47 protein-coding genes and 1 rRNA gene (2 of these 48 only partly in view) are annotated in these 57671 nt (G+C 56.2%); 40 read left to right on the top strand and 8 right to left on the bottom strand.

Annotated elements, in window-relative coordinates; genetic code table 11:
- Both MKY74_RS31280 and MKY74_RS31275 read left to right on the top strand, forming a co-directional pair.
- Positions 1-106, top strand: partial view of a carbohydrate ABC transporter permease gene (locus MKY74_RS31280; protein WP_076175638.1) — the 3' end only. Its footprint begins 767 nt before the window's first position; only the last 106 of its 873 coding nucleotides appear in the window; the start codon falls outside the window, past its left edge; its stop codon occupies positions 104-106.
- Between the two features lie 105 nt (positions 107-211).
- Complete coding sequence (locus MKY74_RS31275; RefSeq protein ID WP_084204199.1) at positions 212-1072, top strand: carbohydrate ABC transporter permease; 861 nt, start codon at positions 212-214, stop codon at positions 1070-1072.
- Positions 1073-1274: 202 nt separating this feature from the next.
- On the opposite strand, the gene MKY74_RS31270 is transcribed toward MKY74_RS31275, so the two are convergent.
- Positions 1275-1901, bottom strand: a complete 627-nt coding sequence (locus MKY74_RS31270; protein ID WP_076175640.1) for a DUF3298 and DUF4163 domain-containing protein — start codon at positions 1899-1901, stop codon at positions 1275-1277.
- A 272-nt stretch (positions 1902-2173) separates the two neighbouring features.
- On the opposite strand from MKY74_RS31270, the gene MKY74_RS31265 reads away from it, so the two are divergent.
- Positions 2174-3736 (top strand): sigma-70 family RNA polymerase sigma factor, encoded by a 1563-nt coding sequence (locus MKY74_RS31265; protein ID WP_076175642.1) that lies wholly within the window; start codon positions 2174-2176, stop codon positions 3734-3736.
- Positions 3737-3873: 137 nt separating this feature from the next.
- On the opposite strand, the gene MKY74_RS31260 is transcribed toward MKY74_RS31265, so the two are convergent.
- On the bottom strand, positions 3874-4485 hold the full coding sequence (locus MKY74_RS31260) for a hypothetical protein (RefSeq protein WP_076175644.1): 612 nt from the start codon (positions 4483-4485) through the stop codon (positions 3874-3876).
- A 207-nt stretch (positions 4486-4692) separates the two neighbouring features.
- Here MKY74_RS31260 and MKY74_RS31255 point away from each other — a divergent pair, with 207 nt between their 5' ends.
- From MKY74_RS31255 to MKY74_RS31120, 28 genes are all read left to right on the top strand, one after another.
- A complete protein-coding gene (locus tag MKY74_RS31255; RefSeq protein ID WP_244169439.1) occupies positions 4693-5475 on the top strand; it encodes an AraC family transcriptional regulator in 783 nt (260 codons plus the stop codon).
- Positions 5476-5608: 133 nt separating this feature from the next.
- Positions 5609-6505, top strand: coding sequence for a phytanoyl-CoA dioxygenase family protein (locus tag MKY74_RS31250; RefSeq protein WP_076175647.1), 897 nt, complete (start codon positions 5609-5611; stop codon positions 6503-6505).
- 183 nt (positions 6506-6688) lie between these two features.
- Entirely contained in the window at positions 6689-8398 is a 1710-nt protein-coding gene (locus MKY74_RS31245; RefSeq protein ID WP_076175649.1) for an amylo-alpha-1,6-glucosidase, read from the top strand.
- Between the two features lie 215 nt (positions 8399-8613).
- Positions 8614-10377 (top strand): cache domain-containing sensor histidine kinase, encoded by a 1764-nt coding sequence (locus MKY74_RS31240; RefSeq protein ID WP_076175651.1) that lies wholly within the window; start codon positions 8614-8616, stop codon positions 10375-10377.
- Positions 10337-11512: a response regulator transcription factor gene (locus tag MKY74_RS31235; RefSeq protein ID WP_076175653.1), complete on the top strand. Its 1176-nt coding sequence runs from the start codon at positions 10337-10339 to the stop codon at positions 11510-11512. Before MKY74_RS31240 ends, MKY74_RS31235 begins: the two co-directional genes overlap by 41 nt.
- A gap of 131 nt (positions 11513-11643) precedes the next feature.
- Positions 11644-12909 carry an ABC transporter substrate-binding protein gene (locus tag MKY74_RS31230; protein ID WP_076175655.1) on the top strand — a complete coding sequence of 422 codons (1266 nt, stop codon included), beginning with the start codon at positions 11644-11646 and terminating at the stop codon, positions 12907-12909.
- 25 nt (positions 12910-12934) lie between these two features.
- Positions 12935-13924, top strand: a complete 990-nt coding sequence (locus MKY74_RS31225; RefSeq protein ID WP_076175657.1) for a carbohydrate ABC transporter permease — start codon at positions 12935-12937, stop codon at positions 13922-13924.
- Positions 13921-14733 (top strand): carbohydrate ABC transporter permease, encoded by an 813-nt coding sequence (locus tag MKY74_RS31220; RefSeq protein WP_076175659.1) that lies wholly within the window; start codon positions 13921-13923, stop codon positions 14731-14733. The genes MKY74_RS31225 and MKY74_RS31220 overlap by 4 nt, the downstream gene beginning before the upstream one ends.
- 55 nt (positions 14734-14788) lie before the next feature.
- The gene (locus MKY74_RS31215) at positions 14789-17941 is read left to right on the top strand and encodes a glycoside hydrolase family 2 TIM barrel-domain containing protein (protein WP_076175661.1); all 3153 of its coding nucleotides are present in this window, start codon (positions 14789-14791) and stop codon (positions 17939-17941) included.
- The gene (locus MKY74_RS31210; RefSeq protein WP_076175663.1) at positions 17934-18716 is read left to right on the top strand and encodes an SDR family NAD(P)-dependent oxidoreductase; all 783 of its coding nucleotides are present in this window, start codon (positions 17934-17936) and stop codon (positions 18714-18716) included. The genes MKY74_RS31215 and MKY74_RS31210 overlap by 8 nt, the downstream gene beginning before the upstream one ends.
- Positions 18717-18743: 27 nt before the next feature.
- Positions 18744-20183 carry an aminomethyl-transferring glycine dehydrogenase subunit GcvPA gene (gcvPA, locus tag MKY74_RS31205; RefSeq protein ID WP_076175665.1) on the top strand — a complete coding sequence of 480 codons (1440 nt, stop codon included), beginning with the start codon at positions 18744-18746 and terminating at the stop codon, positions 20181-20183.
- Positions 20180-21751: an aminomethyl-transferring glycine dehydrogenase subunit GcvPB gene (gcvPB, locus tag MKY74_RS31200; protein ID WP_076175667.1), complete on the top strand. Its 1572-nt coding sequence runs from the start codon at positions 20180-20182 to the stop codon at positions 21749-21751. The genes gcvPA and gcvPB overlap by 4 nt, the downstream gene beginning before the upstream one ends.
- A gap of 295 nt (positions 21752-22046) precedes the next feature.
- Entirely contained in the window at positions 22047-23243 is a 1197-nt protein-coding gene (locus MKY74_RS31195; protein WP_144025526.1) for a Gfo/Idh/MocA family protein, read from the top strand.
- Positions 23244-23559: 316 nt separating this feature from the next.
- Positions 23560-24312: a response regulator transcription factor gene (locus MKY74_RS31190; RefSeq protein WP_076175669.1), complete on the top strand. Its 753-nt coding sequence runs from the start codon at positions 23560-23562 to the stop codon at positions 24310-24312.
- Positions 24281-25963, top strand: a complete 1683-nt coding sequence (locus MKY74_RS31185) for a sensor histidine kinase (RefSeq protein WP_076175727.1) — start codon at positions 24281-24283, stop codon at positions 25961-25963. Before MKY74_RS31190 ends, MKY74_RS31185 begins: the two co-directional genes overlap by 32 nt.
- A gap of 155 nt (positions 25964-26118) precedes the next feature.
- Positions 26119-26424, top strand: coding sequence for a Dabb family protein (locus MKY74_RS31180; protein ID WP_076175729.1), 306 nt, complete (start codon positions 26119-26121; stop codon positions 26422-26424).
- 71 nt (positions 26425-26495) lie between these two features.
- Positions 26496-26621, top strand: coding sequence for a hypothetical protein (locus MKY74_RS31175; protein WP_279628517.1), 126 nt, complete (start codon positions 26496-26498; stop codon positions 26619-26621).
- Positions 26622-26693: 72 nt separating this feature from the next.
- Positions 26694-28331, top strand: coding sequence for an extracellular solute-binding protein (locus MKY74_RS31170; RefSeq protein WP_076175671.1), 1638 nt, complete (start codon positions 26694-26696; stop codon positions 28329-28331).
- A 40-nt stretch (positions 28332-28371) separates the two neighbouring features.
- Positions 28372-29322 carry an ABC transporter permease gene (locus MKY74_RS31165; RefSeq protein WP_084204196.1) on the top strand — a complete coding sequence of 317 codons (951 nt, stop codon included), beginning with the start codon at positions 28372-28374 and terminating at the stop codon, positions 29320-29322.
- Between the two features lie 18 nt (positions 29323-29340).
- Positions 29341-30228 (top strand): carbohydrate ABC transporter permease, encoded by an 888-nt coding sequence (locus tag MKY74_RS31160; protein ID WP_076175674.1) that lies wholly within the window; start codon positions 29341-29343, stop codon positions 30226-30228.
- Positions 30229-30474: 246 nt separating this feature from the next.
- Positions 30475-32352, top strand: a complete 1878-nt coding sequence (htpG, locus tag MKY74_RS31155; protein WP_076175676.1) for a molecular chaperone HtpG — start codon at positions 30475-30477, stop codon at positions 32350-32352.
- Between the two features lie 200 nt (positions 32353-32552).
- Positions 32553-33719, top strand: a complete 1167-nt coding sequence (locus MKY74_RS31150; protein WP_167372930.1) for a YecA family protein — start codon at positions 32553-32555, stop codon at positions 33717-33719.
- A gap of 273 nt (positions 33720-33992) precedes the next feature.
- Complete coding sequence (locus tag MKY74_RS31145; RefSeq protein WP_076175680.1) at positions 33993-36254, top strand: helix-turn-helix domain-containing protein; 2262 nt, start codon at positions 33993-33995, stop codon at positions 36252-36254.
- A gap of 308 nt (positions 36255-36562) precedes the next feature.
- Positions 36563-38191 carry an extracellular solute-binding protein gene (locus MKY74_RS31140; protein WP_076175733.1) on the top strand — a complete coding sequence of 543 codons (1629 nt, stop codon included), beginning with the start codon at positions 36563-36565 and terminating at the stop codon, positions 38189-38191.
- Between the two features lie 45 nt (positions 38192-38236).
- Positions 38237-39133 carry an ABC transporter permease gene (locus tag MKY74_RS31135; RefSeq protein WP_076175735.1) on the top strand — a complete coding sequence of 299 codons (897 nt, stop codon included), beginning with the start codon at positions 38237-38239 and terminating at the stop codon, positions 39131-39133.
- Positions 39134-39172: 39 nt separating this feature from the next.
- Positions 39173-40045 carry a carbohydrate ABC transporter permease gene (locus tag MKY74_RS31130; protein ID WP_076175682.1) on the top strand — a complete coding sequence of 291 codons (873 nt, stop codon included), beginning with the start codon at positions 39173-39175 and terminating at the stop codon, positions 40043-40045.
- A gap of 166 nt (positions 40046-40211) precedes the next feature.
- On the top strand, positions 40212-41216 hold the full coding sequence (locus MKY74_RS31125; protein WP_076175685.1) for a sugar phosphate isomerase/epimerase family protein: 1005 nt from the start codon (positions 40212-40214) through the stop codon (positions 41214-41216).
- A gap of 42 nt (positions 41217-41258) precedes the next feature.
- The gene (locus MKY74_RS31120) at positions 41259-43028 is read left to right on the top strand and encodes a hypothetical protein (protein WP_076175687.1); all 1770 of its coding nucleotides are present in this window, start codon (positions 41259-41261) and stop codon (positions 43026-43028) included.
- A 162-nt stretch (positions 43029-43190) separates the two neighbouring features.
- Here the strand turns inward: MKY74_RS31120 and MKY74_RS31115 are convergent, their stop codons facing one another.
- Positions 43191-43943 (bottom strand): SGNH/GDSL hydrolase family protein, encoded by a 753-nt coding sequence (locus MKY74_RS31115; protein ID WP_076175689.1) that lies wholly within the window; start codon positions 43941-43943, stop codon positions 43191-43193.
- Positions 43944-44096: 153 nt separating this feature from the next.
- On the opposite strand from MKY74_RS31115, the gene MKY74_RS31110 reads away from it, so the two are divergent.
- The gene (locus tag MKY74_RS31110; protein WP_076175691.1) at positions 44097-44369 is read left to right on the top strand and encodes a NifU N-terminal domain-containing protein; all 273 of its coding nucleotides are present in this window, start codon (positions 44097-44099) and stop codon (positions 44367-44369) included.
- 243 nt (positions 44370-44612) lie between these two features.
- On the opposite strand, the gene MKY74_RS31105 is transcribed toward MKY74_RS31110, so the two are convergent.
- The 3 genes from MKY74_RS31105 to MKY74_RS31095 are packed head-to-tail and all read right to left on the bottom strand — an operon-like array spanning position 44613 to position 47767.
- Positions 44613-45713 carry a Gfo/Idh/MocA family protein gene (locus MKY74_RS31105; RefSeq protein WP_076175693.1) on the bottom strand — a complete coding sequence of 367 codons (1101 nt, stop codon included), beginning with the start codon at positions 45711-45713 and terminating at the stop codon, positions 44613-44615.
- Positions 45714-45718: 5 nt separating this feature from the next.
- Positions 45719-46567, bottom strand: coding sequence for a sugar phosphate isomerase/epimerase family protein (locus MKY74_RS31100; protein ID WP_076175695.1), 849 nt, complete (start codon positions 46565-46567; stop codon positions 45719-45721).
- Positions 46568-46603: 36 nt separating this feature from the next.
- A complete protein-coding gene (locus MKY74_RS31095) occupies positions 46604-47767 on the bottom strand; it encodes a Gfo/Idh/MocA family protein (RefSeq protein WP_076175697.1) in 1164 nt (387 codons plus the stop codon).
- A gap of 207 nt (positions 47768-47974) precedes the next feature.
- Between MKY74_RS31095 and MKY74_RS31090 the strand changes: the two genes are divergently transcribed.
- Complete coding sequence (locus MKY74_RS31090) at positions 47975-48802, top strand: AraC family transcriptional regulator (protein ID WP_076175699.1); 828 nt, start codon at positions 47975-47977, stop codon at positions 48800-48802.
- Between the two features lie 45 nt (positions 48803-48847).
- Here the strand turns inward: MKY74_RS31090 and MKY74_RS31085 are convergent, their stop codons facing one another.
- Together MKY74_RS31085 and MKY74_RS31080 are read right to left on the bottom strand one after the other, a co-directional pair.
- Complete coding sequence (locus tag MKY74_RS31085; RefSeq protein ID WP_373309611.1) at positions 48848-49573, bottom strand: response regulator; 726 nt, start codon at positions 49571-49573, stop codon at positions 48848-48850.
- A complete protein-coding gene (locus tag MKY74_RS31080; RefSeq protein WP_076175701.1) occupies positions 49542-51188 on the bottom strand; it encodes an ATP-binding protein in 1647 nt (548 codons plus the stop codon). Before MKY74_RS31080 ends, MKY74_RS31085 begins: the two co-directional genes overlap by 32 nt.
- Positions 51189-51430: 242 nt before the next feature.
- On the opposite strand from MKY74_RS31080, the gene MKY74_RS31075 reads away from it, so the two are divergent.
- From MKY74_RS31075 to MKY74_RS31045, 7 genes are all read left to right on the top strand, one after another.
- A complete protein-coding gene (locus tag MKY74_RS31075) occupies positions 51431-52465 on the top strand; it encodes a tripartite tricarboxylate transporter substrate binding protein (protein WP_076175703.1) in 1035 nt (344 codons plus the stop codon).
- 82 nt (positions 52466-52547) lie between these two features.
- Entirely contained in the window at positions 52548-53009 is a 462-nt protein-coding gene (locus tag MKY74_RS31070; protein ID WP_076175706.1) for a tripartite tricarboxylate transporter TctB family protein, read from the top strand.
- Between the two features lie 11 nt (positions 53010-53020).
- Complete coding sequence (locus MKY74_RS31065) at positions 53021-54547, top strand: tripartite tricarboxylate transporter permease (protein ID WP_076175708.1); 1527 nt, start codon at positions 53021-53023, stop codon at positions 54545-54547.
- Between the two features lie 23 nt (positions 54548-54570).
- On the top strand, positions 54571-55272 hold the full coding sequence (locus MKY74_RS31060) for a TerC family protein (protein WP_076175739.1): 702 nt from the start codon (positions 54571-54573) through the stop codon (positions 55270-55272).
- A 17-nt stretch (positions 55273-55289) separates the two neighbouring features.
- Positions 55290-55529 carry an HPr family phosphocarrier protein gene (locus tag MKY74_RS31055; protein ID WP_076175710.1) on the top strand — a complete coding sequence of 80 codons (240 nt, stop codon included), beginning with the start codon at positions 55290-55292 and terminating at the stop codon, positions 55527-55529.
- 19 nt (positions 55530-55548) lie between these two features.
- Positions 55549-56967: an NAD-dependent malic enzyme gene (locus tag MKY74_RS31050; protein WP_076175712.1), complete on the top strand. Its 1419-nt coding sequence runs from the start codon at positions 55549-55551 to the stop codon at positions 56965-56967.
- 524 nt (positions 56968-57491) lie between these two features.
- A 16S ribosomal RNA gene (locus MKY74_RS31045) occupies positions 57492-57671 on the top strand; it runs 1373 nt beyond the window's last position.

Raw genomic sequence — 57671 nt, 5'->3', positions numbered from 1 at the left:
CAAAATCGGGTATGCCTCGGCGGCCGGCGTGATCCTGCTGTTCATCGTCGGCATCCTGACCATCGTCTATTTCCGGCTGCTGTCCAGCCGCGTTCATTACCGTTAACCGGTAACGACTTCTGCTTCTATGATCTTAAAAAAGGGGGAAAACCGCGTGGAACCCGCAAACCGTGCCTTTGACGGGCATACCGTCGCCGTTCCCGGAGGACGCATGCTGGAAACACCGGGCAGACCTGCCCTTCTGCGCTCCGCGGCCGTCCTGCTGCTGAAGGCGCTGAATGTGGCGGCGCTGCTGCTGCTGGTCCTCATCTTTGCCATGCCGTTTGTCTGGATGCTCTCGACATCCCTCAAAACACTGCCGGAGACGATGATCTTCCCGCCGGAATGGATTCCCCGGAATCCGGTATGGAGCAATTACGCCTCCGCGTGGCAAACCGGGCCGTTCCTGCATTACATCACGAACAGCGCCGTCATTTCGGTGAGCATTTTGCTGCTGCAGATGCTGACGATCATTCCGGCTGCGTACGCATTTGCCAGATACCGGTTTGTCGGCTCCGGCTTTTTGTTCAGCCTGGTCATGGTGACGCTCATGATCCCGACCCAGCTCATCTTTCTGCCGGTATATTTGGAGCTGAGCGCCTTCAAGCTGCTGAACACCCATCTCGGGCTGATACTCCCGTTCGCGTCCAGCGCGTTCGGCATCTTCCTGCTCCGGCAGGCGTTCCGGCAGATCCCGGAGGAGCTGGTGGAAGCTTCCCGCCTGGATCAGGCCAAGGAATGGAAAATCATCGTCCGCATCATGGTGCCTATGGTGAAGCCGGTGCTTGTGACGTTTGCCCTGTTCAGCTTCATCGCGCACTGGAACGATTATTTCTGGCCGCTCGTCATGACGACGAACGAAACGGCGCGGACGCTGCCGATCGGCATCGCCAAAATCCGCGAGGTCGAAGGCGGCGGCACCTGGAACATCCTGATGGCCGGCAACGTCATTTTGGTCGCGCCGATTCTGGCCGCCTTTTTCCTGGCGCAAAAGCATATCATCAAAGCGTTTGTGTACAACGGCGTCAAGTAAGAGGGATGCTGTATGCCACGTGTACCACAGTGACCATGAACGCAGGCTTACGTGTAAAAGAGCTGCTCCTTCGTCTCCCGGACGATATGGAAGCAGCTTTTTGCTTTTTTGGAGTTATCACAGCCTGTAGATAGGGGGTGACTTTAGGCTGCGAAAATGGATCACGGCCGGCCGCTCAGCTCCTGTCACCTGGGGCGCCGCTTTACACGACGTCTGCGGCAAGTGTTGTAAGCGGGCCGTCTTCGGCGGCGATGTCCTGCAGATCATAGACCGAAATCGGGAACATCGGAATACCGACATAATAGGGTGTGATCGCGTACAATGGGTAAAAGAGCACCAACGCCTTGTCGGCGAGGTAGAAATCCTGGTTAGGCGCGACCGTGATGCTCCCCGCATCCAGTACCGGAAGATTCCGCTCCTGCACCTGCTTCTTGACGGCGGCGGTCAGGACCGCTTGGTAAGGGGAGCCCGGTTTGAACAGGCTGGACAAGGTATAGGTGTTCCCCGTTTGCTTGGAAAAGGTCAATCCCTTGGCGATCGTGTATCCATGCGCCATCGGTGTGGAATAGGTGTAGTTGCTCAGCACGAGGCTGAGAATGCCGCGCTCGTTCGTTTTGATCTCGAAATTTCCGGTCGTTTCCGGCTGGCTTCCCGTCTGAACCGCCTGCTGGGCGCGCTGCATGTCCTGGATCGTACGGATGATCGTGTGGTTGATTTTGTTTTCGGCCGTTTTGTCGGCGAGCCCGGTTACCTGCGGATAGTGGATCACCGTGCCGGGGGCCGTAAAGGTGACGGTATGGATGGTGACCGGCGGTACGTATTGAGGCATGCGGTTCGCTCCAATCGTTGAATGGTATACACCAGCCTATTCCGGGCCTGGGCGTTCGGTGACGCGAATGGAGCACGGGAGCTCACTTCCACCTGAGGTCAGGCGATCTAATCGATATAATGTAAATACGAGAGCAGCAGTCACGCCGCGTTAAGGCGATTTGTCCGAACAGGTTCAGCATATTTAAAAAAATATTCCGAGGCTCACGTAACCTTACGGATCTGATATTGCACTATAGGGTTGAAACCAAGATCAAAGGGAGGAGAGTGGGGGTGCGGCAGATCATTGAACAAGCCCGGCAGGGAGACGGGGATGCGCTAAACCGTCTCTTCCGGCAGTATTATGCGATGGCGCATACGGCCGCATACGGGAAGCTGCAGGATCACGATTTGGCGGAGGAAGCGGTGCAGGAGGCGTTTGCGGAAGCATTCGTCCACCTTAGCCGGCTGCAGCAAGCGGACGCCTTTCCGGGGTGGCTGCGGACGATTGTGCATCGCCAGTGTTATCGCTTGATTCGCAGAAAGCCGCAGACTTCCGCGCTGGAGGAAGGGGAAGTGACTGCACCCGACCAGCCGGATATCGGAGAGGTCGTGGCGCGGCAGGAGCTGTACCGGATGCTTCACGATTCAGTCCAGGCCTTATCGCCCGGCATGCGGGAGGCGGTCCAGCTGTTTTATTTTCACGGCTATAGTCTGCAGGAAATTTCGGAGTATGCGGGAACGCCGGTGACGACGCTGAAAAAGCGGCTGTTCGATGCACGACGCAAGCTGAGGGGCACGCTGCCGGTCGCTGACTTCGCGCATGTATTCAAGCATTTACACGAAGGAGGAAAACGCATGCTGCATATTGTTAACGGCGATACGGTCGCCGAGACGCTTAGGCAGGGAGTCGTTCAGGGGGATATCCTCGTTTGGCGCGAGGTATATTCGGAAGGCCCGGTGTTTCTGGAGCCGGCGGAATCGGAGAGCCGCACGGTCCGCGCGCGACACCTCGAGAAAGACATGGGCATTCCGGCCGGGGAGTTTATCCGGAACTGCGAGGAGCAGGAGGAAAAACTGGCCGGATTCCGGCAGTATGACGAAATCGTGCTGTGGTTTGAGCATGACCTGTTTGACCAAACGATGCTGTCTTATCTGCTGCACTGGTTTGGACGGCAGTCCCTTGGCGGGACGAAGCTGAATCTGCTCTGTATCGGAGATTATCCGGGAGTCGGCCTGTTCCGCGGACTCGGTCAGTTAACGGCCAGTCAGCTGAAGACGTTGTCCGGAACGTGGCATCATATCGGAGCGGAAGAGCTGAATCTGGGGAGCAGGGTCTGGGAGGCATACACCTCACCTGATCCGATGAAGCTCCAGCAGCTATTGGAGGAGGATACCTCGGCGCTTCCGTTCGTGCGGGAGGCATTTGAGCTGCATCTGTCCCGTTATCCTTCCGTTTATAACGGACTGGGGATCGTGGAGCAGATGACTTTGGAAAAGGTAAGCGAAGGGATTCACTCGCCGCTGGACCTGTTCAGGCAGATCGGCGACCGGCTGCACGGGTTGGGCATGGGCGACCTGCAGTACTGGGATGTTCTGCGCAGCCTGTGTCAGGGCCCAAGTCCGCTGCTGACGCTGGAGGGGGCGGAAGCCTTTCCCGGCTATGCGGGACCTTCTCCGTCTTTTCGGGACAGCAAGGTCCAGATCACGGAATGGGGAACCCGGGTTTTACGCGGTGAGGATTACCTGGAACGGTGCGGCATTGACCGGTGGTACGGAGGCGTTCATTTGAGCGGTGACCAGCCTGTGTGGCGTTGGGATCAGGATCGGAGAAGGCTGGTGAAATGCAGTGAGTAGGAACGGCCATCGGAGGCAGACGCCGTACTACCGGTCATAGGTTCAGATCATGACAAAGAAGCAGGCAAGATGCCTGCTTCTTCGTTTCGGTTCTTCCTAGAGCCTGACCCTTTCCTTTGTTACTCATCCACGGGAGCTTACTCGAAATGAACCTCCTGATCCAGAAAAGTTTCCCTGCGTCTGAATTCCATAGGTTCTTCAAACGGAATCAGCGCGAAGTTTACAGTGTCCAGCTGCTCCGGCAGGCGCGGTTCGACGAGAAAGGACATGGAGCTGGCTCCTCCGCCACCACGGGCACCGCTGCGCTGTACGTTGTATTCTTCATTAGAACTCGTGATTTCGAGCTGAAGACGGGGATGAAAATCCGGTGAGTCGTTATCAATCTTCAACGGCCTAATCTCGATATGTACAATACTGCCATGCTCATGCTGCATCGCATGGGTGATCCTGTATTGGTATCCTTCCTGCACGGTCGTTTTCATAATCTGCAGGATGCCCTGCAGCTCGCCGGGACCGTCGGAGCGTGTGCGATGAAACCCTCCGTTAATCGAATGAAACAGCCAGTTCAAATAGGGAGGCTTCAAGTCGAATTTTTCTTCAAACTCCTTCATCACTTCCTTAGGCGGAAAACACCGGCGCCCTTTCGCCAGGGCTTTCCGGTGGTTGAGCAGCTCAATCAGCTGCGTATCGACCGCATGGATTTCCTCATCGTAATCATTGGGCACCGCCCGCAATTCCGACCATCCCATAATCCAGTTCCTCCCTTATTGTCAATATACCATTAAAACATAAGTTTTCCTGATTATACCATAGGCTGAAATCTGATATATGAAAAAGTATGGACAAGCAATAAAGCTTGGGACTGTAGCTCCTCTCCGCGATTGATGTATAGTGAACATAACATCATCAAGCGCTTGGCTTGGCCCAAGCTGGCGGACAAGGAGGATGAAGCGATTTTGCCTGAAATTAGAGGTTTTATCGGAACCCACGACAAGGACTGGGAGGACGAGCGGCAGTGGAGCCATCCCGATTTGGAAATCACCGTCGTGTTGGAAGGAAGCGGGCGCTTTGTTCATGAACAGGAGGAAAGGCGGGTCGAGGCAGGGCATGTCGCGCTGATCCCGTCCTTAGCTGCGCATTCTTTTCATGCGATGACCCCGATCCGGTTCGGGGTTGTGCTTGTTGACGGACTGCCGACACATGTACGTGAGCTGTTCGAACGGCTGGTTGTCCTTGGCAAACCGCGCATTATTGCCTTATCCCACCTCGACCAGGACCACTATGAGCGGCTGTTCCGGGAGTGGCTCAGGAGCCGTTCGTCTACGTTGAAAGAGCCGGTCCGAAATGATTTGGCCTGGATCGAAATTCTGCTGCTGTTTTTAAACGAGCATTCCCACCCGGACCAGCAGTCGTTCACGGTATCGCATACAGGCGATTATATTCGCCGGCATCTTCAAGAACCTATCGTCATCGGCAGCCTCGCGGAGATGGCCGGCCTGTCGGAGGAAGGCTTTCGCAAACGGTTCTTCAAAGCCTACGGCATGACGCCCAAGCAGTATCAGCAGATGTGCCGCCTGGAAGAAGCCAAGTGGCTGCTCAGCTCGACGGACAAGGATATGCAGGCGATAGCCGAGCAGATCGGCTTTGCTCAGCTGCACTCGTTTTCGCTGTGGTTCAAAAAGACCGAAGGCTGTCCTCCGTCGGAGTGGAGAACGAGGCAGCGCCGCGACCATCATTGAGGCAGCCGGTCCGGTTTTGCGTAAATTGTGGCGGGTTTCGATTAACGACTTTCTCCTGAAGCAGGGGCTATGATGAGGGGGAATCTCCCGCTTCCGGCAGGAACGCGGTGATACCTTGAAAGGAGAGAGCGGCATGAACGTGACGATCGGAACGAGGGAGCTTGTGATGGGAAGCCGGTATTTGACCGAGCTGCGCAGCAGCAACGATATATTGGAGGACACGGAAGCGCTGAGATTGCGTCTGGCGGAGGAGGGATACCTGCTGATCCGCGGTTTTCACGACCGCGAGCGGGTGCTGTCCGCAAGGGAGGATTTTTTACGCAGACTCCAGGCCATGGGCAGGTTGGAGCCGGGGACTCCGCTGGACGAAGGGCGCATTTCCCGAGACAACCGCAGCATGATGTGGGGCGGCGGAGCGGAAGAGCTGCAGGCGGACTTCCCCCGATTTTTGGATGTGGTGAACCATCCTTCGGTCTTGGATTTTTTTGACCGTCTGCTTGGCGGCAAATCGATGACATACGACTATAAATGGCCGCGGGCCGTAGCCCATGGCGGGAATACCGGCGCGCATTACGACGTCGTGTATATGGGAAGGGGCACCAAAAACGTATATACGATGTGGACACCTTTCGGAGACACGCCGCTTGAGCTCGGAACGTTGGCCATGTGCCTGGGCTCCCAGCATTTCAGCAAAATTAGGCAAACGTACGGTGAAATGGATGTCGACCGGGATAATGTCGCGACAGGCTGGTTTTCCGAAGACCCGGTGGAGATCGTCGATACGTTTGGGGGACGATGGGCCACAACGTCTTTCGAAGCGGGCGATGCCATTATTTTCGGCATGTACATGATGCATACTTCGCTTAACAACACGACGGACCGCTACCGGATCAGCTCAGATACCCGCTATCAGCTCGCATCGGAGCCGGTCGATGAGAGATGGGTGGGCCGCAAGCCGAAGGGGCATTATGCATGGGGCAAAACGACGCCCAAGCCGGTCGCCGATGCCCGCAAGGAATGGGGCGTATGAGGGAGGCAAATTGCCGAATCTGACAATCGCACCCCCTCCCACCTGACAAAAAGACACGATTGCCCGGAAAATAAAGCCGCCCCCAACAAATGTGCAGGTACATGGAAACACCTGGCCGTTTCCCTTCCAGGCGCCGCAGTTTACAATGAAAGCGTTATATTCCTGGATAAAAGGAGAACAGCCATGAACTTTGACCTGAACGTAGTACCCTTCAGCCGCAGAGAGACGTTTTTGGCGGTATCGCTGCTGCCTGAGGGTAAAAATAGACCGGCCGGCCTGTACCTGCGCACCGTCCGGGGCGGGGACGACAAGTTCGGGGAGGCGTTCCGGATCGAGCTGCTGGATGACGCCGGTGAGCTTTTGCCGTTTACGGCCGAAGCCAATCCCGCGAGCGTGAAGCTGGCTGCTCTCGATAGCGCTACTTATGCAGAGCTGTGCATATCGGACAGCTGTACCGCGCGCTTCCGGACCAGAGGCTGCGGCATCCGGCTGACTTTTCAGCCGGCGGCTTACGATTATGCCTACGAGGCGGTGCCCGGCAGCTGGGAAGTGAACAGCTTTACGCACGAATGCCGGTTTATGCTGACCCGCCTTGCAGGCTGCATGAAGATGGAAGTGATATGGGACAAGATCAAGAGCTCGTGCATCGTGGCTGAGTTCAGGGCCGACGGTGCCGCGGGTACGGCCGAATTCGCTATTGAAGAGTTCCGTACGGTGTGGAAGCCGCGGCCTGCCTGGGAGCCCTTTGAGGCGGCGGTGAAGGAAGCCGAGGCCGAATTTGCGGCCTGGCTGGATCACAGCCTTACGGTCCCGGCGCACTGGCAGGAAGGGCGGGAGCTGGCGGCTTACATTACGTGGTCTTGCCTCGTTCCGGCCGAAGGCTGCCTGACGCGCCCAGCGATGTACATGTCGAAGAACTGGATGACGAATATATGGAGCTGGGATCACTGCTTTAACGCCATGGCGCTGGTGCGCCACGATCCGAAACTGGCGTGGGACCAGTTCATGATCTTTTTTGACCGGCAGGATGAGAGCGGGCTGCTTCCCGATTTTATCAACGACAAGTACGAGCTGTGGAACTGCAACAAGCCGCCGATCCACGGCTGGACGCTCGGCTGGATGATGCGCCGGACCGATTGGATCGGCGAAGCGCAGCTTCGGGAGGTATACGGGCCGCTGTCCAAATGGACGGATTGGTGGTTCCGGTACCGGGACGGCGATGGCGACGGCATTCCCCAGTACAATCACGGCAACGATTCCGGCTGGGACAACAGCACGGCGTTCAATAACGGCATTCCGGTGGAAAGCCCGGATCTGTCGGCCTTTCTGATTTTGCAGGCGGAGCTTCTGGCCGAGATTGCCGGGCTGTTGGGGAAGGCGGAGGAAGCGGCGCGGTGGCGCCGGCTTGCCGGGGATACGCTGGACGCGATGCTAAGCCACTTCTGGAAAGACGGCCGGTTCACGGCATGCCGGTCAGGGACGCATGAGCGCTCGCAAGGCGACAGCCTGCTGCTGTTCGTGCCGATCCTGCTCGGTAACCGGCTGCCGGCAGAGATACGGACCGCGCTGCTGCAGGGGCTGCGGGAAGAGGGCCGTTTCCTCACCGGCAACGGCTGGGCGACCGAAAGCGTCCGCAGCCCGTATTACCAGCCCGACGGCTACTGGCGCGGGCCGATCTGGGCGCCGTCGACCATGCTGCTCGTGGAAGGCGCCGCGGCGGCGGGGGATACGGAGCTCGCCAGAGAGGTGGCGCAGCGGTTCTGCCGCATGCTGAACAAGAGCGGCATGGCGGAGAACTTCGACGCGCTGACGGGGGAAGGGCTGCGGGACCGGGCTTTTACCTGGACGTCGAGCGTATTTTTGATCCTCGGGCACGAATACGGGGAACTTTAGCGGGATCATGCACTTCTTCGGAAGGGACTTTTTGGAAAAGTCCTCCGGGGAGGTGCTTTTCCCGTTTAACGAAAGGTGCTTCGCTTCCGCAAACAAGGCGCTTGGCCACGGATTTCTTGTAAGCGGTAACAATTGCGCGGCGAAAGGGCTCCGTCCCCTGTCCGTCCATGCTAGAATGCAGATAGACGACTACCGTGAAGAGGAGGGGATCCGCCATGAATATCCGCCGGCACGGACCGCTGCGGCGCTGGCTTCCGGCCGGAGCTTACCGCAGCATCCGGACCAAACTGCTCGTATGCTTTCTGATTGTGACGCTGATCCCGCTGCTCTCGCTCGGGGCGCTTTCTTACTACCAGTCCGCCAGGACGGTCAACTCCCAGTTCGGCCGTTACGGCGAGAACGCGGTGGCCCAGCTGCAGCAGCAGTCGGACTCCATGCTGGTCCGCATGAAGCAGATGAGCCAGACGATCTACTCGTATTTGCTGGATCCCGCCCATGCGGATCTCGGGAGCGATCCGCCGGTCACCTACGGCGAAATCATGGAGAAGAACGACTTCGAATCCGTCCTGAGGTCGCTGGCTAACGACCAGACGGCCGGGATTTATATTATTACGCCATCCGGTTATTACTACGGCGAAAATAACCTCGACGTCGGCAAGCTCTCCGGCATTCCGGCCTGGAAGAGCATGCCCAACACGAATAGCGGCCCTTATTGGCTGGGCTTCTATATGCAGAACCATGCGATTTCCGCCTCAGAGCAAGCCGGTCCGGCAGTGCTGGGACTGGCCGTGCCGATCCGGAACCCGGGCGGCGCCCAGGACGGCAGCACGATCCTGATTGAGGAGGACGCCCGGGAGCTGCTGCGCATGTTCCGTCAGTTCGAGGAGGACACGAAGGCGCATCTTTCGATCCAGGCGCCGGACGGCCGGACCGTCTACGAAAGCACGGAATCCTTTACGCCGAGAGATAACGATATCATCTGGGACAAGACACTGTCCGTCAATCATTGGAAGATCGAGGCAAGGCTGCCTGCCAAGGCGTTTTACCAGTCATCGGGAGTCATCCGGTCGAACACGGTCATCGTGGCGGTTTGGTCCTGCCTGCTCGCTTTCGGGCTGGCCTATCTGTTTACGTCCCGGTTTACGGGGCGCATCCGTTCCCTGAAGGAGTCGATGCAAAAGGTCAGCTTCGGCAAGCTGGACACGCGGGTTCCGGTCGAAGGACGGGACGAGCTTGGGAGCCTGGATATCAGCTTCAACCGGATGGTCAGCGGCGTGCAGTCGCTCGTCCAGGAAGTGGAGCGAAGCGAGCGCCTCAAGAAGGAGGCGGAGCTGAAGGCGTTTCATTACCAGATCAATCCGCATCTGCTCTTCAATACGCTGAACTCGATCCAGTGGAAGGCCAGGCTGGAAGGGGCGGAGGAGATCCGCCGAATGCTGTATCACCTGACGATGGTGCTGGAAGGCAACCTCGATATATCGCAGGAGCTCGTTACGCTGGAGCGGGAGCTGCGGATGATCGGGCATTTTTTGAAAATCCAGGAGATCCGCTATGGAGCCGTATTCCAGTATAAGCTGGACTGCGAGGAAGATCTGAAACGGTTTGTCATCCCGCGGATGACGCTGCAGCCGCTGTTTGAGAACATCTTTTTCCACGGCTTTACTGACGGGGTCGGGGTCATTGAGCTGCGCGTCCGGGAGCAGGGGGAGGAGCTGCTGCTGGAGCTAAAAGACAACGGGGCCGGCATCAGCGAAGAGAAGCTTGCCCGGCTGTTCGCTCCGAATCCCGAGCCCCGCGGCCGCGGCGGTCTCGGCGTAAGAAACGCGGACCAGAAATTCAAGCTGCATTTCGGCCCGCGGTACGGACTTACGGTACGTTCAATCAAAGGAGAGGGAACATCGATACTGATTCGCTGGCCCAAAAAGGAGGAGCATCCGGATGGAGAACGCAAACAACCTGAAAGTGCTGATTGCCGATGACGAGAGCATCGTTCGCAAAGGCCTGAGATCGACGGTGCCCTGGGAGCGGTTCGGTATGGAGGTCGTGGCCGACGCGCCCAACGGGGCGAAGGCGTGGGAAGCCTTCAAGGAGCACCGCCCGGACATCGTCATTACCGATATCGTGATGCCGGAGATGGACGGCATCGAGCTGCTGCGCAGGGTCAAGGAGGCCGAGGAACGGACGAAAATCATCCTGCTCAGCTGCCACCGGGATTTTGAATACGCGCAGCAGGGCATCCAGCTGGGGGCTTCGGGATACCTTCTGAAGACCGCGTTTGAGGACGAAGAGCTGGAAGGGCTGCTGGAGAAGCTGCGGCGGGAGCTACAGCGGCGTCCGTCCCCGGCACCGTTAGACGAGGAGAAGCTGGAGGCGCTCCTGTTCGGCTGGCTCAGCGGCAGCAGCGGCAGATTTCCCGCCGAGCTGGAGCGGCTTCGCGCGGAGGCGTGGCGTTTTGGCGGCCAGGACGTGCATGTGTACCTTGTCCGGACGGAGGGCTGGGGCATGCCGTGGGCCGAATGGCTGAAGATGAAACAGCATGGCACGGGAAATGAAGCGGCCATCCCCTATGGCGGCGACGCCTGCTATTGGATCGTGCCGGAAGGGCTTCAGGAGGCGGCCAACAGCCTGCTGATTGAAGCTAAGGGCAGCCATGGACGGCTGAAGTGGTCCGCCAAGGGCCCCTTGGGCACCAGCAGCGGCATCGCGGAAGCGTTCCGCTCCCTGCATAAAGAGGCCGAGCTGGAACGGGCGTACGGCGTATCCGGCGGGGACTGGCCCGAGCCGATTCAAAAGGCGGTGCGCATGCTTCATGAGCAGCCCGGTTCCGACTGGTCGGCGAGCGAGCTGGCGGAAGAGGTCGGGCTCAGCCGAAGCCATTTTTCCATCCTGTTCAAAAAGACGGTCGGCGACAGCTTTATCGCGTTCCAATACAAGCGCAAGCTCCGGCTGGCCAAGGGACTGCTGCGGGATACGGACCTGACGATGCAGGATATCGCCGAGCGGACGGGGCTTGGCGACAGCAAGTATTTCAGCAAATGGTTCAAGCGCTGCACGGGTCAGACTCCAAGCCAATACCGGACCGTGCAAAAAGGCGAATCGGACCGGACAGTTTGACACCCCGCCCGAAAGTTCAAACAAAAAGACGCCAAATTGCCGATGATCGCACGTTTTGAACCGCTTTCAAAAGCGTTACGATGAAAGCGGTTCAAAAATGAGATGCCTCATTCGCGAGGGGAGCTGACAATATGAAAAAACAGGTTTCACTTATCGTTCTTGCAGCGGCGCTGATGATGTCACTGTCGGCCTGCGGCGGCAGCGGGGGCAAGGCCGAAACGGCCGGCCAGGGCGGCGGCTCCGGATCGGAGAAGACGCTGCGCTTTGCCACCTGGGATACGGGGGATGCGCTCAAAATTGAGCAGGACATCGCCAAGAAGTTCGAAGAGAGCCATCCGGGCACGAAGGTGCAGGTGGAGGCATACGCGGACGGCTTTGATCAGAAGCTCGCCGCGGGCTTCGGCGCCGCCAATCCGCCCGACGTCATGTACATGTGGGATTTTCCGACGTACCACCAGTCGCTGGAGCCGCTGGACAGCTATGCGGACAAAGACAAGGATTTAAATATTGACGACTTCTACAAGGGCCTGTTCAATTACGGCAAAATCGACGGTACCCTGTACGGCATTCCGGCGGGCTTTACGACGCGGGTGGTGTACTACAACAAGAAGCTGTTTGATGAGGCGGGCGTGCCGTATCCGAAGGACGGCTGGACCTGGCCCGAATTCCAGGAGATGGCCGGAAAGCTGACGGATAAATCCAAGAAGCAGTACGGCTTCGGCGTCCGCGCGGAGAATGACACTTACGATCTGCAGGGGTTCGTATGGAGCAACGGGAGCTCGTTCATTTCTCCTGACGGCAAGACGATCGACGGCTACATGAACAGCAAGGAAACCGCAGAGGCGATCCAGATGTTCGGCGACATGGTGAAGAACGGCTCGGCCGTGCTGACCGGCGGAAAGGGGCAGCAGAGCGGCGACGACATTTTCAAGGCAGGCAAAATCGCCATGTGGGAAAGCGGCATCTGGCCGCTGGAATCGTTCCGTCAGGCAGGTGTCGATGTAGGAACGGTTGAAATGCCGGCCTTCCCGGGCAAACCGGTCAAAGGCGTACTGGCTGAATCGGCTCTGTCGATCGCGAAGGATTCCAAGCAGAAGGATCTGGCCTGGGAGTTCATCAAGTTCTACGTTTCCGATGCGTCAATCAAAATGCGGGTTGCCGACCTTCCGGTGCGTCAAAGCGTCGTGACCGAGCTGAAAAAGGACCAGGATCCGCTCTACAAGCCGTACTATACGATGCTGGAGCGCTCGGACAACACCCCGGCGTTCCTGCTGAATCCGAAGTGGAATGAGGTTAACCGGCAGCTTTCCGCCGCGGTGGAATCGGTCATGCACGGCAGCAATGCCCAGGATGTGCTGAACCAGGCCGTAAAGGACAGCGAGCGCTACATGAAATAATACCTGAAGAAAGAAGGTTTTTGAGATGGCTCAAACCTACCTCCACCCGGCACGGGAACAGTCAGCCGCCCTCAAGGCCTTGAAGAAACGCAGACGGGGTGGGGCTGCCCCCTACCTCTTCATTTTTCCGTGGATATTCGGCTTTCTGGTTTTCACGCTGGGACCGCTGCTGTTTTCGCTCGTCATTTCGTTCTTTGACTGGCCGATCGTCGGCAAAGTGACGTTTATCGGGCTTGGCAACTACGTGGAAATGTTCACCGACGATCCGCTGTTCTGGAAATCGCTGATGGTAACGCTGAAATTCGCCGTGCTGTTCGTGCCGCTGAACATCATTGTCGCCCTGGGGCTTGCGATGCTGCTCAACCAGAAAGTTCGGGGCAGCGCGATTTTCCGCACGGCGTTCTACCTCCCGTCCGTTATTTCGGGTGTGGCGCTGGCCATGATCTGGTCCTGGGTATACAGCGGCGATTACGGCATCCTGAACTACTTCCTGTCGATCTTCGGGATTCAGGGGCCGGATTGGCTGAACGACACCAAATGGTCGCTCGTCGCCATGGTCGTTGCCAGCTTATGGGGACAGGGCTCGATGATGCTGATTTTTCTGGCGGGGCTGAAAGGCATCCCGAAGGATCTTTACGAATCGGCCTCCATCGACGGCGCGGGCAAGCTTCGGCAGTTTGTCAGCGTCACGGTTCCGATGATCACCCCCACGATTCTGTTCAACCTGATCACGTCGATTATCGCGGCGTTCCAGCAGCTGACGCTGGCGCTGCTCCTGACGGGCGGGGGACCGATGAAGGCGACGTATTTTTACGCGATGTACATGTATGAGAACGCATTTAAATACTTTAAAATGGGCTACTCCGCCGCCAACGCCTGGTTCATGTTCCTGATCGTGCTGACGCTGACGTTCCTGGTGTTCAAGTCGTCGGAAGCGTGGGTGTTCTACGAAGGCGAAATGAAGCGCGGACCGCAGAAGAAGCCGAAGCCGGCGAAAGGAGGGAGGGTAGGATGAAAAAGACGCTGAGCTATCTTGCGCTGATCCTCTTGTCCCTGCTCTTTATCGCGCCCTTGTTCTGGGCCATTACGACAGCGCTCAAATCTCCGCAGGAGCTGTACCTGTTTCCGCCCAAATGGATTCCGTCCGTCTTCCGGTTCAGCAACTTTGCGGATGCCTGGAATATTCAGCCTTTTAACCTGTTTTTGAAAAACACGCTGATCGTCACCGTGCTCTCGACCCTCGGCCAGCTGGTATCCTGTACGCTTGTGGCCTACGGCTTCGCCCGGTTCGAATTCAAGGGACGCAACCTGCTGTTTCTGATCGTGCTGGCCACGATGATGATTCCGTGGGAAGTGACGATGATCCCGCAGTATATGGAGTTCAATTATTTGGGGTGGATCAACACGCTCAAGCCGCTGATCGTTCCGTCCTGGTTCGGCTCTGCATACTTTATCTTTTTGCTGCGTCAATTCATCATGACATTACCGCGGGAATTAGATGAAGCTGCTACGATCGACGGGGCGGGCAAGCTCACCGTACTGATGCGGGTGATCGTGCCTTTGATGGGGCCGTCGCTCATCCTGGTGGCGGTGTTCCAGATGATGAGCTGCTGGAACGATTACCTCGGACCGCTCATTTTTCTGAACGACCAGACCAAATACACGCTGACGCTGGGCTTGTCGCAGTTCAAGGGCATGTACGGCGTCGATATGCAGTCGATTATGGCGATCACCTGCCTGATCTCCATTCCGCCGCTTGCCATCTTTTTCTTCGCACAGCGTTATATCGTCGGCGGCATAGCGAGCACGGGCATCAAAGGCTGACGCCTTTCCTGCTCAAGTGAGGAGACGCATCCAGAGAGAGAAAGGAAGGGAAAGCATGCACAACACGAACCTGCCCCGGGATTGGGACGATCTTGCCGTGCTGGCAAAAAACCGGATGAAAGGCAGAGCCTGTTTCATTCCTTATGCGGACGCTGAAGGGGCCTTAAGCAGCGACCGCGGAAGCTCACCTTGGTTCCAATCGCTGAACGGCATTTGGAAATTTCACTATGCAACCAGGCCGGAGCTGGCGCCGGACGATTTTCGGGAAGAAGCGCTGGCCGGCTGGGACTGGTCGGATATTCGGGTGCCGGGGCACTGGCAGCTGCAAGGGTACGGCAGTCCACATTATACGGACCTGGACTACCCGTTTCCGGTGGATCCGCCCCGGGTACCCAATGACAATCCAACAGGCAGCTACGTCCGGGAATTCGAGCTGCCGCCCTATTGGCAGGGGCGGCGGACCACCGTCAAATTCGACGGAGTGGACAGCGCCTTCCATGTGTGGCTGAACGGATCGTTCGTCGGTTACAGCCAGGGAAGCCGGCTGACCTCGGAGTTTGACCTTACGCCTTATTTACAGCCGGGGGTCAACCGTCTGGCCGTCCGCGTGTATCAATGGTCGGACGGCAGTTACCTGGAGGACCAGGACATGTGGTGGCTGAGCGGCATCTTCAGGGACGTCTACCTGATCGCCGAGCCCGCCTCGATCCGCGTCGCCGATTACCGGGTGGTTACCGAGCTGGACGCAAAGTTTGAGCAGGGGGTGCTGAACGTTCGGCTCGACCTGGAAGGGGTTGAACCGGAGGGAGGCGTCTCGCTGCGGCTGATGGACCCTGCGGGGCAGGAAGCAGCCTCTGCTAATGAATCGGTGCAAAATGGCTCCAGTACCTTGGATGTCCGCCTGCCCGTTGCTCATCCGGCTTTGTGGAGCGCAGAACATCCTGCACTGTACCATCTGCTGATCACGGTAACGGACGCGCACGGGAATCAGACCGAGATCATCGCGCAGCGGGTGGGATTCCGGCAGGTGGAAGTGAAGGACGGCAGATTCCTCGTCAATGGCAGAGCGATCCTCCTCAAAGGAGTCAACCGGCACGACCATCACCCGGATACCGGCCGAACCGTGACTTTGTCCACGATGCGGGAAGACATCCTGATGATGAAGCGCCACAATATCAACGCCGTCAGAACGGCTCATTATCCGAACGATCCGCGGTTCTATGAACTCTGTGACGAATACGGGCTGTACGTCATGGAGGAGACGGATCTGGAGACGCACGGGTTTGAGCCGCTCGGGAACATTTCGCGCCTGAGCGACGATCCCGCCTGGACGGAAGCTTATGTTGACCGCGTCCGGCGCATGGTGGAGCGCGACCACAACCATCCTTCCGTCATCTTCTGGTCGCTCGGCAACGAGTCGGGCTTCGGCTGCAACTTCCGCGCCATGTCCGAGTGGTGCAAGGCGAACGATCCGACGCGTCTTGTGCATTACGAAGAGGACCGGGAAGCGGAGGTATGCGACATCGTCAGCACGATGTATTCCTCCGTGGAGAAGATGGAGGGCTTCGGGAAGCTGACGGACCATCCAAAGCCGCATATTATGTGCGAGTTCGCCCATGCGATGGGCAACGGACCCGGCGGGCTGCGGGCGTATTTCGATACCTTCGAGAAGTTTCCCCGCCTGCAGGGAGGCTTCGTCTGGGAATGGATCGATCACGGTCTGCGCAGACGCACGGCCGATGGGCGTGACGATTACGCCTACGGCGGCGACTACGGCGACGTACCGAACAACGGGAACTTTTGTCTCGACGGTCTGGTCTTCCCCGACCGCACCACGTCGCCTGGATTGATCGAATACAAGAAAGTCATTGAGCCGGTTCGTGTGGAGTGGGCGGAAGCAGGCCGCATCCGCATCACGAACAAGTATGACTTTATAACGCTTGAACATCTTCAGGCGGATTACAGCGTGACGGCCGACGGCCGTACTCTGCGCAGCGGTGTGCTGACCCTTCCGGCCGTGGGGCCGGGGGAATCGGCAGAGCTCGCACTTCCCTTTGCGTGGGACCGTCCGGAAAGCGGTCTGGAAGCCGGGACGGAGCGGTGGCTGAACGTCGGCTTCACGCTGGCGGCCGACTGCAGCTGGGCGGAGCAGGGGCATGAAGTCGCCTGGACGCAGCTGGCACTGCCGGCTGTGGCTCCGGCAGAGGCGGCGTCGCGGCATCAAGCAGCCCGGTCCGCCGAGGCTGCGAGTCTGCGCCGGGCCCTATCCGTTCAGGAACGAGGGCATGCGCTGATTCTGGCAAGCGACCGGTTCCACTTGGAAGCGAGCAGCCTTGAACCCGGCTTCACTTCGCTCCGGATGAACGGCAAAGAGCTGATCCGGCGCGGACCGCGGCTGAACTTCTGGCGCGCGCCGATCGACAACGATATGTACGTGCTGGCGGACTGGCGAAAGGCGCACCTGAACCGGCTGACCGAGCGGGTGGACGATTTCCGCTGGGAGCGGCTTGACGCGGACGCGGTCCGGCTGGCCTGGTCCTCGCGGATTGCGCCGCCGGTATACGATTGGGGCTTCCGCTGCGAGACGTCGTACACGGTGACGGCGGATGGGCTCATCATCATGGACGTAACAGGATCGCCGATCGGCACGCCACCGTCCATGCTGCCGAAGATCGGGCTGCAGCTGCAGCTCCCGGGGGATTGTGAAAGGGTGGCCTGGTACGGCCGCGGTCCCGGGGAGAGCTACTCGGACAGCAAGGAAGCTGGCCGCTTCGGGGTGTACCGGAGCACGGTGGACGGCCTGTTTACGCCGTACGTATATCCGCAGGAGAACGGCAACCGCACCGATGTGCGCTGGGTTTCGATGGCGGACAGCGCCGGGCTGGGACTGCTTGCGGCAGGCTCGCCCGTACTGGAGTTCAGCGCAAGGCGGTACACGGATCAAGACCTGGAGCAGGCGCAGCACATGACGGAGCTCAAGCCGCGCGACTATATTACGCTGAACCTGGACTACCGGCAGAACGGGCTCGGCAGCAACAGCTGCGGTCCGGCGCAGGCGCCGGAGCACGCGGTGAAGCCGGAACCGTTCCGGTTCCGGGTGCTGCTGCAGCCGTACATGGCGGAGGACCAAGCGCCGGAGCGGCTGAACCGGCAGATGACCGGGGAGGCCGCACGATACCCACTTAAGGAGGAGAACGAGGATGCTTAATACACAGGACGTTTTGAACTTGTCGGGGAAAGTGGCGGTCGTGACCGGAGGAGCCTCCGGCATCGGCCTGGCTACCGCCGAGCTCCTGGCGGGCTTCGGAGCTCACGCCGTGCTGATCGATATCAACGAGGCGGCCGGGGAGGCGGCGGCCGCAGGCATCCGGGCCGAAGGAGGCTTGGCCACCTTCCGCCGCTGCGACGTCACCTCGGCCGCGGACTGCGAACGGACCGCGGCTGAAATTGCTGCCGATTTGGGAGGCATCCACATATTGTTCAACAATGCGGGTGTCATCCGCCGCCAAAGCGTGACCGAGCTGGAGGAGCGGGATTGGGACCTGGTACTCAACGTGTCCCTCAAAGGCGTCTACCTCCTCTCGAAGTACGTCATTCCGGTGATGGAGCGGAGCGGCGGAGGCAGCATCATCAATACGGGCTCCGGCTGGGGTCTTAAGGGCGGGGACCGCGCCGCAGCCTACTGCGCCGCCAAGGCCGGCGTCGTGAACCTGACGCGGGCGATGGCGATCGACCATGGGCCGGCGGGCATCCGCGTCAACTGCGTATCGCCTGGCGATACGGACACGCCGCTGCTTCGGGACGAAGCCAAACAGCTGCAGCAGGATGAGGCGGCGTTCCTCGTCGCCTCCGCCGGGGGACGCCCGCTCGAGAGGCTCGGCACGCCGCGCGATATCGCGAATGCGGTGCTGTTTCTCGCGAGCGACCTGTCCGCCTGGGTCACAGGCAGCGTGCTCGTCGTCGACGGCGGCGGGATCGCCTGACCACTATACAGAACGGAGGCGTTAATTTTGGCAGAACACAGAACGTATGCCCATCCTTATATACCGAATACCGTCCCGGAAGTCCGGGACGCCATGCTGCGGGAAATCGGACTGACGTCCATGGACCAGCTGCATGACGCCATTCCCGATCATCTGAAGCTGAAGCGGGAGATGGACCTCCCGCCGGCCATGAACGAATACGAGCTGCGCTGGCATATCGAAGGCATACTCGCCAAGAACAAGCACGGCGCGGATTACCTGAATTTTTTGGGGGCGGGCTGCTGGCAGCATTTTATTCCGGCAGTCTGCGACGAAATTAACCAGCGCTCCGAGTTCGTGACGGCCTATGCCGGCGAGCCTTATGAGGATCACGGCCGCTTCCAGGCGCTGTTTGAGTATCAGAGCCTGCTGGCCGAGCTGGTGGATATGGATGTCGTCAACGTTCCGACCTTTGACTGGGCGCAGGCGGCGTCCACCGCGATCCGCATGGCCGGCCGCATCACCGGGCGGCGCACCGCCCTGATTCCGCGCTCGGTCGATCCGGATAAGGTCGCCATCATCCGCAATTACTGCACGCCGGTCATGGACATCCGCATGGTGGAGATCGACCCGGCCACCGGGAAAATGGACCTTGCCGACCTGCAGCGCAAGCTGGACGGGAACACCGCCGCCGTTTATTTCGAGAATCCCGGGTATCTCGGCATCATCGAGGACCAGGGAGCGGACATTTCCCGCCTCGCCCATGCCGCTCAGGCATTGTCGATTGTCGGCGTGGACCCGATCTCCCTCGGCGTGCTGGAGCCGCCGGCCCGCTACGGCGCGGACATCGTCTGCGGGGACCTGCAGCCGCTCGGCATGCATATGAACTACGGCGGGGGACAGGCCGGATTTATCGCAACCCGCGACGAAGAGAAATTCGTCATGGAATACCCGTCCCGGCTGTTCGGCATCGTTCCGACGGAAGTGGAGGGCGAGTACGGCTTCGGCGACGTTGCGTACGAGCGCACCTCGTTTGCGCTGCGGGAGAAGGGTAAAGAATCCGTCGGCACGCAGACGGCCTTATGGGGTATTACGGCCGGCGTCTATCTGGCCCTGATGGGACCAAGCGGCATGCAGGAAGTGGGCGGAACGATCGTCCAGAAGGCGAAATATGCTGCCAGCCAGCTGTCCGGCATTCCAGGCGTATCTCTGCGCTTTGGCGGCACGCCGTTCTTCAAGGAGTTCGTCGTCGACTTCAACGGTACGGGACGCACCGTGGCCGACATTAACCGCCGGCTGCTTGATGAAGGGATTTTCGGCGGCAAGGATTTGTCGGCAGGCTATCCCGAGTGGGGACAGTGCGCCCTGTACTGCGTCACGGAAATTCATACCCAGGCCGACCTGGACCGCCTGGCCGGAGCCGTCCGCGCCATCGTAGGCGCAGATGCTTCAGCGGCCGGAGCATCAGGAGAGGAGCAGACGCCATGAAACGGATTGTCAGGGACCGGAAGGTCCGCCAGTTCCACCAAGCCAAATGGGATGAGCCGGTCATCTTTGAACTGCACCGCGCGGGAGAGCGGGGCGTCATCCCGCCGCAGGCCGAGCCGGCCGTTGCAGCGGAAGCCGGCGGCATGCAGGACGCCATCCCGGCGAACATGCGCCGCAGCCAGGCGCCTGCCCTGCCGGAGATCGGCCAGGCCAAGGTGCTGCGCCATTACCTGCGCCTCTCCCAGGAGACGCTGGGCTCGGATTTGAACGTCGAAATCGGGCAGGGCACCTGCACGATGAAATATATCCCGCGGATCAACGAAATGCTGATCCGCAGCCCCCGCATGACCGAGCTCCATCCGCTCCAGGATGTGAGCTCGGTACAGGGCATGCTGGAAATCTACCACAGCCTGGACCTTGCGATGCGGGAGATTTCCGGCATGGACGCCTTTAGCTTCCAGCCGAGCAGCGGCACGCAGGCGCTGCTGGCCATGGCTTCCATCGTGCGGGCTTACCATGACTCGCGCGGAGAGGGGGAGAAGCGCGACGAGATCATCACGACGATCTTCTCCCACCCGTCCCAGGCCGCGACCGCTGCCGTCAAAGGCTACAAAATCATCACCCTTCATCCGGACGAGGACGGATTCCCTGACCTGGAGAAGCTGAAGGCTGCGGTCTCCGAACGGACCGCCGGTTTCGTCGTGGCGAACCCGGAAGACACCGGCATTTATAACCACCGGATCCGCGAGTTTACGGACGTGGTGCATGCCGCCGGCGGGGTCTGCTACTACGACCAGGCTAATGCCAACGGTCTTCTTGGCATTACCCGCGCGAAGGAAGCGGGCTTTGACATGTGCTTCTTCAACCTGCACAAGACGTTTGCCGCGCCGCATATGTGCGGCGGACCGGCCACCGGCGCGCTCGGCGTGACCGATGCGCTGAAGCCGTTTCTGCCGGGACCGCTGGTGGATCAGGCGGCGGACGGGAGCTATGTCCTGCGGGAGCAGGGCGGCAGCAGCATCGGCAAGGTCCGCAGCTTCCACGGCGTCGCCCAGACGGTGCTCCGCGCCTACGCGTGGATTCTCAGCCTCGGCGCGGAAGGACTGAAGGATGTGGCGCAGACCGCTGTGTTGAACAATAACTATCTGTACCACAAAATCCTGCAGATCCGCGGGGCAAGCGCGCCATACATCAAGGGCCGACGCCTGGAGCAGGTCCGCTACAGCTGGAAGCAACTGACCGACGAGACCGGCGTCACGACCGAAGATATTACGCGGCGGATGTGCGACTTCGGCCTGCATTACTGGACGTCCCATCATCCGTACATCGTGCCGCAGCCGTTTACGCTCGAGCCGACCGAATCGTACTCCAAGGAAGATCTTGACGAGTATATCCAGGCGCTGGAGCATATTTCAAATGAAGCGTACACGAATCCCGAGATGGTCCGGACGGCTCCTCATGCCAGCACGGTTCACCGCAACGACGAATCGTCCCTGGACGATCCGCGGCAGTGGTGCATTACGTGGCGCGCCTATCTGAAGAAGACCGAACCGTCAGCAGTGAAGTAACCACGAATGAACTTGTAGACCAAGGCCACAGCCGAACGGATGGCTTTGGTCTTTTTTTATGGACTTGGCCCAATATAGGCCTCTTAGACATAATGGGGGTGGCTGGCCAAGCCGGATCCGGGGGAGGAACAGGTCATCCGGTTCCCTTATGCTCGTTATCCAAAAAACTCAAAAAATTTGGAGAAGGAATAACCCTTTTTATAGAGAACTATGCTTGTATAGTCCATAAAACAGCCAAAGATGGACTGCATTGTTCACAGCCAAAACAACCAAATATTTGGAGGAGTGATCGAGGGTGAAGGAGAAGGTGCGTGTTGGAATGATTGGTCTCGGCGCACGCGGCATGGGGCTGCTGAGAGGAATCATCCTGCATATGGAAGATGTTGAGGTTGTCGCGGTTTGCGACCTGTATGAAGACCGCTGCGAGGAGGCGGCTGGATATGTCCAAGAGACAGGAACCGCCAGACCGCTGGTAACGACCAAATATCAGGAAGTTGTGGCCCTGCCGGGGCTGGACGCCGTTGTCATCGGCGCATCCTGGGCGGACCATATTCATATTGCTGCGGCATGCATGGAAGCCGGGATCTACGTGGCCAGCGAAGTCGGCGGCGCTTATTCGGTGCAGGAGTGCTGGAAGCTGGTAGAGACGTACGAGCGCACCGGCGTACCCTGCATGATTATGGAAAACTGCTGTTACGGACGCGAAGAACTGATGGTGCTGAACATGGTCAAGCAGGGCGTATTCGGCGACATCGTTCACTGCGCCGGCGGCTACCATCACGATCTGCGCGAAGAAATTGCCTACGGCATCGAAAACCGGCATTACCGCCTGAACAACTATATTCACCGCAACTGTGAAAACTACCCGACGCATGAGCTCGGACCCATTGCTCAGATCCTGGGCATCAACCACGGCAACCGGATGGTATCCCTCGTCTCCATGTCCTCCAAGGCCAAAGGCATGCATGAATACGTTGTCCGGGAGAGAGGCGCCGATTCGGCGCTTGCCCAGACCGAGTTTATGCAGGGCGATATCGTTACTACCGTGATCAAGTGCGCCCATGGCGAAACGATTACGATCACGCTCGACACTACGCTCCCCCGCTACTACTCCAGAGGGTTTACGGTCCGGGGCACGAAGGGGATGTATGTGGAGGAGAACCATTCCATTTACATCGACGGACAGCATGACGAGCACCACTTTGACTGGAAAAACCAATGGGGCAACGCCGACTCCTTCCGTGAGCAGTATGAGCATCCGATCTGGAAGAAGTTCATCAGCGAGGGCGTGAAGGGCGGCCACGGCGGCATGGACTGGCTGGTCTACTCCGAATTTATCGAATGCGTGAAGAACGGCACGGATACGCCGCTTGATGTGTACGATATGGCCGCCTGGATGAGCATCTCGGCCCTGTCCGAGGAGTCGATTGCGCTCGGCGGTCATCCGGTGGCGATTCCGGATTTCACGAACGGAAAGTGGATGAGCCGTTAAACGATACAGCGATATTTTAAGCGAAATTTCTCGAAAAAGTGACCTGCAGCCATTTCGGAGAAACTTTCCCGAATGTACAGGTTACGGGCGCTGGCGATGAAGCCGGCGCTCTTTTTTTTAACCGCCGGCCATCGTTACTCTACGAGCGAACAAATTATTGAAAGCACTTTCACTTCATATGATATAATGCAATAAAAGCAGACATACCTAATATATCAATCACTTCCACCGTTTGCATCGTTAAAGCGCAGCAGCCGCTTGCCCCTAAGGTCCTATCCCTGCATATCATTAGTTCATAAGGAGACGAGTCCGTACGATGTTTAATGTTCTTGTAGTAGACGATGAGCATGTTCAACGAGAGGGCATCAAGGATTTGATATCGGAATACCGGTTTCCGTTCCACGTGCTCGAAGCCGACAATGGCCGCGCGGCCGAAACCATTTTGAACCGCCACCCGATCGATATTTTGATTACCGATGTCAAAATGCCGCTGATGAGCGGCCTCGAGCTCGGCAGGCTGGCGAAAAAAACGCAGGACAACCTCAAAATCGTCATCTGCAGCGGATACGACGAATTCGAATACGCGAAAACTGCCATTAAGCTGGGCGTCGTCAACTATCTGCTCAAGCCGCTTGTGACTGAGGAATTTTTGGAGGTGATGGAGGAAATTACGCATATTCGCCCCCATGCCGGCGGGCCCGAGGTGGAATCGGAGGAATCGAAGGTGATCCGCCAGGTGAAGGAGTTCGTGAAGGACCATTTTCAGCGCGACCTGTCATTGACGGAGGTGGCCAATGAGGTGTATCTGTCCCCGGGATACTTGAGCATTTTGTTCAAAAAAGAAACCGGGATGAACTTTTCCAAATATTTGACCGACCTCCGCCTCCGCAAGGCAGGCCATCTGCTGCTGAACTCCAATATGAAAATTAACGACATCGCGGCGTTTGTCGGCATCGACAACACCTCTTATTTTTGCCGGCTGTTCAAAACCAACTACGGCGTGAGCCCATTACAGTATAGAGAGAGCGGGAATGTCCATGCTTCACTGGATCAAGAGCAGGTTCAATGATATCCGGTTCCGCAACAAGCTGCTGCTGTCCCACCTTTTTATTGCGCTGATTCCCATTCTGCTGCTCGGCGTTCTCGCTTTTATCCAATCCTATCGCATCCAAATGAAGGAGCTGAAGAGCGAAGCCGCGGCCAGTCTGGACCAAGTGGCGAACATTCTCGATTATAAAATCAACCGCTACAACACGCTGAGCGAATTTATCGTGCTGAACCGCGACTTTTCGAAATTGTTTACCCGGAACTATGCCGGCAATTACTTCGAGATGTTCCTTGATTTCCGGGACATTATGGACCCGCTCATTTCTAATACGAAAACGATGGACGACAATATCGAGGGCATTACGTTCTATACGTCCGGGGATTTGCTCGGCATCCGCGACAACATTTTGCCGCTCAGCGATTTGAAGCAAAAGCCGTGGTTCGACGGGTACCGGGGCAGGCATTGGGTGGTGGACGGCAGTCACGTCTATCTGGTGCAGGAGCTGATCAGCAATTTGAAGGACAGCAATTACATGGTGATCTCGGTCAATTACGACAGCATTTTCTCGGATATGGACAAGCTGTCGGATCATATTACCGTACAGATCGAAGGTCCGCAGCACCAGCCGATCTTCCGTGAACAGAAGGCGGACCCGCCCGCGCAAGGGGCGACCCGGCTCGACCGGACGCTGAAAAGCAACGGCTGGACGATCCATTATTACCTGTCCAATGCGAATGCGTATGTCAACGCGCTGACGTTTTTCAAAATCACTCTGCTCGTCATTGGATTAAGCCTGCTCGTCGCCTTTTTCCTGATCTATATCGTGTCGAACAATTTCACGAGGCGGATCATCCACCTCAAAAACAAGGTGGACAAGGTGGAGCAGAACAACCTGGACGTCGTCATCCAGAGCTCTTCCCGGGATGAGTTCGGGGAACTGACGAACGGCATCGGCAGGATGCTGGGGCGCATCAACAGTCTGATTCACCAGGTGTACCAGGCGGAAATCGCCAGGCAGCAGAGTGAGTACCAGCGGCTGATTAATCAGATCAATCCCCACTTTCTGTACAACACGCTGTCTTTTATACACTGGCGGGCCAAAAAGAAGCGTGACCTGGAAACCGGGTACATGGTATCGACGCTGGCCAAGTTCTACCGGACGACATTGAACGGGGGCAGGGAGATGGCGACGGTCGCGAACGAAATCGAGCATATCCGGGCGTATCTGGACCTGCAGCTCGTCATGAATGACGGGGACTTTGACGTGGGGTTTCAAGTGGATGAAGATACGGCGGATTTGAAAATCATTCACTTCGTGCTGCAGCCGATCGTGGAGAACGCGATCAAGCACGGGTTCACCCATCCGGAGGCTGAGGAAACTCCGCGGATCGTCATTGCGTCGCGCCGGCAGGAGGGCATCCTGACGCTGATCGTAACGGATAACGGCGTCGGGATGACCCCTGTCCAGGCCGCCAAGCTGCTGTCGGCCGAGAACGGGGGAACCGGCGTGAAGAACGTCAACGACCGGATGAGGCTGTATTACGGGCCGCCGTACGGCCTAGCCATCGACAGCGCCCCCGGAATGGGCACGACGGTCACCCTGACGTTTCCTGCGGAGCCGGCGGACACAGCGCCGATGGGATTGGCCGAGAGCGCGGCTGCCGGTCCATAGAGGGCGGAGATCAGCGGCAGCGAATGGGCGTGTATCCGCTTCGAAACGCCATTGGCCGGCAGGCAATCCTGTTGTTAGCGCACAGAAGGAAGAGCCGGCTACCGTATGGAAAGAAGGTAAAGAAGGAAAGAACGCATGAGGAGGAAGCAAACCATATGTTTGAACATTTGGTCTCATTTAAATTTAACCGCATCCTTGAACCGGAGCTGGAGCAGGAGCTCCTCGGACTGCTGTGGGGGCTGAAAGATCAGATTCCCGGCATCGTTGACCTCACGGCCGGCGTCAATAAAACGGAGGAAACGGAAAACATCCACGGGTTCAGCATTGGGCTACGCGTGACATTCAAAGACCGCGAATCGCTGCAGGCCTATGGGCCGCATCCGGCGCATCAAACATTTGTCCGCAGGCTCGATGACTTGATCGAGCAGGTCGTGGTGGTGGACTATCCCGTTCAAGGTTGAGCTTCTATCATCGGTGAGGCTGTGTGAAGCCGGCTGTCGTGCTGCCTGCTGGCATATACCGGGGTATTCCCATGATTGCTCAACGTCTGGTAGCTGCCGCCAGAGCCAAAGAGCGTTCCTTCGGGGCGCTCTTTTTGTGTGTCGAATCCGCCTGCGGGGCATTCATGAAAAAAGTGACACAGAACGGAAAAATGTGATATATACGATTTTTTTGCAACCGCATACAATTTTACTTGTACAAGGAATCGACAAGAGAGGGGTTCAAACGGATGAACAAACGAAAAATATCGTCACTGCTGGCCGTCACGTGCATCACAGCGCTCATCGTCAGCGGATGCGGCGGCGGAAGCGGCAAAGCGGAGGACAAGGTTGTCAGCGAAAAGGACTACGAGCCATACAGCAAGTACGAGTCCCCGGTGGAGTTTACCATCGGACGCAATACGAGCCATACGAACAATCTGCCGAAGGGCGATTCGATTGAAAACAACATGGCGACCCGCTACGTCGAGAGCAAAGTGAACGTGAAGGCCAAGGTAGCCTGGGAGACCGATGATATGGACCAGAAGCTGTCCCTGTCGATGACGACCGGTGAGCTGCCGGACGTGATGCTGGTCAGCCGCACGATTTTCAATCAGCTCGTAGACAATGACCTCATTGAAGATATGACCGAGGTTTACGAAAAAACCGCCTCCGAGGGTGTCAAAAACATCTACTCCTCTTATGGGGATCTGCTGCTCGACCAAGTGAAGGTGGACGGCAAAATCATGGGCCTGCCGATGACGAATATCGGCAACCAGCATCAGCTGCTGTGGATTCGCAAAGACTGGCTGGACAAGGTCGGCGGCAAGCTGCCGCAGTCCGTGGACGATGTGTGGAACCTGGCCAGAACCTTTGTGGAGAAGGATGCCTCCGGAACCGGCAAGACGATCGGGTTCGGGATGAATCAGGACGCGATGAATTTTTCACCGATATTTGCAGCTTATAATGCATTTCCAGGCCAGTGGATCAAGAAAGACGGCAAGGTCGTGTACGGCTCCGTGCAGCCCGAAATGAAAGAGGCGCTCGCCGATTTGGCCGAGCATTACAAGGAAGGGCTGATCGACAAGCAGTTTGCGGTCCGCTCGGACGAAGAGAAGGAAGCGCTGGTCATCAACGGCCAGGCTGGCATGCTCTTTAACCCATGGTGGATCGGATACACGAACTACAAGGACTCCATCAAGCAGGATCCAAAAGCCGAATGGGTGGCGGTATCTGCACCTGTAGATGAGAACGGCAAATTTAAAACGATCCGGCAGGACCCGGTCGGTGGAGGCATTGTTGTCGTGCGCAAAGGTTACCCTCATCCCGAGGCGATTATGAAATCGATCAATCTGACGACGGACTTCCTGTACTCACTGACGGACGACGCCGTCCAGTACAAGAAGGAGCATGCCAGCGAAGGGCTGACCGACCACAGCCGCTGGAACAACGAGCCGACGCAAATTCCGATGCAGGTGGACTATGACGACGTGCTCAAGCGTTATTACGATGACATCATGAAGGCTGACAAAGCAGGCAGTGCCGACGGAATTCAAGAGGACCGCGTCGTGTCCTATGAAGCGTACCAGGAGTTCAAGCAAAAGGGGACTGCGGTCGACGCCAATACGTACGGTGAATATCTATCCCGGATCGAGGGGCAGCGGGAGGCGAACAACCCGAACCTCGAAGTGATTCCGGCCGGCTTCTACGGCACGACGGAGACGATGAAGCTGAAATGGGCGAACCTGCAGAAGATGGAGCAGGAAATGATGCTGAAGATCATCATGGGCCAAGCCAGCATCGATGCTTTTGATCAATTCGTGTCGACCTGGAAAAAGACCGGCGGCGATGAGATCACGCAGGAAGTGGAAGAGATGAGCAGCAGGTAAGTCCCAGTCAATACATCCTGGATAAATGGAAGTGATAAGTATGTCTTCACTGGAAGCAAGTCTCCATACGGAACGGCAGGTTTCGGGACGGATACGGAAGAAACGCAAGGCTTTTCATGAAATGACGTATCACTTCATGCTGCTGCCGGGCATGGTGCTGCTGTTCATTTTCTCCATCGTCCCGATGTTCGGCATCGTGATGGCCTTTCAGAAATTTATCCCGGCCAAAGGCATTTTCGGCTCCAAATGGGCCGGGCTGACCAATTTCACGTATATGTTTCAGCTCCCGGACGCAAAGCAAATTTTCGTCAATACGCTGGTGATCGCGGTCGGAAAAATCATACTGGGGCTGATCGTGCCGATCGTGTTTGCGCTGCTGCTGAATGAAGTCCGCCTGAAGATGTTCAAAAGCACCGTGCAGACGATCGTATACCTTCCCCACTTCATGTCCTGGGTCGTGCTCGGCACGATGATGACGATGATCTTCTCATACGACGGCATGGTGAACAACGTTCTGCAGCTCTTTGGGATGGACAGAACGATGTTTCTGGCCAGCAACACCTGGTTCAGACCGCTGCTGATCGTGACCGACACCTGGAAGGAGTTTGGCTACGGAACGATCGTCTATTTGGCCGCCCTGACGGGCATCAATCCTTCGCTGTATGAATCGGCCGCTCTTGACGGGGCAAGCCGGTGGAAGCAGACGCTGAACATTACGCTGCCCGGAATTTTACCGACGATCATCCTGCTCGGCACGCTGAGCCTGGGCAATGTGCTGAATGCCGGCTTCGATCAGGTGTTCAATATGTACAATCCGCTGGTATACCAGACCGGAGACATCATCGATACGTTCGTGTACCGGATGGGCCTGATTCAGATGCAGTATTCGTTTGCCACTGCGGTCGGCTTGATGAAATCGGTCATCAGCTTTGTGCTGATTGTCGTATCCTACAAGCTGGCTTCCAAATACGCCGGTTACCGGATTTTCTAGAAAGGGGCGCTGATTTGCATGATACAATCGAGAACGTTCGGGGCGCAGGCTTCCCGCTTCCTGATCATCCTGGTGCTGGTGCTCATCGCCTGCCTGTCCCTGGCCCCGATCATCAATACGATCATGGTGTCGGTGAGCAGCAGCACGGCGGTCAACGCGGGCAAGGTGTATTTTCTCCCGGTAGATATCAACTTCTCCTCTTACGTTAAAATTTTGGACGACGAGAAGTTTTGGAGGGCTTTCCTGGTGTCGGTTGAGCGGGTCGCCCTGGGCGGAGCGATCAACATGCTGCTGACGGTTCTGATGGCGTATCCGCTGTCGAGAACGGCCTCGCAGTTCCGGGCACGCAACGTCTATATGTGGATTATCGTGTTCACGATGCTGTTCAGCGGCGGCATTGTTCCCTGGTACATGGTCATCAGCAAGCTGGGATTGATCAACTCGATCTGGGCGCTTGTGCTGCCCGGCGCGGTACCGGTCTTCAACGTTATCCTGCTGATGAACTTTTTCAAAGGGATTCCGAAGGAGATGGAGGAGGCGGCCTTTATCGACGGGGCGGGTCCACTGAAAATTTTGTGGCATATCTTCATCCCGGTGTCCCTGCCCAGCCTGGCGACGATCACTTTATTTGTCATCGTGGGCCACTGGAACAACTTCTTCGACGGGATCGTGCTGATCAACGACAGTCATAAGATCCCGCTGCAAACGTATCTGCAGCAGCTGAATTTGACCAGGGACCAAATGCAGAATCTGTCGGTTGAGCAGCTGCAGCAGTACAATAAGATCTCTAACACCACGCTCAACTCGGCTAAAATTCTCGTGTCCATGATCCCGATCCTGCTGATCTATCCGTTCCTGCAGCGGTATCTCATCCATGGTATCGTTCTGGGGTCGGTCAAGGAATAGCGGGTCCTGATAGGCAAAACATGACAGCGACAATGAAAGACGGGGCTGACCGCGCAAGCTTTGCAAATGGCTGCGGGGGCAGCCCTGTTCGGCGTTTGCCGGGAATGGCCGGAAGGGATGCGAAAGGGGTGCGGATAACCAATTGTTGACTTCAAAAATGAACTTATGTTATATAAAAATAAGAATAATTAGCACTCATTATGTTTGAGTGCTAAGATACTATGTTCGTTGAGGGGAGTATACTAGATGGCCATGAAAGAGTTTAAAGCCGAGTCGAAACGACTGCTTGAAATGATGATCAACTCCATTTATACGCAGCGGGAGATCTTTTTGCGCGAACTCATCTCCAACGCCAGCGACGCTATCGATAAAATCTATTATAAAGCGCTAACAGACGACCAGCTGGTTTTCAATAAAGACGATTATTACATCCGGATCACCCCGGATAAAGAAGCCAGAACGCTGACGATTTCCGATACGGGCATCGGGATGACGCAGGAGGAGCTGGAGAACAATCTGGGCGTCATCGCGAAGAGCGGGTCGCTGGCCTTCAAGAACGAGAACGAAGCCAAGGACGGCCACAACATTATCGGCCAGTTCGGGGTCGGCTTCTATTCGGCCTTCATGGTGGCGGACCGGGTGACGGTCATCACCAAGGCGCTTGGCTCCGATACGGCGTACAAGTGGGAGTCTGCGGGAGCGGACGGATATACGATCGAGCCTGCGGCGAAGGATACCGTGGGTACGGAAATTGTGTTGAAAATCAAAGAAAACACGGAAGAAGACAATTACGATGAATTTCTGGAGGATTACCGCCTCCGGACGATCATCAAGAAGTACTCGGATTTCATCCGGTACCCGATCAAGATGGACGTCACCGGGCATCGGCCGAAAGAGGGCGCGGACGGCGAGTTCGAGGAATACAGCGAAGAGCAGACCGTGAACAGCATGGTTCCGATCTGGCGCAAGAACAAGGGCGAGCTGACCGAAGAGGACTACGTCAACTTTTACAACGAGAAGCGCTACGGGTTTGACAAGCCGCTGACGCATGTGCACATCAAGGCGGACGGCGCCGTTGTGTACAACGCGATCCTGTTCATTCCGGAGCACACCCCGTTCGATTATTATACGAAGGAATACGAGAAGGGGCTTGAGCTTTACTCAAACGGCGTCCTTATTATGGAAAAATGCGGCGACCTGCTCCCGGATTACTTCAGCTTCGTCAAAGGGATGGTCGATTCCGAGGACCTGTCGCTGAACATTTCCCGAGAAATGCTGCAGCATGACCGTCAGCTGACGCTGATCGCGAAAAATATCAAGAGCAAGATCAAGAGCCAGCTGCAGACGCTGCTCAAGGATGAACGCGAGAAATACGAGAAGTTCTATGAGGCGTTCGGCAGACAGCTGAAGTTCGGCGTGTACAACAACTACGGCGCGGATAAGGACGTGCTGCAGGATCTGCTGCTGTTTACCTCTTCCAAGGAAAAGAAGCTGGTGACGCTGGACGAATACGTATCCGGAATGCCGGAGGATCAGAAATATATTTACTACGCCGCCGGCGAATCGGTGGAGCGGCTTGAGAAGCTGCCGCAGACGGAAATGGTGGCCGATAAGGGCTACGAAATTTTGTACTTCACCGACGATATCGACGAATTTGCCATCAAGATGCTGATGAAGTACAAGGACAAGGAATTCAAGTCGGTATCAAGCGGCGATCTCGGTATCGAGACGGAAGCAGACAAGAAGGATGAAGCGGCGGAGACGGAGAGTAAGGAGCTCTTCGAGGAGATGAAGAACATTCTCTCGGGCAAAGTGAAGGACGTCAAGGCTTCCAAACGGCTGAAGTCCCACCCGGTCTGCCTGTCCACGGAAGGCGACTTGTCGATCGAAATGGAGAAGGTGCTCAAAGCGATGCCGAGCGGCCAGGACATCCAGGCCGACAAGGTGCTGGAGATCAACATACACCACGAGGTGTTCCAGTCCCTGAAGGATGCTTATGACAAGGACCGCGAGAAGCTGGGCCTGTACACGAACCTGCTGTACAACCAGGCGCTGCTGATCGAAGGGCTACCGATCCAGGATCCGGTCGAATTTACGAACGATATTTGCAAAATTATGGTGTAAGCCAAGCTCCTCCCGACCTGCGGCAGAATGCCTGACAGGCGGTACAACCCGGCCTGCCGGAGTTTTGACCTCCGGGCCGGGTTCCTTTTTTTGCCGGAGGGCGGGCTGCGAAGCGAACATCGTGTATAATGGTAGAAGGGCGCAGAGTGATGCCTTAACCGGTCATGCTGCGCATGCTTAATAACGAAGAAGAGGTGTACATGTTGGAAGACCCTACGTTACAACTGGAACAAACAAACATACAGCACGCCATCATCGGCGAACCCATGACCAGCTTGTCCGAGATTTTGCTGAGCCTGACCAAGACGAGGCTGTCCGCGCTGGCTTCCGTCCACAGCATCACAGGTCGTTCCAAGATGAAGAAAGAAGAGCTTGCCGAAGCGCTGTCGGATTACGTCACGAATACGGAGCATTTGTCGTCCATGCTGCTCCAAATGGATGGTGCCGAATGGAGCCTGTTTGAGACGCTCCTTCAGGAGTCTTCCGTTCAAGATAATACGATTCCATACGGGGATTATGCCTTTTTGCTGGATCGCGGGCTCGTATTCAGCTTTTTCTCGGATGGTCAGCTGCACCTGATCATGCCGGAAGAAATCAGGGATGCCATCCGCAAGGCTGATCTGCCTGCTTTGAAACAGCAGCACGGCCAGCACCAGCTGGCTTATCAATATATTGTTGCCGCATCCCATTTGTACGGAGCGGTTAAGGTGGACAAGCTTCTTGAGATCTACAACGCCCAGAATGAACAGGCGCTGAGTGCGGAGGAGCTTCTGAATGAAGTGAACGAGGCGATCGGCCGGGGCGAGAACCTGCTCCTTCACAGCGGATACATCGTGAACAGCTATCTGCTCCACGACCTGGACGAGCAGAAGATCAACGACTGGATCGCGAAGGTCGAAGGGAAACCGTATTACGTTCCCGAGCAGGAGGAGCTGCTCCGGTATGCGGACGAGACGTATTTTGAAATGACGCCGCAGCTGTCCGCGCTGCAGCAGTACGTGCTGCGGGAGCTGTGCAAGGACCAGGAGACGGTGGAATACCTGATCGACGATCTCCAGCTGGCGTGCGCCAAAGGTTCGTCGATTCAGGATCTGATCTACGAATTCGAGAGCCGCAAAATCAATTTCAAAAACCCGCTTCAGGCCCAGCAGACGATTCAGCTGCTGACCGAAGTCTATAACCATACCCGGATGTGGGCCAATAACGGCCACACCTTGGTGGAGCTTCAGGCCATTGCCGATGGCGTTAAGCCGGAGCTGGTGAAGCTGGTGAACATTTCCGCAGCGGATACCGTGCCGAAGGTGGGACGCAACGAGCCGTGCCCTTGCGGCAGCGGGCTGAAGTACAAGAAGTGCCACGGAAAATAAACGCTTATCGCTCTATTTATCCTATATAGATCATCAACTATAAGAGCGGCAGTCCGGACATGAACGTCATGTCCCGGGCTGCCGTTTTTGCGTTTGCCACTTTTCATATGAACCAGCGCCTATGGATTGATTCCGAACCGTCCCATCCGATAGAATAAAATGAATAAAGAAAGCGCTTACCTCATGTCGAAAAAAATTGGCGACTACCATGGCCCCTTTGATCCGTTATCGTGATTCCATGGCAAACAACCCGTTGTAAAGGAGTGATTGGCATTGCGGAACAGCTGGTACCGCCGAATGCTGCTTTCGTATTTCCCCATCTTTTTGATCACTGTAACGATTCTTGTGTTCCTGTCTTTCCTCGTCGTCAATGAAATTTCCCAGAAGGAGACGGTTAAGGCGGATCAGATTTCTACGGGATATATCGTGGACACGGTCCAGATGGCCCTCAAGGAAATCGAAATGAACGCACTGGATGAGGTGGAGCGGAACAGCCGCTACAACGATTTTCTTCAGGCGGACGGTCCGCATGAGCGGGATGCGGTATATGCGGTCGTGGACAGCCTGCGAACCCTGGCTGCCAAAGACGAGCTCGTGGATTCTGTGTATGTGTACCGCAGCGGCGATCGGCAGACGCTCACAACGAGCGGTCTCCTGGAGTGGGACGAGTTTGCCGACAGGCCGTTTGTCGAGCTGGCGCTGGGCCAGCCGGCATACCAGGGCTGGTCCCTGATCCGCGACTATCATGAAATGGGGAGCGATGCGAAGCGGCGGGTCATCTCTATGTACAAACGGGCCCCGCTTCCGTTCGGTACGCAGGGCTTTGTCGTCATTAACGTCAACATGTATGCGCTGGAGCAGAAAATCCGGACCATGAAAGATACCGATGTATCCTTCCTTCAAATCCGCGACCGGGAAGGAAATCTGATCTTCTCGACGCGTCCGTCCGAACCGGGAGACGCAGAGGCTGCAGAAGGCCGTATTCTGAACCGTATTCCGTTCCAAGCCACCGGCTGGACGTTTGAGAGCGGGATTGCAGCGGGCCAGCTGTTTATGTGGGTGTCGGTCGTTTCGTACATCTGGATCGTCATCGGCGTGGGCACCGTGCTGGCAGCCGTCGCCTACTTACTGTATATCACCAAGCGCAATTATAAACCGATCCGCGCCATGATGCACCGGATCGAAGCGGTCCGTGACCGGATGGATCCTCCGGGCGGCGCCAAGAGCGACGAGCTGCTTCTGATCGACCGGGCATTGGAAAATTTAATCCGGCAGACCGCCGACTATGAGAAGCAGCAGCAGGAGAACATGCTGATCGCCAGAAGGCAGCTGTTCATCGACCTCGTTCAGGGGGAACGACTTGGTGATGCAGGCGAGCGTCTGGACCGATTGAAACCGCTGCCGGTACAGGTCACGGGGCCGTATCTGCTGGTCCTCGTAGAAATACTGGAATTTCCGCGTTTTCAGCAGGGCTTTTCGGTTCAGGACCAGAGCACGCTCAAGTTTGCGCTGACCAATGTGCTGCAGGAAATGGCCCGCGACGAAGGCTTGCACGGCTGGGGGGAATGGACGGAAGCGAACCGGATGGGCCTGCTGCTCGGTGTGAGCCCGGATGTGACGGAAGAAGAGACGCAGGAGAGGATTCGAAGGCTGTCGGAGCGGGGCATCGCCTGGACCCATGACCATTTGGGCTTGTCCCTGATGGTCAGCGTCGGACCGCGTTCGGACTCATGGGAAGAAGTGTCCGCCTCGTATCAGGCCGCGGCCAGGGCGCTGCAGCATAAGCTGTCGCTTGGCCAGAGGGCATTTATTCTCAGCGAGGACATGCCGGCTAACGCGGCGACCAGAACATATACCCACCTGCAGGGCATCGCCGAGTTCGTGAAGCAGTTCCGGCTGTCCGACGGCGATTGGCGGAGCCGTCTTGAGCGGATTTTTGACGACCTGAAAGCCGATGCCTTGAAGGATGAGGATATCCGCATGCTGCTGCTGACGATGATGGAAATGCTGGCGCGGGAGGTCGGGGACCTTTCCGAACAGCTGCAGTCCTGTTTTACGGGCGAGCGGGCCGGATCTTGGCGCCGGGCTGTTGAGGAGACGACGTCGCTGGACAAGCTGCGATCGTTGTTTACGGAGCAGCTGGCAGAGATTTACCGTACGTTCGTAGCCGTCAGCGAAACGAAAAGCCACCGGGCGATGATCGTGGAGATGAAGGCGTACATCGAAGAGAATTTTGCCGATCCGGATCTGTCACTGAAGCATCTGAGCGACCGCTTTCAGATCTCGGGCAAATACGCGAGTTACCTGTTCAAGGAAGAGTTCAACATGAAGTTCGTCGATTTCATGGTCCAGCTGCGGATGGCCAAAGCGGAACGGCTGCTGCTGGAAACCGACGACACCGTCCAGCACATTGCGCTTCAGGTCGGCTACGCCAATTCCATTACCTTCGGCCGGACGTTCAAGCGGGAGGTGGGGGTGACCCCGGGCGATTACCGCAAATTAAAGGCGAAGTCGCAGCGTGACGTTCCGATTTAAGGAACGCGTTCGAGGGCAGATGCAGGAGCCGTAAGCAGTCCACCAAGCCTTGCAGCTCCTGGCCTGAGCGGTGTTTTGAAAATAGTTTATTGCCGGAAAACGGTTTGCTCTTCAGGGTGTTATGGGTTTTCCGCCTCTACGCCCAAACGGTTTATCGATCCGAAACTGGTTTATTGTCCAGCCGCCGCATCCCGTGACATACTGTGGGCATTCCCGCTGATGCGGTAACCGGCCCGATTGAAAGCGTAAACAATAATCCGCTTGCCATTCAGCGGAGCCGGCATGAAAAAGATGAAGGGATGATACGAATGGTTGGGAACAGGAACACAAGATCTTTGGCAAAATCGGTTCGCTTCATGTCAGCCGTGCTGGTCGCGGGCAGTATGCTGTTGTCTGCATGTTCGCCCAAATCGGAACAGGCCGCTTCGGAAGGATCCGGATCAGGATCCGGGTCCTCAGGCAAACAGGTGACCCTGTCGGTGGAGGTGTTCGACCGCGGCAATTCGCCTTCGGGGTATACCATCAAAGATAATTATTGGACCCGCTGGGTTCAGGAAAAGTTCGGCACCCCTAATCAGATTCAGATGAATTACGTTCCCGTCCCGCGTTCGGAGGAAGTCGAGAAGCTGAACGTGCTGATGGCAAGCGGCGGAGATGTGCCGGACATCGTGTTCACGTATGATTCCAGCACCTTTTACCGATATGCGCTGCAGGGCGGGCTGACGGACTTGACGGAGCTGATTGATCAGTATGGGCCGAACCTGAAAAAGTTTCTTGGCGACGAGGTGCTGAACTATGGAAAGGTGGATGGGAAGCTGTACGCCGTTCCAGCCAAACGGTCGAACCTCGGCAAGTATTCCTCGTTTATCCGCAAGGACTGGCTCGACAAGCTGAGCCTGCCTGTGCCGCAGACGACGGACGAATTGTACTTGGCGCTGAAAGCTTTTAAGGAAAAGGATCCGGGCGGAACCGGGGGCAAAGTGATCCCGCTCGGCATGACGATCGCTCCGGCGCAGTACGAACCGCTGATCTGGTCTTTCATCAAGGAGACGACGGAGGAGCAGAAATATACGCTGACCCAGCAGCTCGGATCCCGTGATTATCCGATCCTGCTTCCCGGCTTCAAGGATGCGCTCCAGTTCATGAACAAGCTGTACAACGAGGGATTGATGAGCCGGGACTTCGGGCTGGACGAGGACAAAAAGAAGATGAGCGAGGATATCTCCACCGGAAAGGTCGGCTTCTTCAGCGAGGACGACACAAATATTTACTATGCGGACGGTACCTACGAGACGCTGCAGTCCAATGTCAAGGGTGCCGAACTCCAGGCGGTGGATGTTTACACGAATGAAAAAGGTGAGCATGCCAAGCCGGAATACGCACCGGTGGGCTTGTACGTTATGATCCCCAAATCCAGCAAGCATGCGGCAGAAGCGGTGAAATACCTGGACTGGATGGCATCGGGCGACGTGCTCTTCAACATGCAGACAGGGGTCGAGGGCGAGAACTATACGATGAAGGACGGCATCCCGGTGGCGCTGGAAAATCCGACGGAGGAAGCGAAGAACCGGATGTTCAATGCCGGCGATATGACCCTCATTACCAACGGACAGCAGCTGGGAAGCCCTGAGAAGAACAAGGAGGCCAAAGCGCTCCAGTTTCCGCCGAAGTATCAGGACGGTGCCCGGGAAGCCTTGAAGATTTCCAACTCCGATACGGTGCCGCCGGTACTGATGGATCGCCCGATCGAAGCCCAGGCCAAATACGGCAATACGCTGCTCGACAAGTTCAACGAAATGATCGTCAAGACGACGACGGCAAAACCGGAGCAGTTCGAAGCGGTGTACGATTCCCTCATGAAGGATTATATGGCCAGCGGCGGTCAGGCCGTTCTGGATGAGCGGACCAAAGTGTACGGCGAAATGAAGTCGAAATAAACCGTGCGGCTAGGCCCGTCAACAGAGGAGGCAAGGCTTGTGAAAATGACGCGTTATTTGGGCAGATATTGGCAGCTGTATGCGCTTCTGCTTCTGCCGCTGGCTTATTTTATTATCTTCCGGTATGGACCGATGTATGGCATTCAGATCGCTTTCAAAGACTTCAATCTGTTTCAAGGCATTAACGGCAGCGAATGGATCGGACTGGACGCTTTCAAGGAAGTGTTCGGCATGCGGGACTTTTACAAAACGCTGCGCAACACCTTGATGCTGAATTTTCTCGATTTGCTCGTTTCGTTCCCGGCTCCGCTGATCCTGGCGATTATGCTGTATGAGCTGCGGAGCGCGTGGTTCAGGAAGCTGTCCCAAACGATCCTCTACATTCCCCATTTCATTTCCTGGGTGATCATCGGGGGCATCGTGTACCAGGTATTCGGCACGCAGTCCGGCATGATCAACAATGTCATTACGGCCTTTGGTTTTCCGGAGGTTCCCTTTTTGACGGATAAAAATACCTGGCTGATCACCTATCTGCTGGTCGGGGTATGGCAGAGCGCGGGCTGGGGAACGATCATCTATCTGGCGGCATTGACCGGCATTAACAAAGAGCTGTTCGAAGCGGCGGAAGTGGACGGGGCTACACGGATGAGGCGCATCTGGCACATTACGCTCCCCGGCATCAAGCCGACGATCGTGACCCTGCTGATCATCAACCTGGGCCACATGATCTCGATCGGCTTCGAGCGCCCGTACATTATCGGCAACACGATGGTACGCGATTATTCCGACGTGCTCAGCACTTTCGTGTACCGGATCGGCCTCGAATCGGGACAGTATACGCTTGCCACCGTTGTCGGCCTGTTCCAGGCGGTGGTGGGGCTGGTATTCGTCCTCGGGGCGAACTTTGTTTCGAGGAAGCTGACCGATGAAGGCATTTTGTAGCGCGGCAGGAGCATTTTTACGAGAAAGGAGTGAACGAAGATGAGATCGCAAACGTCCGGCAGGGGATTCGATATCGTCAATGCGGTGCTGCTCGGCATCGTCGTGGTGGTCTGCCTGGCCCCGTTCCTTCATATTCTGGCTATATCCCTCAGTTCGAGCCGCCCGGTTCTCTCCGGAGAGGTGAGCCTGCTCCCGGTAGAGCTGAATTGGGGGGCTTACCGGCAGGTGTTCAGCGACTTGTCGATGATCCGATCGCTTGGCTTTACGGTGCTGCTCACCGTGATGCATACCGTCATGTGCATGCTGATGACCGTTGCGGCGGGGTATCCCCTTACCCAGAAAAAGCTGAAAGGCCGCAGACTGATCATGTTTTTGATCGTGGTGACGATGTTTTTCAGCGGCGGCATCATCCCGGAATACATTCTGGTCCGCAGCCTCCATCTGATCGATACAATGTGGGCGCTGATTCTGCCCGGCCTGATCAACCCTTTTTACCTGATCATCCTGATCTCGTTCTTCAACAACATCCCGGATAGCCTGGAGGAATCGGCCGAACTGGACGGAAGCAGCCACTTCCGGACGCTCATCAGCATTATTCTGCCGCTGTCGATGCCGGTCATCGCCACACTCAGCTTGTTCTATGCGGTGGGCCGGTGGAACGGGTTTACGGATACGCTGCTGTACATTACCAGCCCTGAACTCTATCCGATGCAGCTGAAGCTGTATCAGCTGATCCAGAACAACATGGTGTCCGACCTGATGCAGATGGAGGGCGCAATGGTGAGTCCGATGCAGCCGGAGAGCCTGAAGGCGGCGAGCGTTATTTTTGCCACCGTTCCGATTCTGCTCGTTTATCCTTGGCTGCAGCGGTATTTCGTGAACGGGGTCATGATCGGCGCGGTTAAGGGGTAGGCGAATGGGAGTGGAAAATAAATTTATCGGCTGTAGGATCAGTTGTACCGGTTTTTCGGCAAAAGGATATAAGGCTTGGTTTGAGTTTGAAGTTGAGAATGAGATTGAGTGAGCGATGCCTTTCGAGGGGCGGAACGCTTTTAATCGAGTACAAGGAGGCGGCTTGATGGTTCTGGATAAGGGAGAGTATTCCTTTTCAACCTGCTGGAATATTAAACGCCACGCCGTGGGAAGCGATATGATCGAAGAAATCCGGGGGCTGGGCTTTAAGCGCGTGGAGCTCAACTATAACGTCACCCGGGAAATGCTGACCACGATCGAACCGATGATTGAGCGCGGCGAAATCGCTATTTCCAGCGTGCATAATACGTTCCCATTTATTGACGATCCCGATTACGGGACCGATTCGGTGCTGCTCGGATTTGACGATGAAGCCAAGCGGAAGCGGGCGGTCGATCTGCTGGTGCAGTCGGCGGAATATGCCGCCCGTTACGGAGCGGCAGCCGTGGTCGTCCACCCGGGTGAGGTGCCGTTTGAGGCCAATATCGATCAGGAGCTGAAGACGCTCTACAAGGAGCACGGGCCCGATTCGCCGGCATACCGCAGCCTGTGGGAAGAGATGCTGGAGCGGCGGGATTCGCTGAACGGGCATTATGCGGAGCGGATCGAGCGCAGCCTGGAAGACGCCTGCGGGCGGATCGCAGCCAAAGGATGGGACGTAACGATCGGCATCGAGACCCGGTCGCGGTGCTACCAGATGCCGACGCTGAGGGAAGCGCGCGGCATCATTGACCGCCTTCAAGGCGCCAAGGTCGGCCTGTGGTACGACTTCGGCCACGGCATGATGATGGAGCGGATGGGTTTGTACGACAACGCGGCGGACATGAGCCTGATCATGGACCATATCGCCGGGATTCATATCCACGAGAGCGTAGGCTTGTCCGACCATTGGTGCCCCTATGTCCACAGCGGCGACATGGCTTATTTCGACCGGTTTTTACCGGTGATCGAAGCCGCGCCTGTGAAGGTCTACGAGCTGAAATCAGCCTGTACGCCGGAGGAGATCGACCGCAGCCATGGGCTGCTGACGGCCAAGCTGGAGCGTCTGCGGGCAGCAGGCGGCCGGACCGGGACGGGGCACATTTCGGTTAACGAAAGTGGTGTGGAGTAAGGATACGGTGGCATGATGAACCCGAAAGCGAGTGGATAAAGCATGTATGAACAATTGGTTGGCATAAACGACCGATGCGTGGAGGAAAGCCTAAGCCGCCAAGTGCTGGACGAGGGCAGCCGTTATCATGGAGGCGTCACGGACCCGGTCAACGGCATCGCCTGGGCCAGCCATGGCGGCACGCCGATGGTCATGGCGCTCTGGGCCGCGGCATTGATCAATCCCGATTCGCGTTATTATCATAACGAAGAGCTGCTCAGCAGGCTGGAGTATGGAGCCGAATTCCTATTGAGATTCCAGCATGCGGACGGCTCCATCTCCCCGGGCTGGACGAATATGCACTCCCCGCCGGATACGGCGTTCGTGGCAGGCGGTCTTGCTCAGGTGCACGAGCTGCTCGAGGCCCATCTCGAAGGCTGGGAGCAGCTGGAGAAAGCCACCGGCCTGATCCGGTTGTTCCTTACCCGGACCGCCCCTGTACTGCTGACAGGCGGCTGCCATACCCCCAACCACCGGTGGGTGCTCACGGCCGCCCTCGGCTTTTTGTACCGGCTCACCGGCAAGGAGGAACTGAAGGACAGGGCCGAAGCCTGGCTGGCTGAAGGGATGGACTGCACGGAGGACGGGGAATGGACCGAGCGGAGCAACGGAATCTATAACGGGGTCAGCGACATCGTGCTGTATTATGCCGCGGAACAGCTGAACCGGCCGGAGCTGCTGGAGCCGGTCCGCCGGAACCTGCGGATGATGGCTTACCTGATCCATCCGGACGGCGAGGTGGTCACCGATTATTCCGGCCGCCAGGATTACGGGGTGAGGCATGACCTATCCGGCTATTTTCTAATCAGCCGACTGATGGAGCATATGGACCGGGATCCGCTGTTTGCGGCGCTCGCCGATGCCGCCGGTCAGGCGATTGTCCACCCGGGCTGGCTGCCGAACAACGCGATGATCGGCTATCTGCGCTATCCGCAGCTCCGTGAGCGGCGGGTTCAGCCGTCTCCTCTTCCCGATCGCTACCGCGTGATGATCAATCGGCATTTTGACCGCGGGCAGTACCTCCGGCAGCTGGAAAGCGCGGGCCATTACGGCCGCATTTACCACAGCCGGCTGCACACCGATTTCGGCGCTCCGGTCGGGCGGCAGCGGGACGGTCAGACCAGCCTGACCGTCATGGCGGAGACGGACTCGTTCCTGTCCCTCCGGCATGGGGCTGTGCGGCTGCTGGGCGTCCGGCTGGCTTCCTCGTTCGAACCCGGCTACGTCAAAATGAACACGCTCGAAGAGCTGCCAGGCGGATACCGTTTGGCCGGCGACGAGGCCAAAGGCTATTACGGACCGCTTCCCCGGACAGCACTGCCGCAGACCGCGGCAGGTGGCGGGACGAGCCCGTGGTACTTGCTGCCGCATCATTTGCGCGAGATGACGCATAAACAGCACCATCGCGCCGAAGCGGATCTGACCGCGGATGAAGAGGGGTTCCGGCTTCGCGTGCAGTGCCGGGAACCTGAAGGCATGATGACGCAGATATCCTTCGTCTTCGGCGGCGAAACGGCGTTCGCCGGGGAAGGATTGTTTCCCGCAGACGAGTCCGGCGGCGTGCTGTTCTGGAAGCAGGGCGGCGTCCGCTGCAGTGCCGGCACGGACTGGATCGAGATGGAGGGCGGGCAGCACGGACACTGGGCGAAGGCGCTGAACAACACCGGCTTTCCTGCCGGCTGCCGCACGCTGGTCGTCAATTTGATGACGCCGTATGACTGGACATTCACTCTGCGGCTCTCCCCGAAGGAAGGCTGTGGAAATCACGAGTGAAGAAATGACGGATGGCGAAACTCAGAATGAGAAAACTCCGAATGACAAAAAGGCTGTTCCCCAGGTGAAGTCACCTGATAGGGCAGCCTTTTTTAGTACAAACCAAGCAAGTCTAGAAGCAAGGTACGCCTATTGAATTGGATATTCGCATGATCCTATCATTTACACCTCGCAGCCAATCGTATTGTCCTTCAGCAAATGCCCGTAATTGGCTTTGACGAACTCGAGAACCTTGTCGTAAATGATACGATGGCCGTCCTGGTTCGGATGGATGCCGTCGGAGCAGATGAATTGGGTAAAGTCCGGATGGGCGAGAAAAGCACCCCGCACGTCGATGTATTTGGTCTTGGTCAGCTCGGACACCTTGAGGATCGTCGAATTGTAACGCTCCTGCCACCAGTAGATTTTGGTGACGCTGCCGAGAAACTTCATGATGTTTCGCTCCGCTTCGGGGTTATCCTGGCTGACCCACTTGAAGTATTTATCCGCGTTGAGGGGAGGGAGGCTCATGAGAACCGGCGTAATCGACTGGCTTTTCAGAAAATTCACCGTATCCGTCAGCATTTTCTCAAACAGCGTAAAATCCGTCTTGGGACGGTGCTCCGCGTCCGGATTGCTGGCAATTTCGCTCCAGTTAAAATCGCAATCGTTGCCGCCGTATTCAATCAGCACCATGCTGGGCTTGCCCTTCAGAATTTCTTTCTTCAGGCTGCCGATGCCCTTCATCAGCGTATTGCCGAATCTCGCCGTGTTTTTCACGGCTCCCTTTAGTTTGTCCTGAAGAAGGGATACGTAATTATCCTCAAGGATGACATATTTGCTGCGCGTTTCATCATACACGACCCCCTTGGAAATCGAGTCCCCGGAAACGATGTACGTGGCGTCCATTCCGGGCTGCAGTCTGCTGTCGCTCATTTCTTCACCTCTCCCTAACCGTTCAATTCCTTTTATTGTAATCCAGCGTTTCGCCAAGCGCAAATGATGTCGCTTTCACTTCTGAAGGGCGAATTGGTTTTGGTGGAAAATGGACAATATGGTACAGTTATAAGCAGAAAGGAGTGATTAAGCATGGCCGTATCCATTCAAATTCAGCAGACACCGAACCCGCACTCGCTTAAAGTCAATGCGAGCCAGAGCCTGTTCGAAGGACCGAAAAGTACCTCACTGAAAAAAGGGGACGACACCGACCATCCGCTCGCCGGCGCGCTGCTCAGCATCGACGGGGTGGACAACATTTTTGGCATCGGGACGTTCGTCACCGTCAGCAAAATGCCGGATGCCGATTGGGAGAACATCGTTCCGAAAATCGAAGAGGCGTTTACCAACGTCTACGGGGAGTAGTGACAGAATAATAGCCACAGCCTCAGCACGTGCATGACATATAACCGAATGGCATGGCTATTCTTTATTCGATGGATGCCCTAACGGAATAGATCCAAATCCGGATGGAATGAAAAAGCTCCCGCCGTGCTCTTAACCTCTTTACACAGAGGGGGAGCGCGATACGGGAGCTTTTTTGCTTATGGAAAAGTGGTCAATCCTGGCAGCCCGTTAATTTAACACGCGGCCGGGCAGGAATTGTGGCTACGAATTCGTCTGCAGCACTTGATCGATACGTACGGCCGCCTCCTGCGCCTTAAGGCACAGCTCGGCTGCTTTAAAGCAGTGTTCCTGGGTCATGGCATTCTCGGTCCGGTTAAGGCAGTCGAGAATGAGCTGGCCGAAGTAAGGGTACCCTACCTTGCCTTTGACTTCGAAGTGCTGCTCGCCGTCCCCGTTCACCAGGTAGACATGTTCGCCGCGCGGATCGCGGGCGATGTCGATGTATTTGCGCAGCTCAATATAGCCTTCGGTGCCGAGGATGATCGTCCGGCCGTCGCCCCAGGTGCCGAGACCGTCCGGCGTAAACCAGTCGACCCGGAAATACTGGGTGGCGCCATTGTCGCCTACCAGGGTCGCGTCGCCGAAATCCTCGAGCTCGGGATAGTCCGGGTTGTTGTAATTCGCTACTTTGCTGTGCAGAACCTTGGCGTCCTTGCAGCCGGCATAGAACAGGAACTGTTCGATTTGGTGGCTCCCGATATCGCACAGAATGCCGCCGTATTTATCCTTCTCAAAAAACCAGTCCGGACGCGATGGCGCATTCAGCCGGTGCGGGCCGAAGCCGGTCACCTGGATGACACGGCCGATGGCTCCCTTTTGCACGAGCTGTCCGGCATAGACCGCTGACTCCACATGAAGCCGTTCGCTGTAATAGACAGCATATTTCTGGCCGGTTTCCTTCACCTTCCGGCGCGCCGCTTCCAGCTGGTCCAGCGAAGTGAACGGCGTTTTGTCCGTAAAATAGTCTTTTCCTGCGTCCATCACCTGCAGCCCAAGAGCACAGCGTTCGCTGGGCACCGCGGCTGCGGCCACCAATCGGACCTCCGGATCCCCGAGCACCTGCTCAAGGCTGTCTGCGATCTGAACCTGCGGGAACTTGTCGGCAAAAGCCCGGCTTCTCGCCGGCTCCGGATCGTAAACCCATTTCAGCGTCGCCCCGGCTTCGATCAGCCCGTTGCACATGCCATAAATATGCCCGTGGTCCAGAGCCGCCGCCGCAAACACAAACTCGCCCGGTTCAACAACATGGTTCGGCTTGCCTTCCGGCGCGTAGTTCATTCCGTCTTTATTTTGTGCGGTCATGAAGGTCACATCCTTTCGCGCATGAGCTGGGCGAATTCCTTCAGCAGCTCACGCGACGTGTATTGTTCGCTGAAATCCTCGATGCCCAAGTAGCCGTCATAGCCGACGGATTTCAGGTCATTGAGCAGTGAGGTGAAATCTACGATGCCTTCGCGCATCGGCGCCCATTTCGAACGCCATTTGACCGTTCCGTCTTCACGCGTTCCTTCCCGGATCCACTCGGCGTTTTTGATGTGGACGTGGGCGAGGTAAGGACCGAGAAGCTGAAGGCCCATCCGGGAATGCTCGAAGCCTTCGTGGATCATGTTGCCCGGATCGTACAGGACGCCGATATGGTCCGGGCTGCAGTGGCTGACCAGGCGGTGGGCGAGACCGGCGCTCGGCGCGATCGTGCCGTGATGGGTTTCGATGATGCCTTTGACGCCGTATTGCTGGGCCATATGCTCCGCTTCTTTTAAATAGCGGACTGTCTTGTCGTACAGCTCGTTATAGTCGGCGGATGCGTTGTAGCCGGCTACGCCGAGGCGGATCATTTTCGCCCCAAGCTGCTGGGCCGTCCGGAATACATGCTCCGTATCCTTTAGGTCCAGATGGTTCAGATAGGGAGTGATGCTGGCGACTTCAAGCCCCTGTGCAAGGGCCAGGTCTTTGAATTTCTGCATTTGGTCCGCGGGAAGGGAAGGGTCGATCGAGCACAAATTGTTGCTCCAGAACGACGGCTTCTCGCCTGCAGCGCCTGCGGGAACTTCCTTGAAGCGCCATTCCACGCCGTCCAGTCCGGCTTCCTTGGCGGCCAGTACAAGCTCTTCAGGGGTCAGATCCGGGGTGACGACGGTAAATACCGATAGTTTCATAGGGCGATTCTCCTCTTATCGAAAATGGGATATCTATCAGTGAGTTCCGGATACGTCCAGCACCTTACCACCGGCGGTTTCCTTGCGGAACGTCGAGTTTTTGATCTTCTCCTGCAGCTTGTCGTAGAACAGATCCTCGTCGAGCGGAAGGTCCACCCAATCGTCCGTCCAGGCCGACAGATGCATCGCGTTGGAGATCGTCAGGCCGCGGATGCCTTCTTCGCCCGGGGCGATCAGCTTCTCGCCATGCAGCAGGGCATTAGTGAAGTTCTGTAAAATTCCGTTATGCTGCGGACCGTGTCCCCCATGCACCGGAATGTCGCATTTCCAGCATTCCGGCTGGCCGAATCCGCCTGTATATTCCGCGTTGAACTGCGGCTCGGGCACGCGCAGGCGCCAGAAGGTGATTTTGTCGTCTTCGACGACGATTTTGCCGTTATCCCCGGAGAGCTCGAACCGGTTCGTTCCGGGTGCCTCGCCTACAGTGGTCACGAATACGCCGGTAGCTCCGTTTTCATATTCGACATAAGCGGTGACATCATCTTCGACTTCAATATTGCGGTATTTACCAAAGTGGCAGAAAGCACGCACGCGCTTCGGCATCAGGCCGGTCGTCCACTGCCACAGGTCCAGCTGGTGCGGATCCTGGTTCAGCAGCACACCGCCGCCTTCGCCGGCCCAGGTGGCCCGCCAACCGCCGGAATTATAGTAGCTCTGCGAGCGGTACCAGTTGGTAATGATCCAGTTGGTCCGCTTGATATTCCCCAATTCTCCGGAATGCACCAGGTCGCGCAGCTTGGTATACAGCGGGGAGGTCCGCTGGTTGTACATAATGCCGAACAGCTTGCCCGATTGGGAAGCGGCCTCGTTCATTTCGCGAACCGCCTTGGTGTAGACTCCGGCCGGTTTTTCGACGATGACGTGGTAACCGTTCTCAAAAGCCTGGATCGCCAATACCGGATGATCATAATGCGGAGCGGCGATCAGGACGGCATCCATCGCTTGCGAGGCGAAGAACGCCTCCGGTGTGTCGAATTTTTGAACCGATTCCGGCAGATGGGCCTGTGCCCACTCCAGACGGGCGGGGCTTGTATCGCATATCGCCGTCAGCTGCGCCCCCTTGATTTTGTCCACCAAATTCAGTGCATGACTGCTTCCCATATTCCCGATGCCGATAATGCCGTATCGTACTTGCTCCATCTAAATGATCCCGCCTTCCCATGGATTATGAACAAAGTTTGCAGGCATGTAAGCCATTACATCTCCCTCAAGCTTAGCCCGAATGGCATGGGAAGCAAATGGCTAAGATTAAGAGGGTTTTGCACAAAATTAAGGTGTTTTCGTAAAATGGGGATGATACAATGGCATTACATTAGACGACTATTTTCTATATAAGGAGGGTCATTTATGGCACAGGCCATGCAGCTCGGCGCACGGCTGCCGGAAGGGCTTCGGGTACATATCAGTCACGTACAGCTCAAAAGCGGCTTTCCCGACTGGAACCGGGCTGAAGTCGCCCCGAGCTTCCACCGGCTCTATTACATCACCGAAGGCGAAGGATCGGTCGTCATCAACGGCGTGACCTATTACCCCAAGCCGAACCAGCTGATGATCATGCCTGCGGGGACGAGCCAGACGACCTACACGTCCAAGGAGAATCCATACACGCGGTATTTCTGCCATTTTGACGCCCAGGTGGGGGAGTGGCCTTTGTTCCATGCAGACAGCAAGCTCTATATCAGCGATGTCGGCGACCCGGAGTTTATTCGAAGCACTTTTAACGAGATGATCGGCCAATTTCAGGCGGGAGGTCCTTTCGCGGCCCTGCGCATGCAGGCGGGTCTGCTGTACATGCTGGCCTGCTGCCTGGAAGAGGGGGGATACACCGACTATTGGATCGATTTCATGCACCATACGGAAGGGAACAAGCTGGGCGGCGTGCTGCAGTACATTCATGACCATCTTCGTGAACAGATGGAGATCGAAAAGCTGGCCGAGATCGTCCATCTGCATCCGAACTACTTTATCCCTTATTTTAAAAAAGCGATGGGCTGCACACCGATGCATTACGTCCAGCGCAAGCGTATGGAGGAAGCCAGACGCCTGCTTTCATTTACGAACGCGCCCGTAGCGGACATTGCGGATCAGCTCGGAATGCAGCTGTCGCACTTTTCCCGGCAGTTCAAGGGGCATACCGGCATGTCGCCGACGGAGTATCGGGCGTGCACGCGGTAAGAATTATCCGATAGCAAGGAAAACCCGCCTGCGCCTGCAGACGGGTTATTTTTTGCTCCGGTATACGCGCTCCGGCCGTCCTACGACCCCATAGGACAGGTCGGCATAGACAATGCCGAACCCGACGAGATGCTCCAGATACCTCCGGCTGGTCGAGCGGCTGATGCCGATCCGTTTGGCCACTTGGTGGGCGGTTAGCCCGTCGTTCACCGTCGAAATGGTTTGAACGACCTTTTCAAGCGTCAATTTATCGATGCCTTTGGGCAGGAAAACGTCGGCCGTATTCACAGGAAGCGGCTCCGCTTTTACGGGACCTGCCAGCAGGCGGTCCACGTCGCTCTGGCCAATGCTCCCAGCCGTATCCAGCCGGGATAACTCCCGTTGAAATGCCGCATAATGCAGCAGCGTTTCCTTCAGCCTGTCGAAGATGAGCGGCTTCATGAGGTAATCGAACGCCCCGCTGCGGATGGCTTCCCGGATCGGTTCGATTTCCCGGGCGGCGGTAATCATGATGACATCCGTGCTGCGGTAATGCTGGCGGATGAACAGCAGCAGATCCAGGCCATTGGCTTGAGGCAGGTAGATATCCAGAAGCACCAATTGGGGCTCCAGGATTTCCAGCTGCGATTTCGCCTGCATTTCATCCGTGGCGATGCCGACGACTTTAAATCCCGGCACTTGTTCTACGAATCGCCTGTTTATCTCTGCGATTTTGGTGTCATCCTCTACGATTAACACCTCAATCATTGGATTTACTTCGGACATTTCCATGAGGATGCTCCTTTCTGAATAGACCGGGTTGTTTGGGGATCGCCACCGTAAAGACCGTACCGCCGCCCGCCGTATTCCGATGGAACGTAATGTAACCGCTTAACTTATGGACCGCATGAACGACAAGGGCAAGCCCGATCCCGCGGTGTTCCCCCGGTTTGGTAGAGAAGCCCTTTTCATAGATCGTATCTCCGATGTCTTCCGGAATGCCGATTCCGTTATCCTCGCATTCGATGATCAGGTCCTCACCCAAATCGGTCAGGAACAGCGTGACTTCGCCTTTGGATTCGGAGAAGGTTTGCCGCGCAAGAACGGCTTCCATCGCGTTGTCGATCAAATTTCCGATAATGGTCACGAGCAGGCTGCGGTCCATATGGTCCGGGATGTCAGCGAACGTGCTCTCTGGATCGATCTCAAAGGAAAGCTTCAGCTCTTGGGCGTGATTGTACTTGCCGATCAGCAGCCCGCCGATGACCGGGTCCGGGATTTCCCTCATCACAAACTGAATCAAATGCTGATGGACGTTCACTTCGCGGTTGATCAGGTCTACCGCTTCCTGGTAAGACTCCAGCTGGATCAGGCCGGATATGACATAGAGCTTGTTGGAGTATTCGTGCGTCTGCGCCCGGAGCGACTCCGCAAAACGCTTGACCTGGGACAACTCTTCGGCCAGCCGATATAATTCCGGCTTGCTGCGGAAGCTGGAGACCGCTCCGGTTAATTGATTGTTCATATCCATGATAGGAAGCCTGTTCACGATCACTTCATGGTCGCCGATCAGCATCTCCCGGTCGAACTCGGCTTCGCCGCTCCGGACTACCTCGAGCAGCCGCGTGTTCGGAAGGACATCCTCAATATGTTTTCCCATGATCGCTTCATTCTCCGACAGATTCATCAGCTGAAGAGCGAAACGGTTAGCCATCGTAATGAAACCATCCCGGTTAATGGCGATAATTCCTTCGCGGATCGATTCGAGGACTGCCTTTTTCTCTGTATACAGCGCCCCGATTTCCTTGGGCTCAAGTCCATGGATGGAACGCCTGACGCTGCGTGCGATCAGTACGGCTCCGCTTGCCCCGACAGCCAGGCCGATCAAGGAGACCAGCAATATTTCATTTTGGTATACATCGTTTATCCGGTCAATGTTGTCGGTCAGAAAACCGACAGACACGATGCCGATCACCGTCCCGTCATCCGCAATAACAGGAGCCTTCCCGCGAACGGAAGGCCCCATGGAACCGGTAGCCTTGGACACGATCGAATGCCCCGCAAGTACCGGACCGTTGTCGCCGCCGACCATCGATTTGCCGATCCGGTCCGGCAGGGGATGCGAATACCGGATGCCTTCGCGGTTCCCTACAACGATATACTGGGCGCCGGTTTTGATCCGGACGCTTTCCGAAATAGGCTGGATTGCGGCCGAAGGATCCGGCTCAGTAAAGGCTTTTCTAATCTCCGGTATGATCGCTAGAGTTTCAGCTACTTTTAAGGCGCGCTGACCGATCTGATCCTCAAAAATGTTTGTGATCACGACATAAAAAATACCGCTCAAGCTGAGGATGATAAAGGCAATCAGGGAACAGATGATCCAAATCAGTTTTGTCTGCAGCCGCATGTTGTACCGTGCGCCCCTCCGTTTTTTGCTCTTATTGTAGCATATAGGCCTTGAAAGGGCTTTCATTTTATCGTGAACAAAATGAACAAAATGCCCATAATCGTGTTTTTAGATCTTATGTGCTTAACATTTGCTAAAGCTGCCGCGGGTGATATGCTGGGAACCACAAAAAGAAAGCGCATACATTGCGATGACACCAAGTTGATAAGGCTTTAGATGAACTTTTCGAAAGGGGTATCCAGATGAATAAAAAAATGATGAGCAAAACCTGGAAAGTAATACCTGCGGCCATTCTGGCGCTTAGTTTGGCGGCTTGTGCCAACGGGGGAGCAGCAAAAGAGGGGACTTCGGCCAAAAAATCCAATTATCCCGACAAAGCGTTAACGCTCGTGGCCCCATCGGGTGCGGGCGGGGGATGGGATATGACGGCCCGTACCATTGCGAAAGTATTGACCGAGACAAAGGCTGTCAGCAAAGCGATTACGGTTGAAAATAAACCGGGCGGAGGCGGCGCCGTGTTTATGGCCGAGTATGCGACCAAGGACAAGAAGGATAACTACAAATTGTTTGTCAACTCTCCGCCGATCCTGATCAACAATTTGAAAAAGGAGGGCAATTCGCCATATGGATATCAGGATACGACGCCGCTGGCTCAGCTGACGAAGGACTATGGCGCCATTGCCGTAGCGGCTGACTCGAAATACAACGATCTGAAGTCGCTGCTCGATGACTTGAAAGCCGATCCGACCAAGTTCACGATCGCGGGCGGATCGGCTCCCGGCTCTATGGATCATCTCGTATCCATTCTGCCGGCGTTCAAGTACGGGATCGACCCTAAGAGCGTCAAGTACGTTTCTTACGACGGGGGCGGCGAAGCCATTACCGCACTGCTTGGCGGCAACGCCGATGTACTGGGTACGGATGCCTCGTCGCTTGACCAGTATTTAAAGGCCGGAAAAATCAAAGTGCTTGGCGTGGCCGCGCCTGAACGTTTGGGAGGAAGCTTGAAAGACGTGCCGACGATGAAGGAGCAGGGAATTGACGCGGAATTCCTCATTTGGCGGGGGATATTCGGACCTAAGGAAATGAGCGCTGAAGCGAAGAGCTATTGGGATCAGGCCATCAAAAAAATGACCGAGACGAAAGAGTGGGCGGCCGAGATGACGGCGAACAACTGGGAAAGCGATTATAAGAACAGCGACGATTTTAAGGCTTTTCTGGCTCAACAAAATGATCAGCTGAAAGAAATGCTGACGGCACTCGGCATGCAGAAGTAACGGCTTAGGCCATGCAGGGACAGGGAAAGGGATGGGGACGGGGACTTCCCTTTTCCCTGTCTGAAGAGGAGGCGTGAAGACTATGAATCATTCATTTGACCGCTATGCCGGCATCGTATTTTGTGCGGTCGGCATCGCTTTTGTCATCGGAAGCACCAGCATATCGACAAGCGCCTATGGCAGCAACGTCGGCGCGAACATCTTTCCGTTGTTTCTCGGCGCATTTCTTTCGCTGATGAGCATCAGGCTGATATATGAAACCTTCCGCAGGCAGCAGAAGCAGCAAAATCGGGAAAAGCTCGATTACAAGCGTTTCGGTATTATTTTTACGGCCGCCGTGCTGTACGCCCTTTTCCTGGAGGATATCGGATTCGTTATTTCAACGTTCCTGTTCCTGATGATCGGCTTTCAAACGATGCAGCGGGGCCGGATCTGGATATCGGTCGTGATCTCCGCCTGTTTTTCTTACGGTGTGTATTATCTGTATGTCAACGTGCTGGATGGTACCCTGCCCGGTTTTCCATCTTGGTTAGTCTTATTCTAGGGGGTTAAACAATGAGCACAGTTGAATATTTGCTGCATGGACTTGGGACGGCAATGCAGTGGCATAATCTGGTCTTTGTGTTTTTTGGCGTCTTGATCGGCACCGTCGTTGGCGTGCTGCCAGGCATCGGTCCGATGAGCGGCGTGGCGCTGCTGATTCCTATTACCGCAACCATGACATCAGGCCTGAGTCCGGAAGAAGCGGCTACAAGTTCCATTATTCTGCTGGCTGGCGTATATTACGGCGCCATGTACGGCGGCTCCACGACTTCCATTCTGCTCAATACGCCGGGCGAGTCCTCGTCTGTCGTCACGACTCTAGACGGATATCAAATGGCGAAGCAGGGACGGGCGGGTGCAGCGCTCGCGATATCGGCCATCGGTTCGTTTGCCGCAGGCATTATCTCTTTGGTTGGACTCATCTTCCTGGCCCGCCCATTATCGGCTGTTGCTATCAAATTTGGTCCCGCCGAATACTTTTCGCTGATGGTGCTTGGACTCCTTGCGATCAGCGGCCTGGCCGGCAAATCGATGGTCAAGGCGCTGATGATGACGGCACTCGGCCTGCTTCTGGCGACGATCGGGATCGACAGCGTATCTGGCGTAGAACGGTTTACCTTCGGGATTCCGGAGCTTTATCAGGGGCTGGAATTTTTGACGATCGCAGTCGGTATGTTCGCGGTAGGTGAAGTGTTCAAAACCATTTTGGAACGGGACCATAACGACGGGGAAATCGCAAAAATCAGCCGCATTCTGCCAACGAAGCAGGATATGAAGGATAGCGCCGCACCGATCGCGCGCGGTTCAATTCTTGGCTTCTTTATCGGTCTGCTGCCAGGAGCAGGAGCCATTCTCGCGTCCTTTTTTGCATATATTGTAGAAAAAAAGATCAGCAAGCATCCCGAGAAATTCGGGAAAGGCGCCATCGAAGGCGTAGCGTCGCCCGAATCGGCAAATAATGCGGCTTCCGGCGGGGCCATGATTCCACTGCTCAGTCTGGGGATTCCGTCTTCCGGTACGACGGCCATCTTGATGGGTGCCTTCATTATGTACAATGTGCAGCCGGGCCCATTGCTGTTTCAGGATCATCCCCAGCTGGCCTGGGGCGTTATAGCCAGCATGTTTGTCGGCAACCTGATGCTGCTGATTCTCAACATGCCGCTCGTCAAGCTGTTCGCCAAGGTGATCGAGACGCCTGCCAAGTACTTGATCCCTTTAATTATTGTCTTTTCGGTCTTCGGAGTGTACGCCGTTCAGTATTCAACGTTCGATCTTCTCTTAATTATGGGCTGCGGCGTGGTCGGTTATGTATTATCCAAAAACGACTTTCCGCTCGCTCCCCTCGTTCTGGGACTTATCCTTGGACCCATGATGGAAAATAACATGAGGCGCGCACTGACGATTTCCAACGGTGATTTTATGATCTTCCTCCAGAAGCCGGTCTCCCTTGTGTTTCTGATCATTGGACTGCTGTGGATTACGATTCCGTTAATCCTGAAGCTGAAAGGCAGGAGAGTTCTTGTTAATGAGGAAGGCTAGGAAAGGAAACGGCACTTATGGATATGGAGTGGTTACTTCTAGGTCTATTAAAAATTATCGTCATTAATATTGTGCTGAGCGGCGATAACGCTGTCGTTATCGCTCTCGCCTGCAAAAACCTGCCGCCCGAACAGAGGAAGAAGGCGGTCTTCTTCGGCAGCTTCGGAGCGATCGTGCTTCGCTTCGTACTTACCATTGCAGCCGTTTGGCTGCTGCAGATACCTTTTGTTCAATTGGCAGGAGGCATCCTGCTGCTCTGGATTGCGCTTAAACTCATGCAGGGTGAAGCCGAAGGGGGGAAGCTTGAAGCAAGCACCCGCCTGGCAAAAGCCATTAAAACGATTATGATCGCTGATTTGGTGATGAGCCTTGATAATGTGGTGGCCGTGGCTGGAGCGGCGTCAGGAAATTATCTCTTAATTGCCCTTGGACTTGCCGTCAGCATTCCGTTGATTATTTGGGGCAGCAGACTGCTGATGACTCTAATGGGCCGTTTTCCGGTTATTGTTATTGTTGGCGTTGCTCTTCTCGGGTACACATCGGGTGAAATGATTCTAAAAGAGAAGAGGCTGGCCAATATCACGGATGCCTTGCCTAATACGCTTCACACGGTTATTCCACTGGTGCTCGCTATTGGCATTGTCCTGGGAGGCAGACTGCTGCAGCACTACCGTCAAATGCATGAATCCCGGACCGATGCAGGTGCAAGTACCCCACAAAGATAAAGAACGGAGGTAAACACATGAGTGGTTTGGAGACCAAGGCGATTGTGGATATTAATCAGACGGCTAACCGGTTTACATCCAGTATCGTGCTTAAGGCCGGTGGCCGGGCGATCGATGCCAAGAGCATCCTCGGTTTGAGCTTTTCGCTGTTGAGCCGGGAGCAGTATCAGCTTGAAATTTACGGTCCTGACGAAGCGGCGGCCACAACAGCGATGAAAGAGGCGTTTGTCAGGCACGGCCTTAGGGTTGAAATTTGACGGAGGAGAGTGGATGAACATGGCTGTGCCTAAATCAGGGAGCACGAATATCATCGTCCGGGTGGAAATGGACAAGGCCTCTGCAGCGTTTGGAAGAATTGCCATGGCCATCGGGGATTCAGGAGGAGATATTGTAGCTATTGATGTCAGCGGTACCGGTAAAGTAACGACGATCCGGGACCTGACAGTTAACATTACGGACACGGGGGCGAAGGATTTAATTGTCCAGGTGCTGAATAAGCTGCCCGGCGTTAAGGTTTTGCAGGTTTCCGACCAGACCTTCCTGATGCATTTGGGAGGCAAAATCGAAGTGACGCCGAAAATGGCCATCAAATCCCGGGATGATCTGTCCCGTGTCTATACACCCGGCGTTGCCAGCGTATGTATGGCGATTCATGAGGACCCGTCCCGTGCCCATACCCTTACCATCAAACGCAACACGGTTGCGGTGGTGTCGGACGGGAGCGCCGTGCTTGGACTCGGGAATATCGGCCCACTCGCCGCCATGCCCGTGATGGAGGGAAAAGCGATGCTGTTCAAGCAGCTCGCGGGCGTGGATGCCTTTCCCATCTGTCTGGACTCGCAGGATACGGAGGAAATCATCGCGACGATCAAACGGATTGCTCCCGCGTTTGGAGGCATTAATTTGGAGGACATTTCGTCTCCGCGCTGCTTTGAAATCGAGAGGCGGCTGATCGAGGAACTGGACATCCCCGTGTTTCACGATGACCAGCATGGGACGGCTGTCGTGCTGCTGGCGGGCCTTTATAATGCAGTGAAATTGGTCGGAAAGAGACTTGAGGATTGCAAAATCGTCCTTTGCGGAATCGGCGCTGCCGGCATCGCTTGTACCAAGATCCTCCAAGCCGCCGGCGTTACGCGGATCGTGGGGGTGGATCGGGAGGGTGCCATCGTTCGCGGGAACGATTATACACATGACGCCTGGCGATGGTACGCCGAGCATACGAATCCGGACAAAGAGTCGGGAACCTTATCGGACGTGATTGTGGATGCTGACATTTTTATCGGTGTGTCGGGTCCCGGGGTTTTAAGTCGTGGGGATATCGGCAAAATGGCTCCCGATCCGATCGTCTTCGCGATGGCAAACCCAACCCCGGAGATTGCGCCGGAGGAAGCCGAAGGGATCGTCCGGGTGATTGCTACCGGAAGATCAGATTACCCGAACCAAATAAACAACGTCCTTTGTTTCCCGGGATTGTTTCGCGGCGTGCTCGATTGCCGGGCTTCCAGGGTGACGGAGGAGATGAAGATTGCTGCCGCTAAGGCCATTGCTTCCGTTGTGGGGGAGGATGAACTGAACGAGCAATATATTATCCCTAGTGTCTTTAACCCCCATGTAGCAGAAAAGGTAAAAGAAGCCGTGGTTCAGGCAGCCTATGCTTCAGGTGTAGCTAGAAGAAGGGAGCGCGGTTTCTAAGCGATCTTCGATTCGAGCTTATATGTATTGCGCAGCCGCGAGCGATCGCGGCTGATTGTATAGTAGGGTACATGATGGAGTCGAAATTCCCAAAGAACGAATTCCTAACTTCATATATTATTTAGCTGGCTTGGAGGGGGACAGCAGAACATTTTAGTTACAAACTCAATTTGAGTTCCATGTTATAAGGTGACCGCAAATGGAATATTTTTCAACTTGTTAAAAAAGTACTGACGTGGTACATTATAAATCCGGCCGCTGATAAGGCACCGGCAAGCAAAAAGGAAAATTAAAAAAAAGCTTGCAATTAAGAAATGAACATGATATATTATAAGAGTTGCTGCTGAAACGCTAAGCGGTAACGAAACGAAGTTTGATCTTTGAAAACTGAACAACGAGTGAGTATAAACGCGACGGTCTTATGACCGGAGCGATTGAGATTAAATCAATCTCGTCAGATTCAAAATGAGCTACAAACTTTCGTTGGAAAGCTACTCCCTTCGGGTGAGCAGATTCTTCCAACTTTCTTGGAGAGTTTGATCCTGGCTCAGGACGAACGCTGGCGGCGTGCCTAATACATGCAAGTCGAGCGGACTTGATGGAGAGCTTGCTCTCCTGATGGTTAGCGGCGGACGGGTGAGTAACACGTAGGCAACCTGCCTGCAAGACCGGGATAACCCACGGAAACGTGAGCTAATACCGGA

The organism is Paenibacillus sp. FSL R5-0378, assembly GCF_038009285.1.
Lineage (GTDB): Bacteria > Bacillota > Bacilli > Paenibacillales > Paenibacillaceae > Paenibacillus_AQ > Paenibacillus_AQ favisporus.
Note: the sequence above shows the minus strand (reverse complement) of the source record. Positions and strands in the feature narration are given on the sequence as shown.

Bases quoted from the DNA above. Each gene is read 5' to 3' on its own strand.
- MKY74_RS31275 (WP_084204199.1), top strand. From the start codon at position 212: ATGCTGGAAACACCGGGCAGACCTGCCCTTCTGCGCTCCGCGGCCGTC.
- MKY74_RS31270 (WP_076175640.1), bottom strand. From the start codon at position 1,901: ATGCCTCAATACGTACCGCCGGTCACCATCCATACCGTCACCTTTACG.
- MKY74_RS31260 (WP_076175644.1), bottom strand. From the start codon at position 4,485: ATGGGATGGTCGGAATTGCGGGCGGTGCCCAATGATTACGATGAGGAA.
- MKY74_RS31250 (WP_076175647.1), top strand. From the start codon at position 5,609: ATGAACGTGACGATCGGAACGAGGGAGCTTGTGATGGGAAGCCGGTAT.
- MKY74_RS31245 (WP_076175649.1), top strand. From the start codon at position 6,689: ATGAACTTTGACCTGAACGTAGTACCCTTCAGCCGCAGAGAGACGTTT.
- MKY74_RS31240 (WP_076175651.1), top strand. From the start codon at position 8,614: ATGAATATCCGCCGGCACGGACCGCTGCGGCGCTGGCTTCCGGCCGGA.
- MKY74_RS31235 (WP_076175653.1), top strand. From the start codon at position 10,337: ATGGAGAACGCAAACAACCTGAAAGTGCTGATTGCCGATGACGAGAGC.
- MKY74_RS31230 (WP_076175655.1), top strand. From the start codon at position 11,644: ATGAAAAAACAGGTTTCACTTATCGTTCTTGCAGCGGCGCTGATGATG.
- MKY74_RS31225 (WP_076175657.1), top strand. From the start codon at position 12,935: ATGGCTCAAACCTACCTCCACCCGGCACGGGAACAGTCAGCCGCCCTC.
- MKY74_RS31220 (WP_076175659.1), top strand. From the start codon at position 13,921: ATGAAAAAGACGCTGAGCTATCTTGCGCTGATCCTCTTGTCCCTGCTC.
- MKY74_RS31215 (WP_076175661.1), top strand. From the start codon at position 14,789: ATGCACAACACGAACCTGCCCCGGGATTGGGACGATCTTGCCGTGCTG.
- MKY74_RS31210 (WP_076175663.1), top strand. From the start codon at position 17,934: ATGCTTAATACACAGGACGTTTTGAACTTGTCGGGGAAAGTGGCGGTC.
- gcvPB (WP_076175667.1), top strand. From the start codon at position 20,180: ATGAAACGGATTGTCAGGGACCGGAAGGTCCGCCAGTTCCACCAAGCC.
- MKY74_RS31190 (WP_076175669.1), top strand. From the start codon at position 23,560: ATGTTTAATGTTCTTGTAGTAGACGATGAGCATGTTCAACGAGAGGGC.
- MKY74_RS31185 (WP_076175727.1), top strand. From the start codon at position 24,281: ATGCTTCACTGGATCAAGAGCAGGTTCAATGATATCCGGTTCCGCAAC.
- MKY74_RS31180 (WP_076175729.1), top strand. From the start codon at position 26,119: ATGTTTGAACATTTGGTCTCATTTAAATTTAACCGCATCCTTGAACCG.
- MKY74_RS31175 (WP_279628517.1), top strand. From the start codon at position 26,496: ATGATTGCTCAACGTCTGGTAGCTGCCGCCAGAGCCAAAGAGCGTTCC.
- MKY74_RS31170 (WP_076175671.1), top strand. From the start codon at position 26,694: ATGAACAAACGAAAAATATCGTCACTGCTGGCCGTCACGTGCATCACA.
- MKY74_RS31165 (WP_084204196.1), top strand. From the start codon at position 28,372: ATGTCTTCACTGGAAGCAAGTCTCCATACGGAACGGCAGGTTTCGGGA.
- MKY74_RS31160 (WP_076175674.1), top strand. From the start codon at position 29,341: ATGATACAATCGAGAACGTTCGGGGCGCAGGCTTCCCGCTTCCTGATC.
- htpG (WP_076175676.1), top strand. From the start codon at position 30,475: ATGGCCATGAAAGAGTTTAAAGCCGAGTCGAAACGACTGCTTGAAATG.
- MKY74_RS31150 (WP_167372930.1), top strand. From the start codon at position 32,553: ATGTTGGAAGACCCTACGTTACAACTGGAACAAACAAACATACAGCAC.
- MKY74_RS31140 (WP_076175733.1), top strand. From the start codon at position 36,563: ATGGTTGGGAACAGGAACACAAGATCTTTGGCAAAATCGGTTCGCTTC.
- MKY74_RS31135 (WP_076175735.1), top strand. From the start codon at position 38,237: ATGACGCGTTATTTGGGCAGATATTGGCAGCTGTATGCGCTTCTGCTT.
- MKY74_RS31130 (WP_076175682.1), top strand. From the start codon at position 39,173: ATGAGATCGCAAACGTCCGGCAGGGGATTCGATATCGTCAATGCGGTG.
- MKY74_RS31125 (WP_076175685.1), top strand. From the start codon at position 40,212: ATGGTTCTGGATAAGGGAGAGTATTCCTTTTCAACCTGCTGGAATATT.
- MKY74_RS31120 (WP_076175687.1), top strand. From the start codon at position 41,259: ATGTATGAACAATTGGTTGGCATAAACGACCGATGCGTGGAGGAAAGC.
- MKY74_RS31115 (WP_076175689.1), bottom strand. From the start codon at position 43,943: ATGAGCGACAGCAGACTGCAGCCCGGAATGGACGCCACGTACATCGTT.
- MKY74_RS31110 (WP_076175691.1), top strand. From the start codon at position 44,097: ATGGCCGTATCCATTCAAATTCAGCAGACACCGAACCCGCACTCGCTT.
- MKY74_RS31105 (WP_076175693.1), bottom strand. From the start codon at position 45,713: ATGACCGCACAAAATAAAGACGGAATGAACTACGCGCCGGAAGGCAAG.
- MKY74_RS31100 (WP_076175695.1), bottom strand. From the start codon at position 46,567: ATGAAACTATCGGTATTTACCGTCGTCACCCCGGATCTGACCCCTGAA.
- MKY74_RS31095 (WP_076175697.1), bottom strand. From the start codon at position 47,767: ATGGAGCAAGTACGATACGGCATTATCGGCATCGGGAATATGGGAAGC.
- MKY74_RS31090 (WP_076175699.1), top strand. From the start codon at position 47,975: ATGGCACAGGCCATGCAGCTCGGCGCACGGCTGCCGGAAGGGCTTCGG.
- MKY74_RS31085 (WP_373309611.1), bottom strand. From the start codon at position 49,573: ATGGAAATGTCCGAAGTAAATCCAATGATTGAGGTGTTAATCGTAGAG.
- MKY74_RS31080 (WP_076175701.1), bottom strand. From the start codon at position 51,188: ATGCGGCTGCAGACAAAACTGATTTGGATCATCTGTTCCCTGATTGCC.
- MKY74_RS31075 (WP_076175703.1), top strand. From the start codon at position 51,431: ATGAATAAAAAAATGATGAGCAAAACCTGGAAAGTAATACCTGCGGCC.
- MKY74_RS31070 (WP_076175706.1), top strand. From the start codon at position 52,548: ATGAATCATTCATTTGACCGCTATGCCGGCATCGTATTTTGTGCGGTC.
- MKY74_RS31065 (WP_076175708.1), top strand. From the start codon at position 53,021: ATGAGCACAGTTGAATATTTGCTGCATGGACTTGGGACGGCAATGCAG.
- MKY74_RS31060 (WP_076175739.1), top strand. From the start codon at position 54,571: ATGGAGTGGTTACTTCTAGGTCTATTAAAAATTATCGTCATTAATATT.
- MKY74_RS31055 (WP_076175710.1), top strand. From the start codon at position 55,290: ATGAGTGGTTTGGAGACCAAGGCGATTGTGGATATTAATCAGACGGCT.
- MKY74_RS31050 (WP_076175712.1), top strand. From the start codon at position 55,549: ATGGCTGTGCCTAAATCAGGGAGCACGAATATCATCGTCCGGGTGGAA.